This window comes from Piscirickettsia salmonis LF-89 = ATCC VR-1361, assembly GCF_000297215.2.
Classification (GTDB): domain Bacteria; phylum Pseudomonadota; class Gammaproteobacteria; order Piscirickettsiales; family Piscirickettsiaceae; genus Piscirickettsia; species Piscirickettsia salmonis.
Genome location: NZ_AMFF02000020.1, coordinates 83061 through 133050, shown reverse-complemented (window position 1 = coordinate 133050; position 49990 = coordinate 83061). Strand labels below are relative to the sequence as shown.

General features: G+C 44.1%; 58 protein-coding genes, 4 tRNA genes and 1 pseudogene. 11 read left to right on the top strand and 52 right to left on the bottom strand.

Features of this window, described 5'->3' with window-relative positions:
• Positions 1 to 114 precede the first annotated feature (114 nt).
• From rpiA to C200_RS02715, 46 genes are all read right to left on the bottom strand, one after another.
• On the bottom strand, positions 115 to 771 hold the full coding sequence (gene rpiA / locus C200_RS02935) for a ribose-5-phosphate isomerase RpiA (RefSeq protein WP_016209729.1): 657 nt from the start codon (positions 769 to 771) through the stop codon (positions 115 to 117).
• On the bottom strand, positions 758 to 2005 hold the full coding sequence (locus C200_RS02930) for a multidrug effflux MFS transporter (RefSeq protein WP_016209738.1): 1248 nt from the start codon (positions 2003 to 2005) through the stop codon (positions 758 to 760). The genes rpiA and C200_RS02930 overlap by 14 nt, the downstream gene beginning before the upstream one ends.
• 103 nt (positions 2006 to 2108) lie before the next feature.
• Positions 2109 to 2507: a 50S ribosomal protein L17 gene (gene rplQ / locus C200_RS02925; RefSeq protein WP_016209740.1), complete on the bottom strand. Its 399-nt coding sequence runs from the start codon at positions 2505 to 2507 to the stop codon at positions 2109 to 2111.
• Between the two features lie 48 nt (positions 2508 to 2555).
• Positions 2556 to 3533 carry a DNA-directed RNA polymerase subunit alpha gene (locus C200_RS02920; RefSeq protein WP_016209739.1) on the bottom strand — a complete coding sequence of 326 codons (978 nt, stop codon included), beginning with the start codon at positions 3531 to 3533 and terminating at the stop codon, positions 2556 to 2558.
• Positions 3534 to 3554: 21 nt separating this feature from the next.
• Positions 3555 to 4175, bottom strand: coding sequence for a 30S ribosomal protein S4 (rpsD, locus tag C200_RS02915; RefSeq protein WP_016209728.1), 621 nt, complete (start codon positions 4173 to 4175; stop codon positions 3555 to 3557).
• Between the two features lie 9 nt (positions 4176 to 4184).
• Positions 4185 to 4574, bottom strand: a complete 390-nt coding sequence (gene rpsK, locus C200_RS02910; RefSeq protein WP_016209730.1) for a 30S ribosomal protein S11 — start codon at positions 4572 to 4574, stop codon at positions 4185 to 4187.
• A 25-nt stretch (positions 4575 to 4599) separates the two neighbouring features.
• On the bottom strand, positions 4600 to 4956 hold the full coding sequence (gene rpsM / locus C200_RS02905) for a 30S ribosomal protein S13 (RefSeq protein ID WP_016209745.1): 357 nt from the start codon (positions 4954 to 4956) through the stop codon (positions 4600 to 4602).
• A 143-nt stretch (positions 4957 to 5099) separates the two neighbouring features.
• Complete coding sequence (gene rpmJ / locus C200_RS14730; RefSeq protein WP_016209752.1) at positions 5100 to 5213, bottom strand: 50S ribosomal protein L36; 114 nt, start codon at positions 5211 to 5213, stop codon at positions 5100 to 5102.
• Positions 5214 to 5269: 56 nt separating this feature from the next.
• Positions 5270 to 6592 carry a preprotein translocase subunit SecY gene (gene secY, locus C200_RS02900; RefSeq protein WP_016209749.1) on the bottom strand — a complete coding sequence of 441 codons (1323 nt, stop codon included), beginning with the start codon at positions 6590 to 6592 and terminating at the stop codon, positions 5270 to 5272.
• A complete protein-coding gene (gene rplO, locus C200_RS02895; protein ID WP_016209748.1) occupies positions 6593 to 7027 on the bottom strand; it encodes a 50S ribosomal protein L15 in 435 nt (144 codons plus the stop codon).
• Between the two features lie 2 nt (positions 7028 to 7029).
• On the bottom strand, positions 7030 to 7212 hold the full coding sequence (gene rpmD / locus C200_RS02890) for a 50S ribosomal protein L30 (protein ID WP_017378024.1): 183 nt from the start codon (positions 7210 to 7212) through the stop codon (positions 7030 to 7032).
• 5 nt (positions 7213 to 7217) lie between these two features.
• Entirely contained in the window at positions 7218 to 7718 is a 501-nt protein-coding gene (rpsE, locus tag C200_RS02885) for a 30S ribosomal protein S5 (protein WP_016209764.1), read from the bottom strand.
• Between the two features lie 10 nt (positions 7719 to 7728).
• Entirely contained in the window at positions 7729 to 8082 is a 354-nt protein-coding gene (rplR, locus tag C200_RS02880; RefSeq protein WP_016209757.1) for a 50S ribosomal protein L18, read from the bottom strand.
• Positions 8083 to 8091: 9 nt separating this feature from the next.
• Entirely contained in the window at positions 8092 to 8625 is a 534-nt protein-coding gene (rplF, locus tag C200_RS02875; RefSeq protein WP_016209766.1) for a 50S ribosomal protein L6, read from the bottom strand.
• A gap of 12 nt (positions 8626 to 8637) precedes the next feature.
• Positions 8638 to 9030 (bottom strand): 30S ribosomal protein S8, encoded by a 393-nt coding sequence (gene rpsH / locus C200_RS02870; protein ID WP_016209763.1) that lies wholly within the window; start codon positions 9028 to 9030, stop codon positions 8638 to 8640.
• 28 nt (positions 9031 to 9058) lie between these two features.
• Positions 9059 to 9364 carry a 30S ribosomal protein S14 gene (gene rpsN, locus C200_RS02865; RefSeq protein ID WP_026063699.1) on the bottom strand — a complete coding sequence of 102 codons (306 nt, stop codon included), beginning with the start codon at positions 9362 to 9364 and terminating at the stop codon, positions 9059 to 9061.
• A gap of 12 nt (positions 9365 to 9376) precedes the next feature.
• A complete protein-coding gene (gene rplE, locus C200_RS02860) occupies positions 9377 to 9919 on the bottom strand; it encodes a 50S ribosomal protein L5 (protein WP_016209761.1) in 543 nt (180 codons plus the stop codon).
• Positions 9920 to 9934: 15 nt separating this feature from the next.
• Positions 9935 to 10246, bottom strand: a complete 312-nt coding sequence (rplX, locus tag C200_RS02855; protein ID WP_016209734.1) for a 50S ribosomal protein L24 — start codon at positions 10244 to 10246, stop codon at positions 9935 to 9937.
• Positions 10247 to 10263: 17 nt separating this feature from the next.
• Positions 10264 to 10632: a 50S ribosomal protein L14 gene (rplN, locus tag C200_RS02850; RefSeq protein ID WP_017378028.1), complete on the bottom strand. Its 369-nt coding sequence runs from the start codon at positions 10630 to 10632 to the stop codon at positions 10264 to 10266.
• A gap of 121 nt (positions 10633 to 10753) precedes the next feature.
• Positions 10754 to 11011, bottom strand: a complete 258-nt coding sequence (gene rpsQ, locus C200_RS02845) for a 30S ribosomal protein S17 (protein ID WP_032126259.1) — start codon at positions 11009 to 11011, stop codon at positions 10754 to 10756.
• Positions 11011 to 11211, bottom strand: a complete 201-nt coding sequence (gene rpmC / locus C200_RS02840; RefSeq protein WP_016209750.1) for a 50S ribosomal protein L29 — start codon at positions 11209 to 11211, stop codon at positions 11011 to 11013. Before rpmC ends, rpsQ begins: the two co-directional genes overlap by 1 nt.
• Positions 11211 to 11624: a 50S ribosomal protein L16 gene (gene rplP, locus C200_RS02835; protein ID WP_016209733.1), complete on the bottom strand. Its 414-nt coding sequence runs from the start codon at positions 11622 to 11624 to the stop codon at positions 11211 to 11213. Before rplP ends, rpmC begins: the two co-directional genes overlap by 1 nt.
• A gap of 13 nt (positions 11625 to 11637) precedes the next feature.
• Positions 11638 to 12372, bottom strand: coding sequence for a 30S ribosomal protein S3 (rpsC, locus tag C200_RS02830; protein WP_016209737.1), 735 nt, complete (start codon positions 12370 to 12372; stop codon positions 11638 to 11640).
• Positions 12373 to 12384: 12 nt separating this feature from the next.
• Complete coding sequence (gene rplV / locus C200_RS02825; protein WP_016209755.1) at positions 12385 to 12717, bottom strand: 50S ribosomal protein L22; 333 nt, start codon at positions 12715 to 12717, stop codon at positions 12385 to 12387.
• Positions 12718 to 12722: 5 nt separating this feature from the next.
• Positions 12723 to 12998 (bottom strand): 30S ribosomal protein S19, encoded by a 276-nt coding sequence (gene rpsS / locus C200_RS02820; RefSeq protein WP_017378032.1) that lies wholly within the window; start codon positions 12996 to 12998, stop codon positions 12723 to 12725.
• A 16-nt stretch (positions 12999 to 13014) separates the two neighbouring features.
• The gene (gene rplB / locus C200_RS02815; RefSeq protein WP_016209743.1) at positions 13015 to 13839 is read right to left on the bottom strand and encodes a 50S ribosomal protein L2; all 825 of its coding nucleotides are present in this window, start codon (positions 13837 to 13839) and stop codon (positions 13015 to 13017) included.
• 14 nt (positions 13840 to 13853) lie between these two features.
• The gene (rplW, locus tag C200_RS02810; protein WP_016209744.1) at positions 13854 to 14150 is read right to left on the bottom strand and encodes a 50S ribosomal protein L23; all 297 of its coding nucleotides are present in this window, start codon (positions 14148 to 14150) and stop codon (positions 13854 to 13856) included.
• A complete protein-coding gene (rplD, locus tag C200_RS02805) occupies positions 14147 to 14764 on the bottom strand; it encodes a 50S ribosomal protein L4 (protein ID WP_016209735.1) in 618 nt (205 codons plus the stop codon). Before rplD ends, rplW begins: the two co-directional genes overlap by 4 nt.
• Before the next feature lie 15 nt (positions 14765 to 14779).
• Entirely contained in the window at positions 14780 to 15418 is a 639-nt protein-coding gene (gene rplC / locus C200_RS02800; RefSeq protein ID WP_016209762.1) for a 50S ribosomal protein L3, read from the bottom strand.
• 122 nt (positions 15419 to 15540) lie between these two features.
• Positions 15541 to 15852, bottom strand: coding sequence for a 30S ribosomal protein S10 (gene rpsJ, locus C200_RS02795; protein WP_016209760.1), 312 nt, complete (start codon positions 15850 to 15852; stop codon positions 15541 to 15543).
• A 6-nt stretch (positions 15853 to 15858) separates the two neighbouring features.
• Positions 15859 to 17049, bottom strand: a complete 1191-nt coding sequence (tuf, locus tag C200_RS02790) for an elongation factor Tu (RefSeq protein WP_016209759.1) — start codon at positions 17047 to 17049, stop codon at positions 15859 to 15861.
• 27 nt (positions 17050 to 17076) lie between these two features.
• On the bottom strand, positions 17077 to 19188 hold the full coding sequence (gene fusA, locus C200_RS02785; protein ID WP_032126260.1) for an elongation factor G: 2112 nt from the start codon (positions 19186 to 19188) through the stop codon (positions 17077 to 17079).
• Positions 19189 to 19203: 15 nt separating this feature from the next.
• The gene (gene rpsG, locus C200_RS02780; protein WP_016209732.1) at positions 19204 to 19677 is read right to left on the bottom strand and encodes a 30S ribosomal protein S7; all 474 of its coding nucleotides are present in this window, start codon (positions 19675 to 19677) and stop codon (positions 19204 to 19206) included.
• A gap of 104 nt (positions 19678 to 19781) precedes the next feature.
• Positions 19782 to 20156, bottom strand: a complete 375-nt coding sequence (gene rpsL / locus C200_RS02775) for a 30S ribosomal protein S12 (protein WP_016209765.1) — start codon at positions 20154 to 20156, stop codon at positions 19782 to 19784.
• A gap of 161 nt (positions 20157 to 20317) precedes the next feature.
• The gene (gene rpoC / locus C200_RS02770; protein WP_033923655.1) at positions 20318 to 24526 is read right to left on the bottom strand and encodes a DNA-directed RNA polymerase subunit beta'; all 4209 of its coding nucleotides are present in this window, start codon (positions 24524 to 24526) and stop codon (positions 20318 to 20320) included.
• Positions 24527 to 24589: 63 nt separating this feature from the next.
• Complete coding sequence (gene rpoB, locus C200_RS02765; RefSeq protein ID WP_032126261.1) at positions 24590 to 28666, bottom strand: DNA-directed RNA polymerase subunit beta; 4077 nt, start codon at positions 28664 to 28666, stop codon at positions 24590 to 24592.
• 270 nt (positions 28667 to 28936) lie between these two features.
• A complete protein-coding gene (gene rplL / locus C200_RS02760; RefSeq protein WP_016209741.1) occupies positions 28937 to 29305 on the bottom strand; it encodes a 50S ribosomal protein L7/L12 in 369 nt (122 codons plus the stop codon).
• 42 nt (positions 29306 to 29347) lie between these two features.
• Positions 29348 to 29854 (bottom strand): 50S ribosomal protein L10, encoded by a 507-nt coding sequence (rplJ, locus tag C200_RS02755; protein WP_032126262.1) that lies wholly within the window; start codon positions 29852 to 29854, stop codon positions 29348 to 29350.
• A gap of 247 nt (positions 29855 to 30101) precedes the next feature.
• Positions 30102 to 30800, bottom strand: a complete 699-nt coding sequence (rplA, locus tag C200_RS02750) for a 50S ribosomal protein L1 (RefSeq protein WP_017378040.1) — start codon at positions 30798 to 30800, stop codon at positions 30102 to 30104.
• A gap of 3 nt (positions 30801 to 30803) precedes the next feature.
• A complete protein-coding gene (gene rplK, locus C200_RS02745) occupies positions 30804 to 31235 on the bottom strand; it encodes a 50S ribosomal protein L11 (RefSeq protein WP_017378041.1) in 432 nt (143 codons plus the stop codon).
• A gap of 160 nt (positions 31236 to 31395) precedes the next feature.
• On the bottom strand, positions 31396 to 31935 hold the full coding sequence (nusG, locus tag C200_RS02740) for a transcription termination/antitermination protein NusG (RefSeq protein ID WP_032126263.1): 540 nt from the start codon (positions 31933 to 31935) through the stop codon (positions 31396 to 31398).
• Between the two features lie 9 nt (positions 31936 to 31944).
• Complete coding sequence (gene secE, locus C200_RS02735) at positions 31945 to 32313, bottom strand: preprotein translocase subunit SecE (protein ID WP_017378043.1); 369 nt, start codon at positions 32311 to 32313, stop codon at positions 31945 to 31947.
• A 26-nt stretch (positions 32314 to 32339) separates the two neighbouring features.
• Positions 32340 to 32415: transfer RNA gene (locus C200_RS02730), tRNA-Trp, on the bottom strand.
• Positions 32416 to 32475: 60 nt separating this feature from the next.
• A tRNA-Thr gene (locus C200_RS02725) sits at positions 32476 to 32551 on the bottom strand.
• A 28-nt stretch (positions 32552 to 32579) separates the two neighbouring features.
• Positions 32580 to 32653: transfer RNA gene (locus C200_RS02720), tRNA-Gly, on the bottom strand.
• A gap of 1 nt (position 32654) precedes the next feature.
• A tRNA-Tyr gene (locus tag C200_RS02715) sits at positions 32655 to 32739 on the bottom strand.
• Between the two features lie 346 nt (positions 32740 to 33085).
• Here C200_RS02715 and C200_RS16485 point away from each other — a divergent pair.
• From C200_RS16485 to rmf, 9 genes and pseudogenes are all read left to right on the top strand, one after another.
• Positions 33086 to 33505 (top strand): prepilin-type N-terminal cleavage/methylation domain-containing protein, encoded by a 420-nt coding sequence (locus C200_RS16485; RefSeq protein ID WP_052104618.1) that lies wholly within the window; start codon positions 33086 to 33088, stop codon positions 33503 to 33505.
• Positions 33506 to 33539: 34 nt separating this feature from the next.
• A pseudogene (locus C200_RS14440) lies at positions 33540 to 35123 on the top strand (GspE/PulE family protein).
• Positions 35077 to 36291, top strand: a complete 1215-nt coding sequence (locus C200_RS02700; RefSeq protein ID WP_016210367.1) for a type II secretion system F family protein — start codon at positions 35077 to 35079, stop codon at positions 36289 to 36291. The pseudogene C200_RS14440 and the gene C200_RS02700 overlap by 47 nt, the downstream one beginning before the upstream one ends.
• Positions 36292 to 36296: 5 nt before the next feature.
• The gene (locus tag C200_RS14435; protein WP_016210356.1) at positions 36297 to 37010 is read left to right on the top strand and encodes a prepilin peptidase; all 714 of its coding nucleotides are present in this window, start codon (positions 36297 to 36299) and stop codon (positions 37008 to 37010) included.
• Between the two features lie 95 nt (positions 37011 to 37105).
• Positions 37106 to 37699 carry a dephospho-CoA kinase gene (coaE, locus tag C200_RS02690; RefSeq protein ID WP_016210366.1) on the top strand — a complete coding sequence of 198 codons (594 nt, stop codon included), beginning with the start codon at positions 37106 to 37108 and terminating at the stop codon, positions 37697 to 37699.
• A 137-nt stretch (positions 37700 to 37836) separates the two neighbouring features.
• The gene (zapD, locus tag C200_RS02685; RefSeq protein ID WP_016210363.1) at positions 37837 to 38616 is read left to right on the top strand and encodes a cell division protein ZapD; all 780 of its coding nucleotides are present in this window, start codon (positions 37837 to 37839) and stop codon (positions 38614 to 38616) included.
• 21 nt (positions 38617 to 38637) lie between these two features.
• Positions 38638 to 38814: a DNA gyrase inhibitor YacG gene (locus C200_RS02680; protein ID WP_016210353.1), complete on the top strand. Its 177-nt coding sequence runs from the start codon at positions 38638 to 38640 to the stop codon at positions 38812 to 38814.
• A gap of 22 nt (positions 38815 to 38836) precedes the next feature.
• Entirely contained in the window at positions 38837 to 39484 is a 648-nt protein-coding gene (locus tag C200_RS02675) for a hypothetical protein (RefSeq protein ID WP_016210368.1), read from the top strand.
• Positions 39485 to 39726: 242 nt separating this feature from the next.
• Complete coding sequence (rmf, locus tag C200_RS02670) at positions 39727 to 39915, top strand: ribosome modulation factor (protein WP_016210358.1); 189 nt, start codon at positions 39727 to 39729, stop codon at positions 39913 to 39915.
• A gap of 80 nt (positions 39916 to 39995) precedes the next feature.
• Here the strand turns inward: rmf and C200_RS02665 are convergent, their stop codons facing one another.
• From C200_RS02665 to grpE, 6 genes are all read right to left on the bottom strand, one after another.
• The gene (locus C200_RS02665) at positions 39996 to 41339 is read right to left on the bottom strand and encodes an MFS transporter (protein WP_016210357.1); all 1344 of its coding nucleotides are present in this window, start codon (positions 41337 to 41339) and stop codon (positions 39996 to 39998) included.
• 353 nt (positions 41340 to 41692) lie between these two features.
• Entirely contained in the window at positions 41693 to 42172 is a 480-nt protein-coding gene (greA, locus tag C200_RS02660; RefSeq protein WP_017378057.1) for a transcription elongation factor GreA, read from the bottom strand.
• A gap of 116 nt (positions 42173 to 42288) precedes the next feature.
• Positions 42289 to 43098, bottom strand: coding sequence for a 4-hydroxy-tetrahydrodipicolinate reductase (gene dapB / locus C200_RS02655; protein ID WP_032126255.1), 810 nt, complete (start codon positions 43096 to 43098; stop codon positions 42289 to 42291).
• 4 nt (positions 43099 to 43102) lie between these two features.
• Positions 43103 to 44245: a molecular chaperone DnaJ gene (gene dnaJ, locus C200_RS02650; protein ID WP_016210360.1), complete on the bottom strand. Its 1143-nt coding sequence runs from the start codon at positions 44243 to 44245 to the stop codon at positions 43103 to 43105.
• An 83-nt stretch (positions 44246 to 44328) separates the two neighbouring features.
• Entirely contained in the window at positions 44329 to 46263 is a 1935-nt protein-coding gene (gene dnaK, locus C200_RS02645; protein ID WP_016210369.1) for a molecular chaperone DnaK, read from the bottom strand.
• Positions 46264 to 46370: 107 nt separating this feature from the next.
• Positions 46371 to 46988 carry a nucleotide exchange factor GrpE gene (gene grpE / locus C200_RS02640; protein ID WP_016210354.1) on the bottom strand — a complete coding sequence of 206 codons (618 nt, stop codon included), beginning with the start codon at positions 46986 to 46988 and terminating at the stop codon, positions 46371 to 46373.
• 159 nt (positions 46989 to 47147) lie between these two features.
• On the opposite strand from grpE, the gene C200_RS02635 reads away from it, so the two are divergent.
• A complete protein-coding gene (locus C200_RS02635) occupies positions 47148 to 48023 on the top strand; it encodes an NAD(+) kinase (RefSeq protein ID WP_016210362.1) in 876 nt (291 codons plus the stop codon).
• Between the two features lie 151 nt (positions 48024 to 48174).
• Positions 48175 to 49902: a DNA repair protein RecN gene (gene recN / locus C200_RS02630; RefSeq protein ID WP_016210355.1), complete on the top strand. Its 1728-nt coding sequence runs from the start codon at positions 48175 to 48177 to the stop codon at positions 49900 to 49902.
• Positions 49903 to 49990: the final 88 nt, after the last annotated feature.

Here is a 49990-nt window from a genome sequence, read left to right as displayed (position 1 = left end):
CATATCTGGAGTTTTACACTTAATTGTAGTAAAAATTTATCTGAATTAATAATTATAATTCAATAAATTAACTAAAATAATCCAGATAAAAATTGATATCATATTAATTTAAAATCAAAATGAAATAACACCTCGATCAGAGGTGCCCATCAATACCACATCAGCGGCTTGTGCTGCAAAAATACCATTACACACTACGCCGGCAAGTTGATTGATCTGTGACTCTAGCTTATTTGGTTCATTAATTTGCAAGTCATGCACATCTAAAATGATATTGCCATTATCCGTTACCACACCTTCTCGATAGACAGGGCGGCCACCGAGTTTTACCAATTCACGTGCAATATAAGAACGTGCCATTGGAATCACCTCAACCGGCAATGGAAACTTTCCTAAAAAAGGCACTTTTTTACTTTCATCAACGATACAAATAAATTGTTTAGATGCACTTGCTACGATTTTTTCCCGTGTTAATGCTGCGCCACCACCTTTAATCATATGTTTAAATTCAGTGACTTCATCAGCACCATCGATATAAAGATCAAGCTCACCTGCTGAGTTTAAATCCATCACAGGAATGCCATGGGCTTTTAAGCGCTTTGCACTTTCCTCAGAACTGGCCACAGTTCCTTCAATTTGATTTTTAATCGCAGCTAGACTATCAATAAAAAAATTAGCCGTTGATCCCGTACCCACACCTACCCACATACCAGGCTTGACATACTCTAAGGCTTTTAAAGCCACTTGCTGTTTTAAATCATCTTGCTTCATAATGTCTCTCCGCTTTAAATTTTTTAAGTTTCTTTACCTGCTCTAATTTAACCTGAATTAATCCTAAACCAAAAAATACAAATAATCCCAATACAACACAGCCTAACATTAATAGACCTAAAGGCCATGCCGTAATATGCGAAACATGAGCGGTTAATGAGCTTGCTAAAAAAGCCAAACCAATCTCACCAAAAAATAACAAGCTCGCAGCCAAACCAATATTTTCTTTAATATACGATAAAGCTTTCACTTGTGCCGGCGAAATGAATAGGCCAATACCCAGTTCATAAAAAAACATGCCAGAAATAAATCCAATTAAATTTTTATCAAGTAATAATGATGAAAAAACAATAATTAAAACACCTAAACATTGCAGAAATATTCCTAAGTAAATCGCACCAGACTTAGAAAGCAATCTAGAAAAATAAGGACTGCTATAACTACCTGCCATATAACCAAAAATAATAAACGAGAAAATAATACTATAGATGCCCGGTGAAATATGCCAACTCTCTATTAAAATAAAAGATGAACCAGTCACAAAAACGAAAAATCCAGCAAAAGCAAAAGAAGCCAGCAGATTATAGCGCAGATAATTTAAATCAAGAATAACCTGGCAATAAGAGTGCAGCATATACTTAATACTGATGTTTTTCTTTTTTTCTAAGCAAGTTTCTGGCAGTAAAAAATAACTTAATAGCAAGGCCAACGCACCAAATAAAATCATGGTAAAAAATATCACATGCCAACTAAAATAAGTCTGAATAAAACCGCCTAACAAAGGTGCAACTGCAGGCGCCACAGCAACACTGCCTGAAATTAATGCTACCGCTTTAATTTCTTGCTGCCCACTATAAGCATCTTTAGCCATTGCTCGTGATAAAGCAGTACAGTAACAACCCAATAAGCCCTGAAAAAACCGTGCGATAATCATTAGCTCAATATTCGGCGCAAAAAAAACAATCGTACTCGTAATTAAATAAGCCGATAAACTACCGAGCATAACCGGGCGACGACCGAAAATATCAGCTAAAGGGCCCGCAATAAACATAGAAAAAGCAAAGCCTAGCATAAAACTACTTAAAGTAAGCTGGGCGGCCACAGCGGTAGTCTGAAAGGATGTGGCAATATCAGGAAGTGAAGGAATATAAAAATCGACAGATAAAGGCGCAAGAGCCGTTAACAAGGTAAGTAAAACAATCAATGGATAAAAATGGCGATCTGGCTTGAGCATTAATACAACATCCCAAACTAAATTTTTACTTTAATTAACCGCGCTTAATTAATCAAAGATAAAAAAAACCGAGCACATGGCTCGGTTTTTTCAGGGCGCTGACTTATTCGCCGTCAGAGTTCTCTTCTGGCGTTTCAGCAACAGCACGATCAACCAACTCAACAATGGCCATTGGCGCATTGTCACCTTGACGAAAACCGCACTTTAATACACGCACATAACCACCAGGACGTGACTTGTAACGTGGTGCTAGGTCAGTAAACAACTTGCTGGTCGCTTCTTTATCACGCAAGCGTGAAAAAGCTAAACGACGATTAGCAACACTATCTTCTTTCTTAGCCAAAGTAATTAATGGCTCAACTACACCGCGCAACTCTTTTGCTTTAGGCAAGGTTGTACGGATCACCTCATTTTGCATCAAAGATACAGCCATGTTTTTAAACATGGCTTTACGGTGAGCACTATTACGGTTGAGGTGGCGACCACTTTTGCGATGACGCATGGCTTATTTCCTTCAACTTAAACTGGATAAACAAAGCAGGCCATGAGCTTACTCAAGACCTTGCGGTGGCCAATTTTCAAGCGGTGTACCCATAGCCAGGCCATGAGTGGCAAGCACTGCTTTAATTTCAGCCAATGATTTTTTACCCAAGTTTGGTGTCTTTAATAAATCTGTCTCAGCCCGTTGAATTAAATCACCAACAAAGCGAATATTTTCAGCTTTTAGGCAATTCATCGAACGAACCGTTAGATCTAAATCATCAATTGGGCGTAACAGGATTGGATCCACTTCAGCTTCTTTACGTGCGGGCTCCACTTGCTTGGTGACATCAAGCTCTACAAACGAAGAGAGTTGATCTTGCAAGATCATCGCCGCACGACGAATAGCAGCCTCAGGATCGATCGTTCCTGTGGTTTCCAAATCAATCACAAGTTTATCGAGGTCTGTGCGCTGTTCAACACGCGCGCGCTCTACTGAGTAAGCAACACGGCGCACTGGACTAAACGAGGCATCTAATTGCAAACGACCCACTGACTGGCTCTCCTCTTCAGTATTACGCAAAGTTGCTGGCTTATAGCCACAACCTGTTGCAACATGAAGGCGAATCGTCAATTCAGTATCTTTCGATAGGTTTGCAATCACATGATCAGGATTAGTCACCTCGACACGAGGATCATCCTGAATGTCAGATGCAAGCACAGGGCCGACCCCTTTTTTGTGAAGCGTAAGCGTTGCCTCAGTGCAGTCGTGGAGAATTAGCGCTAATCCTTTGAGGTTGAGCAAAATTTCGATGACATCTTCTTGAACACCTTCTATCGAAGTATATTCATGAAGAACGCCTTCAATCTCAGCCTCAACGACAGCAGCACCTTGAATCGATGATAATAAGATACGGCGCAGTGCATTCCCTAAGGTATGCCCGAAACCTCGCTCTAATGGCTCTAGTACCAAACGCGAACGGCTTCGACCGAGATCTTGTACATCGACCAAGCACGGCTTTAAAAATTCATTGATGTTACCCTGCATGAAACGGCCCCTTTAATGCGATTACTTAGAGTACAGCTCGACAATCAACTGCTCGTTAATATCAGCTGATAACTCACTACGCTCTGGCATGGCTTTAAAGATACCTTCCATCTTATCAGCATCAACATCCACCCAAGCGATATCAGCACGTTGCTTCGCTAACTCAAGCGCTCCTTGAATTCGCAGTTGTTTTTTCGCACGTTCACGAATAGAAACAACATCTTCAGGTGACACTGTGTAAGATGGGATATTCACCACTTTACCATTCACAAGAATGGACTTATGGCTCACCAACTGGCGTGCTTCAGCACGTGTTGATGCAAATCCCATGCGATAGACAACGTTATCTAAACGAGATTCTAATAGCTGCAATAAGTTCTCACCGGTAGAACCCTTAATACGTGCAGCTTCTTTATAATAACGGCGGAAATGCTTTTCAAGCAAACCATAAATACGACGTACTTTTTGCTTTTCACGTAACTGCACACCATAATCCGATAAACGGCCACGGCGCGCGCCGTGTTGACCCGGTGCAGTTTCTGCCTTACATTTTGAGTCTAGTGCGCGAACACCACTCTTTAAGAAAAGGTCTGTGCCTTCACGACGTGCGAGTTTGCACTTAGGTCCAATATATCTACCCATAGCTTCCCCCTACACGCGACGTTTCTTAGGCGGACGGCATCCATTATGCGGAATCGGCGTCACGTCTGTAATATTAGTAATTTTGAAGCCTTTTGCATTCAGTGCACGAATCGCAGATTCACGACCTGGCCCAGGGCCTTTTACAAACACTTCAACATTCTTCATACCGAACTCGCGAGCGACTTCACCAGCACGCTCTGCAGCAACCTGAGCTGCAAATGGTGTGCTCTTACGCGAACCGCGGAAGCCTGAACCTCCAGAGGTTGCCCACGCTAAGGTATTCCCTTGGCGATCTGAGATCGTTACTATCGTATTGTTAAAAGACGCATGAACATGAGCCATTCCGTCTACAACTTGCTTTTTCACACGCTTTTTAGCGCGCACTGCTGTCTTTGCCATAGTACTTAATTCCTACCTTAACAGCTTACTTAGTGATTGGACGACGTGGACCTTTACGCGTACGAGCATTCGTACGAGTACGCTGGCCACGAAGAGGTAAACTACGACGATGGCGCAAGCCACGGTAGCATCCTAAATCCATTAAGCGCTTGATGTTCATGGAAATTTCACGACGCAAATCACCTTCAGTGGTGTGCTCGCCAACGGCTTTACGAAGTGCTTCCACTTCATCTTCAGATAAGTTTCTGATTTTTGCTGTTGGGTTAACACCGGCTGCGATACAAATTTTTTGTGCGCGTGGTCGACCAATACCAAAGATTGATGTTAATGCAATCTCGGCATGTTTTTGTACTGGAATATTAACGCCGGCTATACGGGCCATTCCAAAACTCCTACCTAAGAGACTAACCTATCGCTACTCTTTAATGACAAAAAAGCTAAATATATATTTAGCCTCTTTGTAATAGTGAAATCACCCGAATTAGTGCTTCACTGAGTAGCGCTTAAAATGATCCTTGAAAACAATTAGCCTTGACGCTGCTTGTGTTTAGGATCAGTACAGATAACACGTACGACGCGATCACGGCGAATCACCTTGCAATTACGACACATACGTTTTACAGAAGCACGAACTTTCATCGTTCATCTCTCCATATTAATTGAGTTTAAAACTCAACATAGTCTAGGGCGCAAGTTTAGCGCCCCTTTAAATTCGCTTTTTTCAGGAGCGAATCATATTGACGTGACATCAAATGTGCTTGTACCTGAGAAATAAAGTCCATCACAACAACCACAACGATCAGCAGTGAGGTCCCTCCAAAATAGAACGGTACGTTCCAAGCTAGAGTGAAAAACTCAGGTAACAATGACACCGCAGCAACATAAATTGCTCCCACTAAGGTGAGGCGGGTCATCACTCCATCAATATAGCGTGCCGTTTTCTCACCAGGGCGAATACCTGGAATAAAGGCCCCTGATTTTTTCAAGTTATCAGCGGTATCCCGAGGATTAAACACCAAGGCAGTATAAAAGAACGCAAAAAATATAACAGCGACACAGAATAACAGTAAATATAACGGCTGTCCAGGACTTAACATTAAACCTAAGTCACTCAACCAGCCCATATGTGGACCATGGCCGAACCATTGGCTTAAGGTTGCTGGAAAAAGCAAAATACTGCTTGCAAAAATCGGTGGAATCACTCCTGCCATATTAATCTTTAATGGCAGATGCGAGCTTTGCGCCGCAAACATACGACGACCTTGCTGGCGCTTAGCATAATTCACCGTAATTTTACGTTGAGCCCGTTCCATAAAGACAACAAACGCAGTCACTGCTACAACTGCTACAGCTACTAATAGCAAAATAGGTAAAGGCAGATCCCCTTCACGTGATGCTGTAAACGCTCGACCTAAGGCACTCGGCAAACCAGCCACAATACCAGCAAAAATGAGCATAGAAATACCATTGCCGATACCACGTTCTGTGATTTGCTCACCGAGCCACATAATAAACATGGTGCCTGTAACTAAAGTCACAACAGAACTTACAAAGAAAACCATCCCTGGGTCTATTGCTAACCCCTGGCTGATAATATACTTTGTAATCCCGACCGACTGCAATAAAGCAAGCGCAAGTGTGCCATAGCGAGTATATTGGGTAATTTTACGCTGACCGGCTTCTCCACCTTCCTTCTTAAGCTCTTCTAGCGAGGGTACCACCGCAGTTAACAACTGAATGATGATCGATGCTGAAATATAGGGCATCACCCCAAGAGCAAGCACAGAAAGACGCTGTAGAGCTCCTCCTGAAAACATATTAAATAAGCCAAGGATGGTTTTTCCTTGGCTATTAAAGAACTGAGCGAGCTTATTTGGATCGATTCCGGGCACCGGAATATGAGAGCCAATGCGATAAACCACAATGGCAATCAATAGAAAAAATAAACGTCGGCGCAGCTCAGCCAGGCCTGAGCCGCCCGACTTATTTAACTGTGCTGGAGCGCTAAATTTAGCCATCTACGCCTCGACTTTACCACCCGCCGCTTCAATCGCAGCAAGTGCACCTTTGGTTACACGCAGGCCGCGAAGGTTGACTGCTTTGGTGATCTCACCTGAAGCAATCACTTTCACATCCAACGTGCTCTTACGGACCACACCCGCAGCTTTCAATGCCAATAAATCAATCAGTTCAGCATCAATACCTACAAGCTCGTGCAAACGCACTTCTTCGGTCACCAAAGCTTTACGAGACGTAAAACCAAATTTTGGCAAACGGCGTTGCAGTGGCATCTGGCCACCTTCAAAACCGACTTTATGAAAACCACCTGAGCGCGCTTTCTGACCTTTGTGACCGCGTCCAGCAGTTTTACCTAAACCAGACCCAGTACCACGACCTACACGCTTTGGCGCATGCTTTGCACCCTCAGCAGGCTTTAATGTGTTCAAACGCATGATTAGTTCTCCTCAACTTTAAGCATGTAGGAAACTTTATTGATCATGCCACGATTACACGGAGTATCGATCACAGTCACCGTATGGTGCATGCGACGCAGACCCAAACCTCTTAGGCAGTCTTTATGACGTTGTAAGCGGCCGATCGAGCTGCGAGTTTGCGTTACAGTTAATGTTTTACTCATCACCGTTACCCCACAACCTCACCAATCGATTTGCCGCGCTTAGCAGCAATATCTTCTGGCGATGAAATACTCTTTAACCCATTGATCGTCGCACGAATAACGTTAACAGGATTCGTCGAACCAATCGACTTTGCCAATACGTTCTGTACGCCTACAACCTCAAATACTGCACGCATCGCACCACCGGCAATGATACCCGTACCCTCTGACGCCGGTTGCATATACACTTTCGATGCACCATGACGGGCTTTGACTGCATAATGCAAGGTTGTGCCTTTCAAAGGAACTTCAACCATCGATTTACGTGCCGCTTCCATCGCTTTTTGAATCGCAACGGGCACTTCACGTGCCTTACCACGACCAAAACCGACACGGCCATTTCCATCACCAACAACAGTCAATGCAGAAAAACCAAATACGCGGCCGCCTTTTACAACTTTTGCTGTCCGGTTAACGTCTACAAGCTTCTCTTGTAAACCATCAGCTTGTTTTTCCAATTTTGCCATGACCTAACCCTTAAAACTGTAGACCGTTCGCACGTGCAGCATCCGCTAACGCTTTAACGCGACCATGATATTTAAAACCAGAGCGGTCAAACGCGACTTGCGTAACGCCCGCAGCAACAGCACGCTCAGCAATGAGCTTACCAATCTCACTCGCTGCAGCCACATTACCCGTTGGCTTGCCCACTTCTTTATACGACTTGTCTAAAGTCGATGCCGCAGCCAACACGCGGCCACTTGTTGCTTCAATAACTTGAGCATAAGTGTGGCGCGGTGTGCGGTGAATGCTTAAGCGATTAACGCCTTGCTCACGAATCCGAGCACGCGTACCGCCTGCACGACGTAGACGAGATGTTTTCTTATCCATGCCGCTACCCTACTTCTTCTTAGCTTCTTTAAGGACTATCGTCTCATCCGCATAACGGACGCCCTTACCTTTATAAGGCTCAGGTGGACGATAACCACGAATATTTGCTGCAACTTGACCGACAACTTGCTTGTCAGTGCCCTTGACCAAAATTTCTGTTTGGCTTGGCGTCTCAATGGTAATTCCCTCAGGAACAGCAAAGTTCACTGGATGAGAAAAACCGAGCGTCAAGTTCAACGTTTTACCTTGGGCCTGAGCACGATAACCGACACCAACCAACTGAAGTTTCTTCTCGAAACCCTGGCTAACGCCTGTGACCATATTATTAAGCAACGCACGTGCAGTACCGGCTTGCGCCCATGCACCGGATGCTTCACTGGCAGGAGCAAACGTTAAAACGTTATCTTCATGCGCAATTGCAACAAGATGATTTAATTCACGTGCTAAAGCACCTTTCGGGCCTTTAACACTGACCTGTTGATCCTTAATCGTGACTTCTACACCACTTGGGATCCTAATTGGACTTTTTGCGACTCGTGACATTCTTCTAACCCCTTATGCTACGTAGGCCAGAACTTCGCCACCTTCATTCAGTGCACGCGCAGACTTAGCTGTCATCACACCTTTTGAAGTTGAAACGATCGCGATACCGTAACCACCATTGACTTGAGGTAAGTCCTGAGCCGATTTGTACGTACGTAACCCTGGACGGCTTACACGCTCGATTTGCTCAATAACTGCTTTACCTTCAAAATATTTCAAGGTGATCGTCAATTGAGGTTTTGCGCCTTCACTTACATCATAAGCCAAAACGAAACCTTCCTCTTTTAGCACTTTAGCAATAGCGACTTTTAATTTAGCAGAGCCCATAGAAACAGTCTCTTTTTCAGCCGATTGCGCATTGCGGATACGTGTTAACATATCAGCAACTGGATCTTGCATACTCATTTGTAATTTACTCCTAGAGCCGCAATTCTTACCAGCTTGCCTTTCGTAATCCTGGAGCATCACCGGACATTGCGTGTTCACGCAATTTATTACGGCAAAGACCAAACTTACGATAAACAGCATGTGGACGACCTGTAATACGACAGCGACGTTGTTGACGTACAGGGCTCGCATTACGAGGCAATGCCTGTAATTTTTGCTGAGCATCCCAACGTTCTTCGTCAGAAGCATTCAGATCATTGATAATTGCTTTTAATTCAACACGTCTCTCAGCATACTTCGCAACAGTACGCGTACGCTTTTCTTCGCGCTGAATCATGCAAACCTTAGCCATAAGCTTACACCCTTAGTTTTTTCTTAATGGGAAGTTAAACGCTTGCAACAGCGCTCGACCTTCTTCATTCGATTTTGCAGTCGTTGTAATGGTAATATCCATTCCACGTAACTTATCAACTTTATCGTAATCGATTTCTGGGAAGACGATTTGCTCTTTAATTCCCATGCTGTAGTTACCACGACCATCAAAGGACTTAGGGCTTAAGCCACGGAAATCACGAATACGAGGAATCGCAATATCCACTAAACGCTCTAAAAATTCGTACATACGCTCGCCACGTAATGTAACTTTACAGCCAATTGGCCAGCCTTCACGAACTTTAAAGCCTGCAATTGATTTACGTGCACGCGTCACTACAGGCTTCTGACCTGCAATTTTAGTCATGTCAGACACGGCGTGCTCGATTATTTTTTTATCACCAATCGCTTCACCTACACCCATATTTAAGGTGATCTTAGTGATACGCGGAACCGCCATTACACTCGTGTAATTAAACTGTTCCTTGAGTTTATTCACTACAGTATCAGTGTAGTGCTGTTTTAATCTGGCCATTTTTTCTACCTAGCCTTACGCATCAACTACTTCATTATTAGACTTGAAATAACGCACTTTTTCCTGACCTTCGCCACGGAAGCCAACGCGATCCCCTTTACCAGTGTCCGAGTTGTATAGCATGACATTAGAAATGTGAATTGGCATTTCTTTGTCAACGATTCCACCTTGAACACCCGCTTGCGGGTTTGCCTTGACGTGTTTTTTCGCAATATTCAAGCCTTCAACTACAACGCGATCTTCCAAAAGACGAACAACTTTGCCACGCTGGCCTTTGTTCTTTCCTGAAATCGCGATGACTTCATCGCCTTTTTTAATTTTGCGCATGAATTTAAAGCTCCTGTTTACAGTACTTCAGGTGCTAATGAGATAATTCGCATGAACTTCTCATTACGCAACTCGCGAGTGACAGGGCCAAAAATACGTGTACCGATCGGTTGCTCTTGTGCATTTAATAGCACAGCAGCATTGCCATCAAAACGAATGACAGAACCATCTGAACGACGCACACCTTTCTTAGTGCGTACGACCACGGCATTTAATACTTGGCCTTTTTTAACTTTCCCGTGAGGGATTGCTTCTTTAACGGTTACTTTAATAATATCGCCTACACCAGCGTAGCGACGTTTGGAACCGCCAAGCACCTTGATACACTCAACACGACGAGCGCCGCTATTATCAGCGACTTGAAGCTCAGTCTGCATCTGAATCATGGCTGTTCTCCAAAACAAAAAGATACAACAACTGCACCCCTAACAAAGGGTGCATTATAGCATCGTCTGTAAAAATAAAAAGCCCTAGTTTTTAATCACTAGACACTTAGACTACATTGTTCTAATTGGCACGCTCATCAACTGAGACCAGCATCCATGTCTTCGTTTTAGAAAGAGGACGGCATTCACGGACAGTGACGATGTCTCCTTCTTGACATTGATTAGTCTCGTCATGAGCATGGAGCTTCGTTGAACGGCGCATTACTTTACCGTAAAGGGCGTGACGAACTTGACGTTCAACTAGCACAGTGATTGATTTATCACCCTTTGAGCTGACCACACGGCCAGTCATCATACGGACGATCTTTTTCTCGCTCATTATGCGGCACCTGCTCTTTTCTTCTCATGAAGAACGGTTTTAACTCGAGCAATATTACGACGCACGTTTTTCAGCAAATGATTCTGAGCCAATTGGCCAGAACCATGCTGCATGCGAAGATTGAACTGCTCACGAAGAAGTTCAAGTAACTCACTTTGAAGTTCACTTGTACTTTTTTGTTTCAATTCTTGCGCTTTCATTACATTACCGTCCGTTTCACAAAGGTTGTTGATACCGGAAGTTTTGCAGCCGCTAAGCGAAACGCTTCACGTGCAATCTCTTCAGGCACCCCTTCAATTTCGTAAAGGACACGGCCAGGTTGGATTTGGGATACCCAAAGCTCCACACTCCCCTTGCCTTTACCCATACGAACCTCAAGTGGCTTTTTAGAGACTGGCTTATCAGGGAAAATTCTGATCCAGATCTTACCACTTCGTTTCACATGACGGTTGATCGCACGACGTGCAGCTTCGATTTGGCGTGCCGTGATACGACCACGACCCGTGGCTTTTAAGCCAAACTCACCAAAGCTAACATCTGCACCACGCGTTGCAATGCCACGATTACGCATTTTAAATTGCTTACGGAACTTGGTACGTTTCGGTTGTAACATAATTAACTACTCCCTACTTCGCTGCGGCTGGACGCTTCTTACCAGATTTAGCCTTGCGGCCGCCTCCGGCAGGTCTTTGCCCAGGTTTTTCTAGAGAAAGTGCAGTTAAATCATCAACGCGACCTAAGATCTCACCTTTGAATATCCACACTTTCACACCAATAATACCGTAAGTCGTTAATGCCTCGGCCGTACCGTAATCTACATCCGCACGGAACGTATGCAAAGGTACGCTACCTTCAAGGTAGCGCTCAGTACGCGCAATCTCAGCACCACCTAAGCGGCCTGAAACCTGAACACGAATCCCTTTTGCACCGATGCGCATGGCATTTTGTACCGCACGCTTCATCGCCCGACGGAACATCACACGACGTTCGAGCTGTTGCGCAATACTTGCAGCAACCAACGTTGCATCAATTTCTGGCTTGCGCACTTCTTCGATAGAGATATGTACAGGAATCCCCATCATTTTTGTCACTTCTGCACGCAATGCCTCAACATCTTCACCTTTTTTACCAATGACGATGCCTGGACGGGCAGTGTGAATGACAATACGCGCATTTTGCGCAGGACGTTCAATCTGAATGCGGCTGACTGCTGCATTAGCAAGCTTCTTTTTCAAGAAGTCACGAACTTGAATATCGCTATACAGCTTATCCGCATAAGTTCGTGAATCTGCATACCATTTTGAAGTCCAATCTTTAACAATACCAAGACGAATCCCGGTAGGATGAACCTTCTGACCCATGGAGTCTCTCTCCTAGCAATCGGCGACCTGAACCGTAATATGGCAGGTACGTTTCACGATAATGTTAACACGGCCTTTAGCACGAGCACGCATACGCTTCAAACGTGGACCTTCGTCGACGAAAGCTTTGGACACTTTCAACTCATCAACATCAGCACCTTCGTTATGTTCAGCATTCGCGATTGCAGACTCGAGGACTTTTTTCACATCTTGAGCGACTTGCTTATTGCTAAACGTCAAGATGTCCAAAGCACGGTTTACAGGTAAACCGCGAATCTGGTCAACAACTAATCTTACTTTCTGCGGTGATACACGCGCGTATTTTAATTTAGCGACTGCTTCCATCACCTTTACCTCTTCGCTTTCTTATCAGCGGCATGACCACGGTAAGCACGCGTAGGCGCAAACTCACCTAGCTTATGCCCAACCATCTGATCTGTGACATACACAGGGACATGCTGGCGACCATTATGAATCGCAATCGTCAAGCCAACCATATCTGGAAGAATCATAGAACGGCGAGACCAAGTCTTAATAGGTCGCTTACTGTTAGAAGCAGCAGCTGATTCCACTTTTTTAATCAAGTGGAGATCAACAAAAGGCCCTTTTTTCAATGAACGTGGCACGAGTTACTCCTCCAACTTACTTATTACGACGACGAACAATGAACTTGTCCGTACGCTTATTACGGCGAGTCTTCTTACCTTTCGTAGGCACACCCCACGGAGTGACAGGGTGACGACCACCAGACGTACGACCTTCACCACCACCGTGTGGGTGATCTACCGGGTTCATTGCCACACCGCGAACGGTTGGACGAACACCACGCCAACGCTTAGCACCTGCTTTACCTAATGAACGCAAGTTATGCTCTGAGTTGCATACTTCACCAATCGTCGCACGGCACTCAACCAGCACCTTGCGCATTTCACCTGAGCGTAAGCGCAAAGTTGCATAACGACCCTCACGAGCCACCAGCTGTGCAGACGTTCCTGCACTGCGAGCCATTTGACCACCTTTACCAGGCTTCAACTCAATATTATGAATCACCGAACCTAATGGAATATTACGAATAGGCAAACAATTACCTACTTTAATCGGCGATTCTTCACCACTAACAACAGGATCACCTGCTTTTAAGCCTTTCGGCGCTAGAATATAACGACGCTCACCATCGGTAAACAAGATCAGTGCGATATGTGCACTACGACCTGGATCATACTCTAAACGCTCAACTTTCGCAGAAACACCGTCTTTATTACGCTTAAAGTCAACAATACGAATATGTTGACGATGTCCACCACCGATATGGCGAACGGTAATGCGACCGTTATTATTACGACCACCACTTTTACTTTTCTTCACCAGAAGCGGCGCATGAGGTGCACCTTTGTGCAACTCAGGATTAACCACTTTAACAACAAAACGACGACCTGGAGAAGTTGGTTTTGATTTTATCACTGCCATGACCTAATACTCCCCTACTTCGCACCGAGCAAATCTAGCTCTTGGCCATCTTGCAAAGTGACATACGCTTTTTTCCAGTCTTTACGACGACCGGATACTTTACCGCCACGCTGTGTTGTTTTGCCTTTGACATTAACCGTAGTAACACCATTGACTTTAACTTTAAAAAGCGTTTCAACAGCCCGCTTAATTTCTAGCTTAGTTGCATCAGTTGCGACTTTAAACACAACCTGCGAAGACTCAGCAACATTGGCCGCCTTCTCAGAAATGTGTGGCGCACGAATAACTTTTAATAAACGCTCTTGGTTCATGCGAAAGCCTCCTCAATTTGCTTGAGAGCATCAACAGTCACCAGAACTTTATCAAATGCAACGAGACTTACAGGATCTAAGCCTGAGACATCACGCACATCAACATTCTTTAAGTTACGCGCTGCTAGGTAAAGTTTTTCTTCTACATCATGAGAAACAATTAACACATCGTTTAACTGCAACTCTTTTAATAGACTTGATAATTCTTTCGTTTTTGGCGCAGACAATGCTAACGTTTCAACGATGACTAAGCGATCTTGACGAACCAGCTCAGACAAGATAGAGCGCATCGCTCCGCGGTACATTTTACGGTTGACTTTTTGCGAAAAATCACGTGGTTTCGCAGCAAAAGTTACCCCACCTGTCCGCCAGATCGGGCTACGAATCGTTCCCGCACGGGCACGACCAGTGCCTTTTTGACGCCAAGGCTTAGCACCACCACCACGCACTTCAGAGCGGGTTTTTTGCGCTTTAGTTCCTTGACGACCTGCTGCCATATATGCTGTGACAACTTGATGGATCAATGCTTCATTAAACTCACGGCCAAACGTATCCTCAGATACTTGGACATTGCCTTGAGAGCCTTGACCCGGAACACGAATTTGTAGTTCCATTCTCTTACCTCTCAATTATGCCTTAGCCGCAGGTTGAACAATCACATCACTTCCAGGCGCACCTGGCACACCGCCTTTCACTAAGACAAAGCCACGCTCTAAATCAACGCGAACTACCTCTTGTGATTGAACAGTAACACGCTCAGCACCCATATGACCCGCCATTTTCTTGCCTTTAAAGACACGACCTGGGGTTTGGTTTTGACCAATAGACCCTGGAGCGCGGTGAGATAATGAGTTACCGTGAGTCGCATCTTGCATAGAGAAGTTGTGGCGCTTAATAACACCCGCAAACCCTTTACCTTTTGATGTGCCGACTACGTCAACTTTCTGACCTGCTTCAAAAAGAGAGACCGTAAGCTCTTGGCCTACAGAAAATTCTTCTTTGTTTGCCTCTGATAGGCAAAATTCCCAAAGACCACGACCAGCTTCTGTCTTTGCTTTTGCAAAGTGCCCTGCTTCTGCCTTATTAACGCGAGAAGCGCGACGAGAACCTGTCGTTACTTGGATAGCACGATAACCGTCCTGCTCAAGATCTTTCACCTGAGTAATACGGTTCGGCTCAATTTGAATCACAGTCACAGGAATAGATGCACCATCTTCAGTAAAGACACGTGTCATCCCAGCCTTACGACCGACTAATCCGATTGCCATTTCGTTGTTACCTCTATCACCACCCCGATTTCGATTGACCGGAGCTGATTATTTCCAACACTCGAAAAACGCCCATCCCTGCAGAAGCAGGGATGGGTCAATTCATCTCGAGAACAGGCATTCTAACCCAAACTGATTTGAACGTCTACACCTGCAGCCAAATCTAGCTTCATCAAAGCATCGACTGTCTTATCTGTTGGATCAACAATATCAACAAGGCGCTTATGAGTACGCAATTCGTACTGATCACGCGCATCCTTATTAACATGAGGAGAAACCAAAATTGTAAAGCGCTCTTTACGTGTCGGTAAAGGAATCGGACCACGCACTTGTGCGCCCGTACGCTTTGCAGTTTCAACGATTTCACTAGTAGATCGATCAATTAAACGATGATCGAACGCTTTCAAACGAATGCGAATTCTTTGGTTTGCCATTCTCTATTACTCTACGACCTTAGCAACTACACCAGAACCAACAGTACGGCCACCTTCACGAATCGCGAAGCGTAAACCATCATCCATTGCGATTGGAGCAATCAATTCAACAGTGATAGAAATGTTGTCACCCGGCATGACCATTTCTACGCCTTCTGGCAAGAATACTTCACCCGTCACATCCGTTGTACGGAAGTAAAACTGTGGGCGATATCCTTTAAAGAATGGAGTGTGACGTCCACCTTCTTCTTTATTTAACACATATACTTCAGCTTCGAACTTGGTATGCGGAGTGATAGAACCAGGCTTAGCCAATACTTGACCACGCTCTACGTCTTCACGCTTCGTACCACGTAACAACGCACCAACGTTATCACCTGCACGACCTTCGTCAAGAAGCTTACGGAACATTTCAACACCCGTTACAATCGTTTTCGTTGTATCACGAATACCCACGATCTCAACTTCATCACCTGTGTTCACAATACCTTGCTCGATACGACCTGTAACCACTGTGCCACGACCAGAAATAGAGAATACATCCTCTACAGGCATCAAAAATGGCTTATCAGTATCACGCTCTGGCTCAGGAATATAAGTATCTAACGCTTCAGCCAGCTTTAAGATCGCAGCTTCACCGATTTCAGATGTATCACCTTCCAATGCTTTTAACGCAGAACCCTGAATCACAGGAATATCATCGCCTGGGAAATCATATTCACTAAGAAGCTCACGAACTTCCATTTCAACAAGCTCTAATAACTCTTCATCATCAACCATGTCCACTTTATTCAAGAAAACGATGATGTAAGGAACACCCACCTGACGACCTAAGAGGATGTGCTCACGCGTTTGTGGCATAGGACCATCCGCTGCGTTCACAACTAAGATTGCTCCGTCCATTTGCGCAGCACCAGTGATCATGTTTTTAACATAGTCAGCGTGTCCTGGGCAGTCTACGTGTGCGTAGTGACGGTTTTCTGTTTCATACTCTACGTGAGATGTAGAAATAGTAATACCACGCTCTTTTTCTTCAGGTGCATTATCAATTTCATCAAATGCTTTCGCTTGGCCACCAAACTTTTCAGTTAAAACTTTAGTGATTGCCGCAGTCAACGTTGTTTTACCGTGGTCAACGTGGCCAATGGTTCCAACATTTACGTGTGGCTTTCCACGTTCAAAGGTTGCTTTTGCCATGAGAATAATCCCCTCTAGTTACACAAATTAAGATTTTCTTTCTTTAATGACCGCTTCAGCCACATTAGTTGGAGCTTCCGCATATTTTTCAAACTGCATACTGTACGACGCACGACCTTGCGATAAAGAGCGCATGTCAGTTGCATAACCAAACATTTCCGCCAAAGGCACCATTGCCGTGACCACTTTGCCTGCAGGGTTCTCATCCATGCTCTGAATGATACCACGACGACGATTCAAGTCACCGACGACATCACCCATATAATCCTCAGGTGTGACCACTTCAACTTTCATCATCGGCTCTAGCAATGCTGGATTTGCATTTAAAGCCCCTTGTTTTAGCGCCATAGAACCTGCGATCTTAAATGCCATCTCACTCGAGTCAACATCGTGGAAAGATCCATCGTATAAAGTGGCTTTTAGGCCAATCAATGGATAACCGGCAAGCACACCGTTTTCCATTTGCTCTTTAATGCCCTTCTCAACGGCTGGGATGTATTCACGTGGAATTACGCCGCCAACGATTTCATTAACGAACTCAAAACCATCTTCAGCTTCACCATTGTCATTTTGAAGCGGCTCAAAACGCACCCAAACATGACCGTATTGACCACGACCACCCGATTGGCGTACGAACTTACCTTCTTGCTCTCTTAGTGCACGAATCGCTTCACGATAAGCAACCTGAGGTTTACCCACATTCGCTTCGACATTAAATTCACGTCGCATGCGATCAACTAAGATATCAAGGTGAAGTTCACCCATACCTGAGATAATCGTCTGTCCCGTTTCTTCATCTGTCTTCACGCGGAAAGATGGATCTTCTTGTGCTAACTTACCGAGGGCAACGCCCATTTTTTCTTGATCAGCTTTTGATTTAGGCTCAATTGCAATCGAGATCACCGGCTCTGGGAATTCCATACGCTCAAGCACAATCGGTGCATCTTGCGCACACAAGGTATCCCCAGTCGTCACATCCTTAAGACCAATTGCCGCAGCAATGTCACCAGCGTGCACTTCTTTAATCTCTTCGCGTGAGTTCGAATGCATCTGGACGATACGACCGATACGCTCACGCTTGCCTTTCACGGTATTTAAAACAGAGTCACCGCTTTTTACCACACCCGAGTAACAACGCATAAACGTTAAAGTACCCACGAATGGATCCGTTGCGATTTTAAATGCGAGCGCTGAGAACGGTGCCTTATCATCAGCAGGACGCTCACCTTCACTCTCATCGTCTAAAATACCTTTAATAGCAGGTACATCAGTCGGTGATGGCAAGTATTCAATCACTGCATCCAACATCGCTTGAACACCTTTGTTCTTAAATGCCGAACCACATAATGATAAAACAATCTCATTATTCAAAGTACGCTTACGCAAACCATCTTTAATTTCCTCGATAGAAAGCTCACCTTCTTCAAGGTATTTTTCCATCAATTCTTCAGAAGCTTCAGCAGCAGATTCTACCATCTGCTCATGCCATTGCTGACATTCGTCTTGCATATGCTCTGGAATATCACGCAGATCATAGGTCATCCCTTTATCTGCTTCATTCCAGTAAATTGCCTTCATGCGCAGTAAGTCAATCACACCTTCGAACTCATCTTCAGCACCAATCGGCAACTGAATCGGCACAGGAGCTGCACCTAAACGGTCTTTAATCTGATCAACCACACGCAAGAAGTTAGCGCCCGCACGGTCCATCTTATTCACAAAGACAATACGTGGAACACCATATTTATTCGCTTGACGCCAAACCGTCTCAGATTGAGGTTCTACGCCTGAAGTTGCACAGAAAACAACAACCGCACCATCGAGCACACGCAGTGAACGTTCAACTTCAATAGTAAAGTCAACGTGTCCTGGAGTATCAATGATATTTACACGGTGTTGATCGAACTGTTGGTCCATACCGGCCCAGAAACAAGTCGTCGCAGCCGAAGTAATAGTAATACCCCGCTCTTGCTCTTGTTCCATCCAGTCCATAGTCGCAGCGCCATCATGCACCTCACCAATTTTGTGAGAGACGCCGGTATAAAATAGTACACGTTCCGTAGTAGTTGTTTTACCTGCGTCAACATGAGCGCAGATACCAATATTACGGTAACGATCGATAGAAGTTGTACGTGCCACGATCTTTCCTCTCGATTACCAACGGTAGTGTGAGAACGCCTTGTTAGCCTCAGCCATGCGATGCGTATCTTCACGTTTTTTAACAGCCGTTCCACGACCTTCCACAGCATCGAGTAACTCACCCGCTAAACGAAGCCCCATAGATTTCTCACTACGCTTACGTGATGCATCAACAATCCAGCGCATAGACAAAGCCGTACGACGGGCTGGGCGCACTTCAACAGGAATCTGATACGTCGCACCACCAACACGGCGTGACTTCACTTCAACCGCAGGACGAACCGCATCCAGTGCTTTTTCAAACACTTCAAGCGGGCTCTCACCTTTACGACGTTCATTAATAACGTCCATGGCACCATAAACAATTTTTTCAGCAACTGATTTTTTACCATCAATCATTAAATGATTGACAAACTTCGCCAGCATTTCACTACCGAACTTAGGATCTGGCAAAATCTCACGTTTTGCCGCAACTCTTCTTCTAGGCATTGTACTATTATCCCAATCACCTGTTTAAAAAATAACTGTTTTACTTTCGTTCAAACAGCTAGACTCAATTAAACCTTAATGTCTAAATATATATTATTTAGTAATTAAGACTTAGGACGCTTAGTACCGTACTTAGAACGACCTTGTTTACGATCATTCACACCCGATGTATCCAAAGCACCACGAACAATGTGATAACGAACACCCGGTAAGTCTTTTACACGACCACCACGGATTAATACAACACTATGCTCTTGTAAGTTGTGGCCTTCACCACCGATATATGCAGATACTTCATAGCTATTCGTCAAACGTACACGTGCTACTTTACGTAAAGCCGAGTTTGGCTTCTTCGGTGTAGTCGTGTAAACACGGGTGCACACACCACGACGTTGTGGGCATGCTTGCAACGCAGGAACATTAGTCTTCTTTACCTGACGTTGGCGCGGTTTACGAATGAGCTGATTAACGGTTGCCATTCAATAGAACTCCCAAAATCAACCTTTTTAAAATGTAATAAAACCACTCACCCGCACAAAGCGGATGGGTGATTATAAAAAAGCTTGTCTATAACTGTCAAGAACCAAGAACTTAGACAGACAGACTTGCCTGCCTACTGTAATCGAAACCCAAGTAATGATCAAGCATCAGAGGCTTTAAAGGCTTCACTTAACGCACTTTGTACATCATCGGCCGTTGGCTTCTTCACTTCAACAATCTCTTGCACTGATCCCAATTGACGATTACGACGTCGCTCTTTGTGATACGCCAAGCCGGTTCCCGCAGGAATCAGTCGACCAACGATCACATTTTCTTTCAGACCACGTAGGTCATCACGTTTTCCTGTCACAGCCGCTTCAGTCAAGACACGCGTCGTCTCTTGGAAAGATGCGGCTGAGATAAAGGATTCGGTCGAAAGCGAGGCTTTAGTAATACCCAGTAACATCGGCGTGAAATGTGCCGGCACTTGGTCATCTGCTAAGCGCTCATTTTCTTCAAGCGCCTGATAGTCCTCAACCAATTCGCCAACGAGCAATTTAGTATCGCCCGCCATGGTCACCATGACCTTGCGTAACATTTGGCGTAAGATCACCTCAATGTGCTTATCATTAATTTTTACACCCTGAAGTCGATAAACATCTTGAATCTCATTCACGATATAATCTGCAAGCGCTCGCACACCTTTTAAGCGTAAAATATCGTGTGAGCTAGGCTCACCATCAACGAGAACCTCGCCTTTTTCAATCTGCTCACCTTCAAAGACATTCAGCGGCCGCCATTTTGGCACTAAAATTTCAAACGCTTCACCCTCAGGTGGTGTGATCACCAAACGGCGTTTGTCTTTAGTCTCTTTACCAAAGTTAACAACCCCTGAAATTTCAGCCAATACAGCCGCTTCTTTAGGAATCCGCGCCTCAAACAAGTCAGCCACTCGCGGCAGACCCCCCGTAATATCACGCGTTTTCGAGCCTTCTTGCGGAATACGGGCAATAACATCACCCACACCTATTTCGGCATCATTCTCAAGATTTAAGACCGCACCGGTTGGCAGGTTATAACTGGCGGCAATATTCGTATTTGGAATACATAAATCATCACCACGCTCATCGACCAAGCGCACCATTGGTCTAAGCTCTTTACCTGTCGCCCCTGAACGCTTTGCATCTTCAACTACAATGCTTGAAAGCCCGGTCATCTCATCAACCTGACGAGACATCGATACGCCATCGAGCAAATCAATAAAGCGAATACGCCCTTTCACCTCGGAGATAATTGGGTGCGAGTGCGGATCCCACTTGGCAACAATTTGGCCCGCATCGACTGCTGCACCATCTGCCACCATTAAGTCAGAACCATAAGGCAATTTATACTGCTCACGCTCACGGCCATGCTCATCAACCACAGCAATCTGCCCAGAACGTGAGATCGTCACCAACTTACCATCGACACGGTCGACTTTCTTAATATTGTGAAAACGGATAAAGCCGCTATTTTTAACCTGAATGTTATTCGCCGCCGAAGAACGTGATGCCGCACCACCGATATGGAAGGTCCGCATCGTCAACTGTGTTCCTGGCTCACCAATTGATTGCGCCGCAATTACACCCACGGCCTCACCTGAATTCACGCGATGGCCACGCGCTAAATCACGACCATAACAGGTTGAGCAGATACCACGGCGCGTCTCGCAGATGACTGGCGAGCGCACAGTAACTTCATAAACGCCCGCTTCATCAATACGTCTAACCGCGTGCTCATCCAGGTAAGTACCTCTCTCAAGCACCACCTCACCCGACGGTGAGATCACATCTTTAGCACACGAGCGACCAATTAAGCGATCCGCCAATGGTACGACAACATCCCCCCCTTCAATCAGCGGGGTCATAAGTAAGCCTTCTTCGGTACCACAATCGACTTCAGTGACGACAACATCTTGTGCTACGTCCACCAAACGACGGGTAAGATACCCAGAGTTCGCTGTTTTTAATGCGGTATCGGCCAAACCTTTACGTGCACCGTGAGTGGAAATAAAGTATTGCAGTACGTTTAGACCTTCACGGAAATTAGCAATAATCGGCGTTTCAATAATCGAACCATCCGGTTTTGCCATCAAGCCCCGCATACCAGCCAACTGACGCATCTGATCTTGCGAACCACGTGCACCCGAGTCTGCCATCATGTAAACAGAATTAAATGAGACTTGCTCTACCGTATTACCTTCAGCGTCAACCACTTGATCTTTAGACAGGTTTTCCATCATTGCTTTCTTAACACTGTCATTCGTACGTGACCAAATATCGACCACTTTATTGTAGCGCTCACCGGCAGTGACCAAGCCCGACGCGTATTGCTCAGTAATCTCGCGCACTTGCGCTTCAGCTTCATCAATAATCGCCGTCTTCGCTTCAGGCACCACCATATCATCAATGCCAACCGAAACACCCGAGCGTGTTGCATAGCGAAAACCGGCATACATCAGCTGATCAGCAAAAACAACCGTCTCTTTTAAACCCACATTGTGATAACACTCGTCTAATAGGCCAGCGATTTGTTTTTTACCCATCGCTTTATTAACCATATCAAACGGAATGCCATCAGGCACGATCGTAAACAATAAAGCACGACCCACTGTAGTCTCTGTCAGCTGAGTACGTTTAATCAATTCTTTATTGTCATCACGGACAAAATCAGTAATACGGACCTTCACGCGCGCATGCAATTCTGCAACGCCAGCTTGATAGGCACGCTCTGCTTCTTGAATATCAGCAAAGACCATACCTTCACCTTTGGCATTGATCCGATCACGCGTTGTATAATAAATACCTAAGACAACGTCTTGAGAAGGTGCAATCACCGGATCACCAGATGCTGGCGAGAGGATATTATTCGTCGACATCATCAAGGCACGTGCTTCTAACTGCGCTTCAACCGTCAACGGAATATGCACCGCCATTTGGTCACCATCAAAGTCAGCGTTATACGCTGCACAGACCAATGGATGCAACTGAATTGCCTTGCCTTCAATCAATACCGGTTCAAACGCTTGAATACCTAAGCGGTGCAAAGTTGGCGCGCGGTTAAGCAACACCGGGTGCTCACGAATCACTTCATCAAGAACATCCCAGACCTCAGCAGCTTCTTTTTCAACTAGCTTTTTCGCCGCTTTAATCGTCGTCGCAAGGCCACGGAACTGTAACTTACTGAAGATAAACGGCTTAAACAGCTCTAACGCCATCTTTTTCGGCAAACCACATTGATGCAAGCGCAAAGTCGGGCCAACCACAATCACTGAACGGCCAGAGTAATCAACACGCTTACCCAAAAGGTTTTGACGAAAACGCCCTTGTTTACCTTTAATCATATCCGCAAGTGATTTAAGCGCGCGACGATTAGAGCCTGTAATCGCACGGCCACGACGACCGTTATCTAAAAGAGCATCCACAGACTCTTGCAACATACGCTTTTCATTGCGAACAATGATATCCGGTGCAGCAAGCTCTAATAAACGCTTTAAGCGATTATTACGGTTAATCACCCGACGATATAAATCATTCAGGTCAGAGGTTGCAAAACGTCCGCCATCCAAGGGCACCAATGGGCGCAAATCAGGTGGCAACACCGGCAACACATCCATCACCATCCACTCCGGTTTATTACCAGAAGCAGCAAAAGCCTCTAATAATTTTAACCGCTTGGTGATCTTCTTAATCCGTGTTTCTGAGTTGGTCGTTGGCAGCTCATCACGTAACGTAGTAATTTCAGCCTCAAGATTTAATTCTTTTAGAATAATCTTAATGGCCTCTGCACCCATGCGGGCATCAAATTCATCACCGTACTGCTCTAAGGCATTTAAATACTCTTCATCAGACAGCATTTGGCCTTTTTCTAGCGCCGTCATGCCTGGCTCGATCACCACAAACGCTTCAAAATAAAGTACACGCTCGATATCACGCAAGGTCATATCAAGCAATGTACCAATCCGCGATGGCAATGAACGCAAGAACCAAATATGCGCCACTGGACTGGCCAGATCAACGTGCCCCATGCGGTCACGACGCACTTTAGTTGGTGCAACTTCAACACCACACTTCTCACAGATCACTCCACGATGCTTTAAGCGCTTATACTTACCACATAAGCACTCATAATCTTTGATCGGTCCAAAGATTTTTGCACAGAATAAGCCATTACGTTCTGGCTTAAATGTCCGATAGTTAATAGTCTCTGGTTTTTTCACTTCACCATAAGACCATGAACGAATCATGTCAGGGGATGCAAGGCCAATACGAATTGCATCAAAATCTTCAAAGCGTGCACTACGCTTTACCATACCCAATAAATCTTTCAAGGCTGTTCTCCCGCGTTGAAGAACGGGGCGTGCTCGATATTATTTACAAACACGCCGCGATGATTACTCTTGCTCAAGCTCGATATCAATACCCAGTGAGCGGATTTCTTTCACTAATACATTAAAGGACTCAGGCATACCTGGTTCCATACGGTGATCTCCTTCAACGATGTTTTTATAGACTTTAGTTCGTCCACCCACATCATCGGATTTCACCGTCAGCATCTCTTGTAAGGTGTAAGCGGCACCATAAGCTTCAAGCGCCCAGACCTCCATCTCACCAAAACGCTGACCACCGAACTGCGCTTTACCACCGAGCGGCTGCTGCGTCACCAAGCTATAAGAGCCTGTTGAACGTGCATGCATCTTATCATCGACTAAGTGATTCAATTTCAGCATGTACATGTAACCCACCGTCACCGGACGATCAAACTGCTCACCCGTGCGACCATCATATAAAGTGGTCTGACCTGACTCAGGTAACCCCGCAAGCTTTAACATGCCTTTGATTTGCGTTTCAGCCGCCCCATCAAAGACCGGTGTTGCCATCGGCACCCCCTTACGCAGGTTGTGGGCTAAAGCTAACACTTCCTGATCTGTCAAAGAATCTAGATCTTCTGGATGCACAGTATCACCGTTATACACCCGGTCTAAGAACTCACGAACCTTAGCAACCTCACGTTGCTCATCAAGCATCTCGCCAATGCGCTCGCCAAGGCCTTTCGCTGCCCAACCTAAGTGAGTCTCTAGAATCTGGCCAATATTCATTCGCGACGGCACCCCAAGTGGGTTCAAGCAAATATCCACTGGACGACCGTTTTTATCATGCGGCATATCTTCCACTGGAACAATCTGCGAGATCACCCCTTTATTTCCGTGACGACCAGCCATCTTATCACCCGGCTGAATACGCCGCTTAACGGCAATATACGTCTTAACGATTTTCAATACACCGGGCGCCAAATCCGAGCCCTGAGTGATTTTCAAGCGCTTTTCTTCAAGACGTTGCTCAAATTCTTTACGAATATCAGCAAAATGATCTTGAATACGCTCTAATTGATCGCTTAGCTTTTCATCTTGCAAACGAATGGTGAACAATCTTTCCGCGGGCAGACCATCAATATCAGCCGCTGAAATAGTTGCCCCTGCTTTCAAACCCGAGCCACCAATGGTCACCTGACCGACAAGCATTCTGCGTAAACGTTGCAAGACATCCGCTTCGCGAATACGTACTTCATCACGCAAGTCTTTACGGAACATTTCCAGTTCTGCTTCTTCGATCTCTTTCGCCCGCTCGTCTTTTTCAACACCATCACGGGTAAAGACCTGTACATCAATTACCGTCCCAGACATACCCGTAGGCATGCGCAGTGACGTATCTTTGACATCAGAGGCTTTTTCACCAAAAATCGCGCGCAAAAGCTTTTCTTCGGGAGTCAGCTGTGTTTCACCTTTCGGTGTCACTTTACCGACTAAAATATCACCGGCCTTCACTTCTGCACCAACAAAGACAATGCCCGACTCATCCAATTTAGCCAGCGAGCTTTCAGCAACGTTTGGAATATCAGGAGAGATTTCCTCTGGCCCTAATTTGGTATCACGAGCAATACAGACCAACTCTTCAACATGAATCGTAGTAAAGCGATCTTCTTCAACGACGCGTTCAGAAATAAGAATCGAATCCTCGAAGTTATAGCCATTCCACGGCATAAAGGCCACATACATATTCTGACCTAAAGCCAACTCACCCAAATCAGTCGATGGACCATCCGCTAATACATCACCTTTGGCAATCACATCACCATTGCACACTAATGGACGCTGATTAATACAGGTATTTTGGTTCGAACGGGTATATTTAGTCAGGTTATAAATATCAACCCCTGCTTCACCAGCATCTGTTTCAGCATCATCTACACGCACAACGATACGTGTTGCATCAACAGAATCAATCACACCACCACGTTTGGCAACAACGGTTACACCAGAATCCACCGCAACTGTACGCTCAACACCGGTTCCGACCACTGGCTTTTCAGAAATTAAGGTCGGCACTGCTTGGCGTTGCATGTTCGATCCCATCAAGGCCCGGTTCGCATCATCGTGTTCTAAGAACGGAATCATCGACGCGGCCACAGAGACCATCTGGCGCGGAGCAACGTCCATATAATCGACTTTATCCGCCGTGGTAAAGAAGGTCTCACCTGATTGACGACAGTGCAATAAACTATCGGTTAAGCTACCGTCTTCACCGACAGTCGCATTGGCCTGAGCAATAATATGCCGAGCTTCTTCAATCGCAGATAAGTAATCGACTTCACCGGTAACCTTGCCATCAGCAACTCGACGATACGGCGTCTCTAAGAAACCGTATTCATTCGTTCTAGCGTACGTTGCCAACGAGTTAATCAAACCGATGTTTGGTCCCTCAGGCGTTTCAATCGGGCAAACTCGACCATAATGCGTTGGATGTACGTCGCGTACCTCAAAGCCAGCGCGTTCACGGGTTAAGCCTCCTGGACCCAAAGCCGAGACACGGCGTTTATGGGTAATCTCAGACAGTGGATTATTCTGATCCATAAACTGAGATAATTGGCTCGAACCAAAAAATTCTTTAATGGCAGCAGAGACGGGTTTAGCATTAATTAAATCTTGCGGCATCAAGTTTTCAGATTCCGCAATCCCTAAACGCTCACGCACTGCACGCTCTACACGCACTAAACCAACACGGAATTGGTTTTCAGCCATCTCGCCAACAGAACGCACCCGACGATTACCCAAGTGGTCAATATCATCCACTTGGCCTTTACCATCACGAATTTCAATCAAGGTCTTCATCACCGCCAAAATATCTTCTTTTGACAGCACACCTTCACCATTGATATCCGAACGACCAATACGGCGATTAAATTTCATACGACCTACAGAGGATAAATCATAGCGATCCTCTGAAAAGAATAACGTATTAATTAAGTTCTCTGCGGCTTCTTTCGTTGGTGGCTCACCTGGTCGCATCATTCGATACACTTCCACCAAGGCTTCCATCTGTGATGTGGTCGGATCAGCGCGCAGCGTATCAGAGATGTATGGTCCGCGATCCATATCATTGGTATAGATCACGCGTACTTCACGTACACCAGCCTTATGAACAGCCGCCAATAAATCTGGGCTAATTTCACTATTGGCCGCCGCAACAATTTCACCATCACTGCTGACAATGTCATGTGCTAAGGCTTTACCTAAAATATAATCCGCTGGCACAACCAGTTTCTTTAAACCGGCTTCTGCTATTTTACTCACATGACGAACAGTCACACGGCGGCCTTCTTCAACCAGCACATTGCCATGCTCATCTTTAATATCAAAAGCAACCGTTTCACCACGCAGGCGCTCAGGGACCAACTCCATCTCAACGCCTTTATCACCAAGATAAAACGCAGTTGTCTCAAAGAAAACATCTAAAATCTCTTCTGCACTATAACCTAACGCACGTAATAGGATAGTCGCGGGAAGTTTACGGCGGCGATCAATACGCACATACAGTAAATCTTTAGGGTCAAACTCGAAATCGAGCCAAGAGCCACGATAAGGAATCACTCGTGCAGAGAACAGAAGCTTTCCTGATGAGTGTGTTTTGCCTCGATCATGATCGAAAAATACACCCGGAGAACGATGCAATTGAGAAACAATCACACGCTCAGTTCCATTAATAATAAATGTACCATTTTCAGTCATTAAGGGCAGCTCACCCATATAGACTTCTTGCTCTTTGATGTCTTTAACCACTTTTGCATCGCCGGATGCTGTTTTATCGTAAATCACCAAGCGCAGCTTAACACGCAAAGGAGCAGCATAGCTGATGCCACGAATTCGACACTCTCTCACGTCGAACAGCGGCTCACCTAAACGATAGTCAACGTACTGCAACTCTGCACTTCCAGAGAAGCTTGCAATCGGCAATACGGATGAAAAGGCAGCATGTAAACCGGACTCAAGACGCTTTTCTAAATTCACGCCTCGCTGCAAAAATTGTTGATAGGAATCCTTTTGAATAGACAAAAGGTAAGGAACATCTAACACGTGAGGAAGTTTAGCAAACTCCCTACGAATTCGCTTCTTTTCAGTGTAGGAGTAGGCCATTGGGGCTCCTAAAGCTTGATCAAGTTATGAAAAGCTTTAAATTAAATAAAAGCTTTATTTATCAGGGAAACACAAGATATCTTTTAAAACTGCTTACTACTGTTTTTATAGTTTAACTGAGTCAGTTAAGCCGTCTACTAATTTAAATTCAACTTCTTAGTAAACTGCCCGCCAACGAACGTGACAGAATAACATAACTTCAGTAAAAGGCCAACAGCGAAAGGGCTGACACAAGTGTCAGCCCTTTGCTTTAGCCTGTACAATCGAACATTATTTAAGTTCGACAGTCGCGCCCGCTTCTTCAAGCTGCTTCTTAACTTCTTCAGCTTCTTCTTTAGAAACACCTTCTTTAACTGTTGCAGGGCAACTTTCAACCATCGCTTTAGCTTCTTTTAAGCCCAAGCCTGTGATTGCACGAACTGCTTTAATCGCGCCGACTTTGTTACCACCAAACTCTTTCATGACAACGTCAAATTCAGTTTGCTCTTCAACCGCAGCACCCGCATCAGCGGCTGGTGCAGCCGCTGCAACAGCTGCAGTTACACCAAATTTTTCTTCCATTGCTTCAATTAATTCAACAACTTCAGAAACTTTCATATCTGCAATTGCACTTAAAATATCGTCTTGAGTTACAGCCATTTTGATGACTCCCACATTAGTTTAACAAAAAAATAAATAGAATTATGCCGCAGCTTCGGCTTCTTTCTGATCACGAACAGCAGCAATCGTACGCGCAAGCTTTGCAACAGGCTCTTTCATTAAGCCCATTAACATTGAAATACCCTCATCACGTGTTGGCATCTTCGCAAGCCTATCAAGCTCAGACGCTTCCATTAAATCACCATTTAAAGCCAGTGATTTAGTGTCTAGCGCTTTGTTAGTTTTTGCGAAGTCACGTACTAAACGTGCTGCTGCAGACGGGTTTTCTTCTGGTGCAAAAGCTAAGATCAAAGGACCTGTAAACTTTTCTTTCATGCACTCAAAAGAAGTTCCCTCTACCGCACGACGAGCGAGCGTATTACGTACGATGCGCAGGCTTACCCCAGCATCGCGCGCCTGCTTACGTAAGCTGTTCATGTCATTAGAAGTTAAGCCATGGTACTCTGCCGCTACTGCAGAGACTGAAGCCTGCGCTACTGTATTTACCTCAGTAACAATGGCTTTCTTTTGTTCAAGATTCAGCGCCATGCTTTTCTTACCTCTAAAATCAATGCTTTAAAATAACATTAAAGCATCCTGTTTAACCATGACAGCCGGTGAATCATTTGCTAAGCAATTAGGTCATCACCGTCTGCGTAGGCGATTTACTCATTAAGCTTCTTTTTCAAAAAGCACCTACGGTCTTGGACGTTTGCACAGCGACCATCAAGATCATAAAAACCTCAAGTCACTGCACAAGCGAAATGGCCGCAACCGACCAAACAACTTCAGTTAATTACTTAACAGCTAAAGTCGCTTGATCAACCACAAGGCCAGGCCCCATTGTTGTTGAGACCGTTACTTTCTTCATATAGACACCTTTAGCCGATGCAGGCTTTGCCTTTTGCAACGCAACTAAAAGCACTTCCAAATTCTCTTTCAATTTAACCGTATCAAAGCCAAGCTTACCAATGCTCGCATGGATAATACCCGTTTTATCAGCACGGTAACGTACTTGGCCGGCTTTAGCATTTTGCACAGCACCTGCAACATCAGGCGTGACCGTACCCACTTTTGGATTAGGCATTAAACCGCGTGGGCCTAACACTTGACCTAACTGACCAACGATCCGCATCGCATCAGGAGATGCAATCACTACATCAAAATTCAGATTGCCTTTTTTCACTTCTTCAGCTAAATCTTCAAAGCCAACAATATCTGCACCCGCTGCTTTCGCTGCTTCAGCATTCGCGCCTTGAGCAAATACGGCAACACGCACATCTTTACCCGTACCATGTGGTAATACGGTCGCACCACGCACCACCTGGTCAGATTTACGCGGATCAATGCCCAGGTTAACGCTAACATCAACTGATTCTTTAAATTTTACTGAAGATACTTCGCCTAATAAATTAAACGCTTCAATAATTTCATATTGCTTGCCTGCTTCAACTTTTTCAGCAATCAGCTTCGCACGCTTTGTTAATTTCGCCATGACTTATACCCCTTCCACTTCAAGACCCATACGTAGTGCAGTGCCTGCAATCGTACGTACAGCCGCATCCATACTAGATGCAGTTAAGTCAGGCATTTTAATCTCAGCGATTTCTTCAAGCTGAGCGCGGGAAACTTTACCCACTTTATTTAAATTCGGTGTACCCGAACCTTTTTGCAGCTTCGCAGCTTTTTTCAATAAATAAGACGCAGGAGGTGTTTTCGTTTCAAAAGTAAAGCTGCGATCACTATAAACAGTAATCACCACCGGAACCGGCGCACCCACTTCTAAGTTTTGCGTTTTTGCATTAAATGCTTTACAAAACTCCATGATATTCACACCGTGCTGACCTAACGCAGGACCCACTGGCGGGCTAGGATTTGCCTTGCCTGCAGCTACTTGCAGTTTGATATAGGCGGATACTTTTTTAGCCATGCTATTTACAACTCCACAATACGGGTACCAACGTTCTGATGACAAATAATAATAAGCTCAGAACTCCCCACGCTCTATACTTTTGACCATACAGAGCCAACAAAACCCCGTGACAACCAATCATACAGCCATCACGAGGTTATCAACGTTACTTTATTTTTTAGTCAATATCTTTACTAATTTGACTAAAATCAAGTTCGACCGGTGTCGAGCGACCAAAAATAGAAATCGCCGCACTCACCTTATTCTTTTCATAATCCACTTCTTCAATCGTACCGTTAAAGTCTGCAAACGGACCATCGATAACACGGATAATCTCACCCGGCTCAAATAATGTTTTCGGCCGCGGCTTATTCTCGCCATCTTTCAAGCGATCTAGAATTCGATCTGCTTCTGCATCAGTAATCGGTGCTGGGCGCTCTGCCGTACCACCAATAAAACCTAGAACACGAGGCACATTACGCACTAAATGCCACGCTTCTTCATCCATTTCCATTTGAACCAACACATAACCAGGAAAAAATTTACGCTCACTCTTACGCTTTTGCCCAGAGCGCATTTCAATCACTTCTTCGGTGGGCACAAGGATTTCACCAAACTTATCTTCTAAGCCGGCGGCTTTCATATGTTCGTTGAGCAAGTTTACCACGCGCTTTTCATAGCCCGAATACGCTTGAACAACATACCAACGCTTTGACATTTTTTTCACCTATGTAAATAAAACATGTTTAATTGCCCAGGCACTAATGGAGTCCACACCCCACAACACAAGCGCAGCAACAACAACAAACGCACCCACAATCATGGTCGTCTGTTGAACTTCTTTACGCGCTGGCCAAACAACTTTACGCAACTCAATACGCGCTTCACGCAAAAAATCAACAGCTTGCCGGCCTTTGCCTGTCAAGCTTGCAATCGCTAAAGCGGCAACAACAACGACTAATACCGCCCCTGCCCGTAATGATAATGCATAGGATGAAAAATAAAAGTTTCCTCCCGCAGCCGCAACAACTAAAAGGCAAACCAATGCCCATTTTAATTTGTCAAAACGACTTTTCAGTTCAACTTTCACAGTCATATGTGACATACACCTAAGAAAAATAATGGCAGGCTAGGAGGGACTCGAACCCCCAACCTGCGGTTTTGGAGACCGCTGCTCTACCAATTGAGCCACTAGCCTACGGAAATATCGGTCAGTATTTTAACAAAATACTAGCCGCTTCACAAGCCTGCCACAAAGTGGTGCCCATAACCAGACTCGAACTGGTGACCTCTTCCTTACCAAGAAAGTGCTCTACCGCCTGAGCTATATGGGCCAAAATACTTTAATCTTAAATATAGGATTGGAGCGGGTAGCGGGAATCGAACCCGCATCATCAGCTTGGAAGGCTGAGGTTCTACCATTTAACTATACCCGCGTGGTGGTGGGAGAAGGATTCGAACCTTCGAAGGCTGAGCCGCCAGATTTACAGTCTGGTCCCTTTGACCGCTCGGGAACCCCACCATTTAAGGTTAAGCATTATAGCTTTTCTCTAAGTAAAGTCAATGACTTTACTTAGGTTTTCCTGTGTGAACCAGGTCAACGCAGGCAGATTATAATGACTTCGCAGAAAAAGACAAGCATTTTTATCAACTTTATTTTATAACACTGTTAATCCCCAGCTATTTGCTATATTTCCCAAAAAAGTACCAAATCAAACCAATTATAGCACTGTAACAATACATCACCATCAAATAACATCAATATAATGAACAACTCATTTACACGCTTTCACTTTATATTTTATAGTTTCCTTTTAGCATCATAGTTCTATAGACTAGGAAAAAAACCACGTTTCATGGAGTGAACGATGAATAGATCCAAAAACCGCAACCAGCTTGGCTTCTCCCTCATAGAAATCATGGTCGCTGTTGCCATTATTGGCATTTTAATTGCCATTGCCGTGCCAAGCTACCAAGAATATGTCTCACGGGCAAAAAATGCGGCTCTTGATGCCACCATTGCCGCTTATAAAGCGCCTGTTGCCATTGCCATTGGTGAGAGCGGCCAGATCAATAGTGACATGGACTTAAGCAACTCAAGCATGGAAAAATACCACTTCCCAGCCCCACCTAATGCCAGCAATCAAGTCACATTGACCATTTCCCCAAATCAAACCAAACAAACCATCACCATTGAAGCAGAAGACGATAGCACCGGTAAATCCCGCCAAACCATCGGCACCTTTGCCAACAGCACCCTCACCTGGGGAGACTTTCAAAACGGCTAAACTCTAACTGCTATAACACATTAGGTAATCAAGCATGTCCAAGCAACTTAAAATATTAGGTTTGACTGAGCTTGACTTAAATCAAATTAATACACACACCATAGATCTTGGCCCAGTGCCTGTGCACTGGGTGCGCAAGCATCGGTTACTGCCCTTTTATTACAAAAATAGCAAACACCTCATCGCAATCAGCCAATATCAAGACCTTACTGTCCTTAAATCACTCACCCTCCTCACCGGCCATTATTTTCACCCTGTTTTATGCGAGACGGATGCATTGCAATCCGCCGTACAACATTTATTACAGCAAGAGAAACTCAAAACCAAGCTAACAACAGCCAAAAACTCAGTCAGCCAGCATATTAACCAGCTGATCCTGCACGCCATCGAACAACGCGCCTCCGATATTCACCTTGAGCCTTATGAGCAAGATTACCGCATACGTCTACGCATTGACGGCAAGCTTCTACATAGCCACTCATTACCTCAAACATCCAGTGCCGTAAGCGTCGCTACCTCGGTAGGTATTTTGCACATCCAATGATGCAAAATCGCCGAGCAAAACGCGACGACTATAAACCCTCGGCTGTCCGCGTCACACAGCGTTACGTGCCTTGAATCGGCACTCCATGGCTCGCAGCGACAGATTATTTCACATATCAAAGTACTCGCGCGTCTAGACATTACCGAAACACGCAAACCTCAAGATGGCCGTTTTCACTTGGATATCCCCGGTCGTGATAAAACTCACTTTCGCTTAAATTCTTGTCCTACTCTATTCGGTGAAAAGCTCGTGATACGCATTTTAGGTGGCGCAGGCCCACAGCCTGATCTAAATCAGCTTGGTTTATTGCCAAGCCAATACCACACCGTACAACATGCCTTACAACATCCGCACGGCTTAATTCTAGTCACCGGCCCCACAGGCAGTGGCAAAACGTTAACACTATACAGCATGCTACAACAGCTAAATACCGGCACACAAAATATCTGCACCGCCGAAGATCCTGTAGAAATTTTGCTACCCGGCATTAATCAACTCAATATTAATCCAGCAACCGGTTTAACCTTTTCAGCTGCTTTAAGAGCATTTCTCCGCCAAGACCCAGATATCCTCATGGTCGGCGAGATTCGTGATGAAGAAACTGCCAACATGGCCATTCGTGCTGCCCAAACGGGTCACTTAGTTCTCGCCAGCCTCCATACTTCCTCAACCGCAAACGCCATAGACCGTCTTTGTAATATGGGTATTCAGCGCTTTGACTTAGCCAACTGCTTAAACCTAGTTATCGCCCAACGCTTAATTCGTACCCTCTGCTCACACTGCCAAGGCCACAACTCTCATCATTGCCAACACTGCCATCAAGGCTTTTTAGGGCGTAGTGCCATTTTCGAATTATTACCCATCAATAGCACTGTGCAAGAGATGGTCAATCAAACAGCCAGCAGTCAAGAGATTCACACACACAACATGCAGCAAGGCCAACATTCATTGGCCTCCGCAGCCCAGGAAAAAATTCAAGCCAAATTAACAACACTCACCGAGGTTCAACACATTATCGAGCATAGTCATGAGAAAAATCCAGGTAAAGCTCTATCGCTGGCAAGCGGTCACTGACAGTCAACAAACCCACCAAGGCATCAACTCAGCGCTCAACCAGCAGGCACTAGAGTGCGATTTATTTAGCAGAAATTTAATCCCAATTAAAATCAAGCGCTACTACCCAAGCCTTTATCAACGCTATCGCTCACGCATTAACTCACACTTTATTAGCCAATGGACCAGGCAACTTGCCACCTTATTAAGCGCTCAACTACCATTAGCCGAAGCGCTTGCAATCAGTGCTGAAGCTAGTCCGTTCTGCTTACAACAGCAGTTTATTTTATCCATTAATCAAGATATCAAACAGGGGCTTTCTCTAAGTCAGAGTTTAAAAAACACTCAGCATTTTGATGCTACTTATATTGCAATGATTCAGGCAGGAGAAGTCTCAGGACAACTCATTGACACATTAATAACCCTTGCCAATGATCAAGAGCGACAAATAGCCTTAAAAAAACGCCTAAATAATGCACTGATCTATCCAGTCATAATCAGCATTTTTTCCTGTATTATTACGTTTGCCATGCTGCAATTTATCGTCCCCCAATTTAAGCAATTTTATGCAGCACTCAACACCCCGCTACCTAGACTCACAGAACTCATATTAGTATTTTCTAATAAGCTAAAATCTATCTCTAGCATGAACATCATTATTTTTCTAATCAGCCTCTACATAGTACAGCGTATTTATAAAAAATATCGCGATAAAGTACATGCCCTGGCAGAACCTTTCTTACTAAGGCTACCAATTATTGGCGCCATCAAACAAAAAAATAGGCTCAACACTTTTTGCCGCACATTGCATATTTTATTTAATAGTGATCATCACCTACCTACCTCACTAACCATCGCAATCAAGGCAACACATAGCCCTCAACTCATCAGACAAGCGGCCACCATGTGCACTGAACTTGAGCAAGGTACCAGCCTTCACCAAACATTAAAAAATCACTCGACTTTCCCAAATATCGCCTTACAGATGATCCATGCAGGTGAGCATTCACACCAACTTGCTATCATTTTAAAGCAATTATCAGCCCTCTATGAAAGCGAGCTCACTCAAACGATCAACACATTAATAAAACTACTTGAACCTCTAGCGATTATAGTTATCGGTGGGCTCGTAGGCTTGATTATCATCGCCTTATACCTACCTATTTTTCAACTCAGCCATATTTTATAATCATCATGATCATCACACTACTGGCCATACTACTCAGCCTTGCGAGCCTATTTTCTTTACAAACACTTCCGGCTCCCTTACTGACAGAGCAATACCACTGTCATTTTTATTGCCCATTGTGCCATCACAACCAAAAGCAGTTTAACTTTCGACTTGCTTCCTGCCCTATTTGCAAACAATCGTTTTTTCGCTTAACCAGCGTTCTATTTAGCACTTATTTATGCACCAATAGCCTGATTCTCTTTTTTATTAATCAATACTTAAACTGGCAGTACTTTTCTTTAATTATTTTAAGCTACTTTCTTATCTCACTGTCTTTCATTGATTTTTATCATCGCTATCTACCCGACACCCTCACCCTACCGCTACTTTGGCTCGGCTTATTATTTAATTTATGCCCTACCCTTCATCACTGTTCAATTAATCAAGCGATACTAGGGGCCGTTATTGGCTACTGTAGTCTTCGATTAATTAATTTATTATTTACCCGAGCACGCAACAAACAGGGCCTTGGAGGTGGAGATATCAAACTTTTTGCTGCTCTTGGTGCGTGGTTTGGCCTTAATTCACTACCACATATATTATTTATTGCCTGCCTATTAGGCCTAAGTTTTAGCCTCGCCCAATCACTCTACCAGCATAGAAAAATAACACATATTGCCTTTGGCCCTTTTTTAAGCCTAGCTGTATTATGTTTGTTATTACAGCACCCTATTTAACAACTTATCTTTTTATAAATTATAAAGTTTTTATAAACTTCTCCTAATTTAGGCCTTGTGTCATAATTTAATAAAAGTACTCTAAGGTAAACTTCATGTATATCGGCCTTTCAGGTGGCATTGGCTCAGGCAAAACAACAGTCACAGACTGCTTTGCAAAGCATAATATCGACATTTATGATGCAGATGAGATGGCACGACTTGCCGTCGCTCCAGGCCAGCCTGCACTCACAGAAATTATTCAGCATTTTGGCCATGAAATTATCAATGAGCAAGGCACCCTCCATCGACAAAAGCTACGTGACATTATTTTTTATGCACCAGAGCAAAAGCGCTGGCTCGAAAACTTACTCCACCCAATTATTCGCGATATGATGTTTGCTGCAGCAAAACACACAACATCACCATACTGTCTTTTAGTCGTTCCCTTGCTTTTTGAAAGCAAGATTAAATACCCAGTCAATCGCATCTTAATTATAGATACCTCACTCGAGCTACAACTTGAACGCACACAAAAACGCGATGGTTTAAGTCGTCAACAAGCGCAAAACATTGTCGATCAACAAGTCTCGCGCCGTTATCGCCGCCATCACGCTGATGATATCATCGAAAATAATGGCAATTTAGATAACTTAAAACAACAGGTGGAAAAGTTACACGCCTATTACCTAAAGCTGAGCCAGAACTAAACTAAACATTCTGTTTCTGTGCTAACTTTGAAATGCGCACTATATATACACTATATGTGCTAAACAAAAGAAAAAACCAAATAAAGAACATGAAAGAACATGGAAGAAAATAAGCAAAAAAGACAAAAGGAAGCACAATGACAGATAACACAACACAAGACATTATCTTCTATGATCACCCATTAACCGAGCGCATTCGCATTATTTTACGTGCCCATTACTTACTACACCAATCCAAGCAATGCTTGCATCGAGAAGATAGCTGGGGCAGTTTCTATACATTACAAACACTAGCTGAGCTGTTATTATTACTCGAGCGGCACGATGTCAGGCTAGAACTCCAGAAAGAGTACGACCGTATTAATACGCAATTATGTCGCCTTAAGGGTCGTGAAGAAGTCAATGAAAGCGCATTAACATATATGCTTGACCAGTTAAGCCATCAGCTAAACCAGCTGAGCAAACATAAAGATAAATTTGGTTACAGTTTACAACATCATTATTTACTGCAAGGCCTCAAACACAAGCAACAAGCACGTATCTGTAATTCCTTTGAGTTGCCTATACTACACCAATGGCTTTATCAAAGTTACTCACAACGCGAATACGATCTGCAACAGTGGCTCGGTGAGCTTGAGCCATTGGATCAAAATATCAATTTTTTGATGCAGTTATTTCGTGACTGCTGCCATACAGAAATAATCAGCTTAAAACAAGGACATCACCAGCGCACTTTAGAGCCACAACGTTATTATCCACTCATCCGCCTTGGCATCCCTGCTCACCATATCGCCTTCCCTGAGATTAGTGCAAACCGCCATTGTATTAACATCCGTTTATTAGTCAGCAGTCAAGGCGAAAAACCACTTGCACTTAAACAGACAGTTGACGTATTTTTTATGCAATGTGGTTTATAGTAAAATCAAAGGTAATCTAACATGACACTTATTCGCCCCTGTCCCACTTGCCAAAAAGACGTCGATATTAAAAATGCAACAGCACGCCCCTTTTGCTCTGAGCGCTGCCGCCTCATCGATTTAGGTGCATGGGCTGAAGAAAGCTACAAAATACCGACCCAAGCTAGCAACAATGAACCATTCAATCCTCATGACTGATCAAATAACAAAGGCTCATACCATGCAAACTACCCTACCGCGGCGCTCGCTCTATCGCCATTACAAAGAAACCAACTTTCAATTGCACCAACGATTATTAAAAAAATTTCCACAAGATACTCTTCATAAGTTCGCCAAACGTTTTAAAATGGTCGACGCTCATAATAATGTCACTGCTAAAAAACCTGACCATGAAGACTTATTGATCGATTATTGCTTATACCATCACAAAATCGACGGCCAAGATTTTATAAACAATGCACTTAAAGACCCCCGCTGCAAATGGACAATAGAAGAATTAGAACTACTACATACCATGCAAGAAAGCCAACTGGGTCTTTATTCCATCGATAAAGTCCTCTCACGTGATGAAGCCTTAATCAGTGACCTGAAATCAGGCCAAAGCATTTGCGTTACTGACCGCAAACTCACACAAATGGACTTATCCGTACGGACATTAATTATCACACGCCTTTATCCATTAAGTGAATTTAATCTCACCTGTGGCTCAATGATTCCATTATTTGGTCAAGAGAGCATACAAGCAGAGCGCCTTTATCAATTATCTACCAATTTTTCATACGATATTCTAAAATTACTGGTGCTTGAAGAAAATCTCAATGATATTATCAAAGCCCACCAAGTCTCTGATATTAATGCTATTGCTTAATATTTTTTTCAATTGAAGCATCAACACACCTCACGCCCGCCTGAGCCAAAAGGCCCATATATACCTTATATAATACAGCCAAGCGGGCCTATACATTGCAGAAAAACAAAATAAAATCAATCAAGAAATTTGATTTATAAAAAATAATGAATCAATTTAAATAAACTATCCTTGCCAGACTAATTATCCCCTAGGATATACTCAAAGACTCACTCCCTCTTTTATTAATAGAAGGACAAGCCATGCAAAGACAAAAACGCGACCCTGATTCTCGCGCATATCAACGCGGCTACCGTGCTGGACTTCTTGGCCAATCACAAGAAGTTTGCCCATTTCACGGCAACAATAAACGCAACTACTGGCTCACTGGCTGGCGTGAAGGACATGATTGCCATAAACGTGGTTTTGAAGAACTTGCCAATATCAATTAATATGTCTCAAAACTAAAAAAGAGCCATAAACAGGCTCTTTTACTAAGCAAATAAATACTTAACACACTTTAACATGCTTTTTAAGATGCCTTTTGAGAAAAAGTCACAACGTTTTCACTCTTCTCAAATTCCCCACCTAACTCACGACCTTTTGTCTCTACACCAAAGATAGTCGTCACAACAAATCCTAAGATACACAGCACAGCAATTGTACCCACTGTTATACCTAAACCAAATGCTTCTACACAAATCGGCAAGAAAAAGACACCCAAAGTTGCACCAAGCTTACCTGATGCTGAAGCAAAACCATGACCTGAGGCGCGAATCTCTGTTGGAAATAGCTCAGCTGGCAACATATAGGTTGTCGGATTTGGCCCGGCATTAACCATTAAATAAAACAGTATAAACCCGGTAAATAATAAAGGCACATGCATCATGGCTCCAACTTCACCCGAACTTGCTAAAATACCAAGTCCTACTGCCATACCTAAAAAGCCAAACTTCTGCAAACGTAAACGCCCCCAACGCTCGATCCCTAACATCGCGATAAAAACACCGATTAATAAAAAACAATCAAGAATAATCGCATTTTGCGTTGACGCAATATCTTGCAAGATAAAATTAGTCACCGGAGACGCCCCAAACTGGGAAAAGATCATTGGCGTATAAAAGCCTAAGCCATACAATGCCACATCCATGATAAACCACGATACTGATGTAAGTATCGTGATTTTTATATATTTTTTCTTAAATAATTCACGATAACCTAACTGTGGTGATCGCGCTTGCTTTTTCTCTTGGCGCATTTTGAGCCATTTCTCGCTTTCAGGTAAGCCTCGACGTAAAACAAAGAGCACTACCGCAGGGACTAGACCTAAAGCCAACATCACCCGCCACGCATTATCAGAAGGATAAAAATTCAGGATAATTACACCCAATACTGCACCCAATAATGCACCAAATGCCTGAAAAGCAAAGCCTGCGGTCATAAAGCGTCCGCGTAAATGCTTTGGCATGCTTTCAGCAATATAAGTCGATGAAAGAGGGTATTCACCACCAATCGCAATACCAAGCAAAAAGCGGAAAACAATCAGCGAAACCACTCCCCAAGACAACGAAGATAAAACCGTAAAGACAACAAAGAATAAAATATTAACGAGTAATAATTTGCGTCGCCCTAACACATCCGTTAAGCGCCCCATCACGATCGCACCAACGATTGCACCTAAGGTTGTTGACGCACCAATCATACCGATTACAGTAGCACTCGGCTGATAAACATGAATAATCAAAGGCAGCGCCACTGCAATCATGAATAAGTCGAATCCATTCACAAATAGCCCCATCGCCCCCATCAACCAACGATACCAATAGCTATCACGGCTTAAACGACTATTTGACTGTACACTGGGTATATCTGACATATTAAATCTCTATCTGTAACACCATAAACTCTTGCAGATTCTAACAAAGGAATGTTACAAAATAATGACAAAACCAGCAATACTCTAGCAAAAAGACCGATAAAAATTAATGCTTATCGCAATAAAAGTAAATAAAATCAATAATATACATTTTATATAATGATTAATTAAGCTATTAAAGCCAAAAGAAATACAGAAATCGAATTTTATTTATTCTAAAATACATGATCTTAAACATTTTGTTTGTGCTGTCAAAATCCATTTTAATAACATTTTAATAATGATAATGTTATGAAAAAAAACAGCCACATTCAGCGGCTGTTCTACACAATCTAAATAACGTGCAAGATTAACTAAAGATGCTCAACTTTATCAATTTCATATTCCACAACACCACCAGGAACATCAACTTGCACCGAGTCACCTTCTTCTTTGCCAATTAAAGCACGGGCAATTGGTGAAGTCACAGATAGTTTTTGCTCTTTTAAGTCCGCTTCATCTTCACCAACAATCTGGTAACGCACCGCTTCATCTGTTTCAACATTAATCAAACTGACCGTTGTACCAAAAATAACGCGCCCACTCGGTGACAACTGGGTAATATCAATTACTTGTGCATTAGACAACTTACCTTCAACTTCAATAATGCGGCCTTCAATAAAGGCCTGACGTTCACGTGCTGCATGGTACTCAGCATTCTCTTTCAAATCACCTAACTCACGTGCATCTGCGATCGCACGAATGACATTAGGACGATCTGCTGTTTTTAATTGATCAAGTTCACGCTGTAATAAACCTGCGCCATTTTTTGTCATTGGAATTTTAGTATTCATCGCTCTTACCCTCTCTGCCTGTGCATATTGGCAGATTTATCTCTTCTGTTTCATTGCTGTTATATTTCAACTGAAATTCTTCAAGCCGATCGAATTTCTTTAAACCAATCTAATTATTAATGAGTTAACACATCTGCCATGCTATACCAACCCGCTGTTTGCGCGCTTAACCATGCTGCGGCTTGCAGTGCACCTTTAGCAAAGCAATCACGGCTTGAGGCCCTATGGGTCAACTCAATGCGCTCCCCAATAAGCCCAAATAGCACCGTATGTTCACCAAAAGTATCACCCGCTCGAATGCTAGAAAAGCCAATTTCCTGCTTATTTCTAACACCTGTGTTGCCTACGCGCCCATAACTTGCGGTCTCCGCTAAAGAGCACCCCAGCTCATCGGCAATCGTCGCACCTAACACTTTTGCTGTTCCAGAAGGTGCATCAATTTTATTACGATGATGCGCTTCTATAATTTCAATATCTGCATTTTTACCTACTGCTCGCACAGTACGGCGTAAAATATCAAGCAAGACGTTAATGCCCAAGCTCATATTAGCCGCCCATAACAATGGTAATGTCACAGCAGCACGCTGCAAGCGCTCCATCTGCACATCAGTCAATCCTGTCGACCCTGTCACTACCGCCACACCTGCTTGCTCATACAGTGCAAGATGCGTCATCATCTGCTCTGCTGGTGTAAAGTCAATCACAATATCAGCATGCCTCAGTGCTTGGCTCAATGATGCGCTAAGCACAATCCCCGTACACGCACCCCCTGCAATCTCGCCGATATCCTGCCCCAATAAAGGGCTAGTTTCACGGCCAATCGCAGCAACCAGCTCAAGCCTGTCATACGCTTCTCTACGCAAACACTGAATAATAGCCTGTCCCATGCGACCTGCAGCACCGACTAACACCAAGCGTTTTCTCATAGGGTTACATATCCTCAAAGAATTTTTTAACGCCCGATAACCAAGATGAACTCTTAGGTGAATGATTGCGACCAGCGCTCATACTCTCACTGAACTCACGCAACAGCTCTTTTTGTTTATCACTTAACTTCACTGGTGTTTCTACAACCACAGTACACATTAGGTCGCCAATCGCACCGCCTCGCACTGGTTTCACACCCTTACCTTTTAAGCGAAAGGTTTTACCTGTTTGCGTTTCAGCAGGAATCCGTAATTTTACCCGACCATCTAAAGTCGGCACATCCAACTCACCACCTAATGCAGCAGTTACAAAATTAATAGGAATCTCACAGGATAAATTCTGGCCATCACGCTTAAAAAGCTTATGTGACTTAATTGCAATCTGCACATAAAGATCTCCAGCAACGCCACCATGTAAGCCTGCCTCACCCTCACCGCTTAAGCGAATGCGATCACCCTCATCCACTCCGGCGGGCACCTGTACCGACAGCGCTTTATTTTTCTGCACACGCCCTTGCCCTGAGCATGCACCACAAGGGTCACTGATGGTCGTGCCGGCACCATGACACGCTGGACAGGTTTGTTGCACAGAGAAGAAACCTTGCTGCATACGCACTTGACCATGCCCAGCACAGGTTGAGCACGTCACCGGCTTAGAACCTGAACGCGCGCCTGAGCCATGACAACGCTCACAACTGACAAAAGTCGGCACTTTAATTTGAACTGTCGTGCCTTTCACTGCATCTTCCAGCGATAATTCTAGGTGATAACGCAAATCAGCGCCTTGTTGAGCAGAAGAGCGTTGGCTACCCCGTGCACGACCTGCGCCACCCCCGCCAAAGATATCACCAAAGATATCGCCAAAGATATCCTCAAAGCCTCCAGCACCCGCAGCGCCCCCACCAAAACCACCCGCTTGTGGGTCAACCCCAGCATGGCCAAACTGGTCATAAGCCGCACGCTTTTGGCTATTGTTTAAGACTTCATAGGCTTCTTTGGCTTCTTTAAACTTAGCTTCGGTTGCAGTGTCCCCTGGGTTACGGTCAGGGTGATATTTCATCGCCAAACGACGATAAGCTTTTTTAAGCTCAGCATCACTGGCATTACGGGCAACTCCTAGAATTTCATAATAATCGCGCTGACTCATCGCTCACCTTCATATTCTTTATAGACAAAGCGCGGTAAACCGCGCTTTTTTATTAATGTCGTTCAAACGGTAAAAAACTAGGCTTATTTTTTGTCTTTTACTTCTTCGAACTCAGCATCAACGACATCATCATCTTTCTTCTCATCCGTTTGAGATTGAGCCTGCTCCGCTCCAGCCGCTGCCGCCGCCTCAGCTTCTGCTCCCTGATTAGCATAAAGCACTTCAGCCATTTTTGCCGAAGCTTGTGTTAATGCTTCCACTTTTTCATCAATCACTGCTTTATCATTACCGCTGACAACATCTTTTAGCTCACTAATCGCTTTTTCAATGGCTGTTTTATCATCAGCAGCGACTTTGTCACCTGCTTCTTTTAAGCCTTTTTCCGTCGCATGAATCATCGCCTCAGCATTGTTACGCGCACCGACTAGTTCCTGGAATTTTTTATCATCATCAGCATGATCTTCAGCATCTTTGATCATCGCATCCACTTCATCATCCGATAAGCCGCTAGAAGCACGAATAACGATCGACTGCTCTTTACCCGTGCCTTTATCTTTAGCCGACACATTTAAAATACCATTCGCATCGATATCAAACGTCACCTCAACTTGCGGCATACCACGTGGTGCTGGCGGAATATCGGCCAAATCAAAACGACCCAGTGATTTATTGCCTGTCGCCACTTCGCGCTCACCTTGCAACACATGCACAGTCACCGCAGTTTGATTATCTTGCGCCGTTGAGAAAGTTTGCGAGGCTTTTGTTGGAATCGTCGTATTTTTCTCTATCAACTTCGTCATCACCCCACCCATGGTCTCAATCCCGAGTGATAGTGGCGTAACGTCTAATAACAGGACATCTTTAACATCACCGGCCAGCACACCGCCCTGAATTGCTGCACCCACTGCAACCGCTTCATCTGGGTTCACATCACGACGCGGCTCTTTACCAAAGAAGTTTTTAACGACCTCTTGTGCTTTTGGCATCCGTGTTTGACCACCGACTAAAATCACATCGGTTACATCACTTACTGATAAACCCGCATCTTTTAGCGCCACACGACACGGCTCAATCGTTCCTTCTACCAGGTCTTCTACTAATGATTCAAATTTAGCCCGTGTTACGCGAATATTCATGTGCTTAGGGCCAGTTGCATCCGCTGTAATATAAGGCAAGTTCACATCTGTTTGCTGAGTTGAAGACAGCTCGATTTTGGCTTTTTCAGCAGCTTCTTTCAAGCGCTGCAATGCCAGTGGGTCATTATTTAAATCTATACCTTGCTCTTTTTTAAACTCATCAACTAAATAACTGATTAAGCGTAAATCAAAGTCTTCACCACCTAAGTGCGTATCGCCATTGGTCGCTAAAACTTCAAATTGGTGCTCACCATCCACTTCAGCAATTTCAATAATAGAAATATCAAAAGTACCGCCACCTAAGTCATACACAGCAATAACACCATCACCACGCTTTTTATCCATACCATACGCCAGTGCGGCGGCTGTTGGCTCATTGATAATGCGCTTGACATCTAAACCAGCAATACGCCCAGCATCCTTCGTCGCTTGACGTTGTGCATCATTAAAGTAAGCAGGAACTGTAATCACCGCCTCTTTAACGTCTTCACCCAAATAATCTTCGGCTGTTTTTTTCATCTTTGCGAGTACTTGTGCAGAAATTTGTGGTGGTGCTAGTTTTTCACCATTGACATCAATCCAGGCATCACCATTATCCGCTGCAGCAATTGTATAGGGAAGGCGCTCGATATCACGCTGTACCGTATCATCAGAAAACTTACGGCCAATTAAGCGTTTGACTGCAAACAGGGTATTATTTGGATTGGTCACCGCTTGACGTTTAGCCGGTTGACCGACCGTAACCCCATCATTGGTATAAGCGACAATAGAGGGTGTCGTGCGATCACCTTCTGCACTCTCAATCACACGCGGTTTATCACCATCAAGAACAGCAACACAAGAGTTGGTTGTTCCCAAATCAATACCGATAATTTTAGCCATTAAACTTCTCCTAGATAAACGATCAAATTCATTAAATTCATCAAAATTCTTACTTTAAAACCAAATATTCTTAACTGTTTTTAAGATGAGGACGACAGCAAGCGGTTTCAAGCACTTTCATCGACTTTTTTTTCAGGTTGTGCTTTTGCAACAATCACGCGAGCCGGGCGTAACAGGCGCTCATTCAATAAATAGCCCTTCTGCATCACAGCAACGATAGAGTTCGGCGCCGCTTGTGGATCTTCGATCATACTCATTGCTTCGTGTAACTCAGGATCAAAGGCTTCACCAACAGGGTCAATCGACTTAACATTGAACTTTTCTAAACGATCACTCAACATTTTTAGCGTTAATTCAACACCTTGATGCATAGTCGTAAAGGCTTCACCCTCACCTTGGGTTTCTAAAGCACGCTCTAACGTATCCACAACATCAAGTAGCTCACGCGAAAATTTTTCCAGCGCAAATTGACGCGCTTGAATCGCTTCACGCTCAAAACGACGCCGCGCATTTTCAGATTCTGCTTTTGCTCGAAGAACCATATCCCAATGATTTTTTGCTTTCGTTTCCGCGGTTACCAACGCAGTTTCTAACTCAGTAATGCGATCTAGCAGTCTCACTTCCTCTGCAGCAGCGGCACCCGTATCTTGTTTAACCGAGACATTCTCTTCTTTCATCTCTGCATGCGCCACACTGTCATCTTGCATTGGTGCTTTCTCAGTCATGCAACCCCCTCTAAAACCTTCTTTAAAAATAAAATAATTGATATAGCCGTCTATATAAGGCCACCATGACAAAACTTCAAGAGCTGAATTAAAAATCTAACTCTAGCGCAGTTTGACAACATCACGCATAATTAGTGCAAATAAGAAGGAGAGTTCGCCGTGTTCTTTAAACGCATTGCATTACTGGGCACTCATACCAATCCACAAGTGGCCGATACACTCAACCAATTAATCACTTGGCTCAATCAGCACCAACGTGAGCTGGTTCTAGAACAGAAAACCGCAACATTTATTAAAAATACAACAATTCAAAACAGTCAGTTAGAAACACTACACAAACACTGTGAAGTTGCTATTGTCGTCGGTGGTGATGGTAACTTATTAGCGGCCGCACGCCATTTTTCTATGTATAATATTCCACTCATTGGTATTAATCGCGGCTCACTGGGCTTTTTAACTGATATTACGCCTCAATACCTAACAGAAGAGCTACTGCCTGTTCTGGAAAAAAAACATATCGAAGAAAAACGCTTTTTATTGACCGGTAGCCTGCGCCATCAAGTCGGCGAAAGCCGTGGCAGTAATGCCTTAAATGACATTGTCTTAAGCCCTGGGGACCTCGCACGCATGATTGAGTTTGAAGTCTTTATTGACGGGCATTTTGTCTGTAATCAACGCGCCGATGGCCTAATTATCTCAACACCTACCGGTTCGACTGCCTACGCCCTCTCCGGTGGTGGCCCCATTATACACCCAAACATGCAATCCATTGCGCTTGTTCCTATGTTTCCTCATAACCTCACCAGTCGCCCTTTAGTCGTCCCTGATAGCAGCCATATCGTTATCAAGCTCGCTCCTCATTTAAAAACCTATCCAACCGTCAGCTTTGATAGTCAATTACACTTTGAAATCCAACCTGGCGATGAAATTCATATTCAACAACAAACTGGCCGCTTGCGCCTACTCCACCCCAAGCATTATGATTATTATGCGGTGTTGCGCAGCAAGCTTAACTGGGGGCAACAGCTCTATTAAACTTAAGAAACAAAATATAAATTAATCAATAGATTATAAATATTAAAATCGAATACCACTTCACTAGAATCTAGAACCATAGAAATTAAAGATATTTAAAATCAATAAAATATAAAAATAATTTAAATAAAGTAAACAGAAAGAAACCTCAATGTTAACACAACTTTTTTTACGTCATTTTGCAACGATTGAACGTGCTGAAATTAATTTAAGTCAAGGCTTAACAGTATTAACCGGTGAAACTGGAGCAGGTAAGTCCATCTTAATGAATGCAACCCACCTGTTGCTTGGCGGCCGCGCCAATACTCAGTTTATTCGTACAGGTGCTAAACGCGCAGAAATTCAAGCAACCTTACGATTAGCCACCCAATCTAACGCATACACTTGGCTCAAGCAACAAGAACTAGAGTTAGATTCGGATGTAGGTGTAAGCATAGGTGTAGATCTAGGAACAAGTAACCATAAAGCAACAGAAAACGTAGAGTACCAGGAGTGCATTATTCGCCGCACCCTCTCTAGCGATGGCCGCTCACAAGTATATATTAATGGCCGGCGTACAAGCTTGCACAATCTACAACACTTTGCCCAGCACTGCTTTCAAATTCAAGGCCAACATGAAGCCTACAGTTTAAAATCAGAAGATAAACAACGTGAATTACTTGATGCCTATGGTAACCACCTCACCCAGTTAACTCAGGTAAAAACTCACTACCATATTTATAAACAAACACATGAACAACTGCAACATATTCAAAAGCTACATGATGCCGAGCAAGCAGAGTTCACGCTACTTGAATATCAAATTGCAGAGCTCGAGGAACTTAACCTTGAAGCAGATGAAGTAGAGCTACTTAACAGCGAATATAAAACCTTACATCAGCATGACAGTTTAAAAACAGAGTGCTATCAAGCACTAGAATGTTTAAGCGGCGATCGTAACGTAATTAGCCAACTAGAGTCTTTAGAATCACGTTTAAATTACCTCGCTGAGCATCATCCAAAAGGCAATGATATCTGCGAATATATCAAACAAGCACATATCCAATTAAGTGAGGCTAATACTGAACTGCAACAGTTAAGCGGTTATTTTGAACCAGATGAAGAACGCCTACAACATATCGAAAAGCGTCTGGATAAAATTCATAGCACCGCCAGAAAGCACAAGGTTGAAGCACATGAGCTATATAATACCTGGCTGCATTTACAAGAAAAGTTCCAACACAATCATGATCGCCAAAACGAGCTTGATCAACTTAAAAAAAAGCGCGCTCTACAAGAACAAGATTACCAAGCAGCTGCCAAGCAGCTGTCTACATCCCGACAGCAATCTGCCTTGGCCTTAAGCCAAAAAATTACGCAATTGATTCGTACGCTTGGCCTAACTCATGCTGTTTTTAGCATTGACTTATCTAGCGATAGCAACATGATCAGTGGGCATGGCCAAGACAAAGTCACCATGCTTATTCAAACAAATCCTGGGCTTGATCAAGGCCCCTTGCACAGCATTGCCTCTGGAGGCGAGCTATCACGTATTGCCTTAGCTCTGCAAGTGATCTGCGCAGAAAAAATGCAGCCAGCAACATTAATTTTTGACGAGGCTGACACCGGAATCAGTGGCTCAACCGCCGAAGTCGTCGGCCAATTATTGCGCACTTTAGGCGAACACTGTCAAATTCTCTGCATTACTCACTTGCCACAAGTCGCCGCCCTTGGCCACCACCATATTAGAGTCAGTAAGCAAACGTCCAACCAGTCAACGAACACTGCATTCGACACTCTAAATCAAGAACAGCGCATTCAAGAACTAGCACGTATTTTAGGCGGTGTGCACATTACCGCAACCACTCTTGCTCATGCAAAAGAGTTGATCTGTGCTTAATTAACGTGAGTTCGATATAAGGTCCTATTGAAAAAGCAGCCCGTTTGCAATTAATATTTAGGTTCTCAAAGTCTAAATCCATTGCAAG

What these genes read in the sequence shown, in the direction of transcription:
- rpiA (WP_016209729.1), bottom strand. Translation starts at nt 771, where the DNA reads ATGAAGCAAGATGATTTAAAACAGCAAGTGGCTTTAAAAGCCTTAGAG.
- C200_RS02930 (WP_016209738.1), bottom strand. Translation starts at nt 2,005, where the DNA reads ATGCTCAAGCCAGATCGCCATTTTTATCCATTGATTGTTTTACTTACC.
- rplQ (WP_016209740.1), bottom strand. Translation starts at nt 2,507, where the DNA reads ATGCGTCATCGCAAAAGTGGTCGCCACCTCAACCGTAATAGTGCTCAC.
- C200_RS02920 (WP_016209739.1), bottom strand. Translation starts at nt 3,533, where the DNA reads ATGCAGGGTAACATCAATGAATTTTTAAAGCCGTGCTTGGTCGATGTA.
- rpsD (WP_016209728.1), bottom strand. Translation starts at nt 4,175, where the DNA reads ATGGGTAGATATATTGGACCTAAGTGCAAACTCGCACGTCGTGAAGGC.
- rpsK (WP_016209730.1), bottom strand. Translation starts at nt 4,574, where the DNA reads ATGGCAAAGACAGCAGTGCGCGCTAAAAAGCGTGTGAAAAAGCAAGTT.
- rpsM (WP_016209745.1), bottom strand. Translation starts at nt 4,956, where the DNA reads ATGGCCCGTATAGCCGGCGTTAATATTCCAGTACAAAAACATGCCGAG.
- rpmJ (WP_016209752.1), bottom strand. Translation starts at nt 5,213, where the DNA reads ATGAAAGTTCGTGCTTCTGTAAAACGTATGTGTCGTAATTGCAAGGTG.
- secY (WP_016209749.1), bottom strand. Translation starts at nt 6,592, where the DNA reads ATGGCTAAATTTAGCGCTCCAGCACAGTTAAATAAGTCGGGCGGCTCA.
- rplO (WP_016209748.1), bottom strand. Translation starts at nt 7,027, where the DNA reads ATGCGTTTGAACACATTAAAGCCTGCTGAGGGTGCAAAGCATGCGCCA.
- rpmD (WP_017378024.1), bottom strand. Translation starts at nt 7,212, where the DNA reads ATGAGTAAAACATTAACTGTAACGCAAACTCGCAGCTCGATCGGCCGC.
- rpsE (WP_016209764.1), bottom strand. Translation starts at nt 7,718, where the DNA reads ATGGCAAAATTGGAAAAACAAGCTGATGGTTTACAAGAGAAGCTTGTA.
- rplR (WP_016209757.1), bottom strand. Translation starts at nt 8,082, where the DNA reads ATGGATAAGAAAACATCTCGTCTACGTCGTGCAGGCGGTACGCGTGCT.
- rplF (WP_016209766.1), bottom strand. Translation starts at nt 8,625, where the DNA reads ATGTCACGAGTCGCAAAAAGTCCAATTAGGATCCCAAGTGGTGTAGAA.
- rpsH (WP_016209763.1), bottom strand. Translation starts at nt 9,030, where the DNA reads ATGAGTATGCAAGATCCAGTTGCTGATATGTTAACACGTATCCGCAAT.
- rpsN (WP_026063699.1), bottom strand. Translation starts at nt 9,364, where the DNA reads ATGGCTAAGGTTTGCATGATTCAGCGCGAAGAAAAGCGTACGCGTACT.
- rplE (WP_016209761.1), bottom strand. Translation starts at nt 9,919, where the DNA reads ATGGCCAGATTAAAACAGCACTACACTGATACTGTAGTGAATAAACTC.
- rplX (WP_016209734.1), bottom strand. Translation starts at nt 10,246, where the DNA reads ATGCGCAAAATTAAAAAAGGCGATGAAGTCATCGCGATTTCAGGAAAG.
- rplN (WP_017378028.1), bottom strand. Translation starts at nt 10,632, where the DNA reads ATGATTCAGATGCAGACTGAGCTTCAAGTCGCTGATAATAGCGGCGCT.
- rpsQ (WP_032126259.1), bottom strand. Translation starts at nt 11,011, where the DNA reads ATGAGCGAGAAAAAGATCGTCCGTATGATGACTGGCCGTGTGGTCAGC.
- rpmC (WP_016209750.1), bottom strand. Translation starts at nt 11,211, where the DNA reads ATGAAAGCGCAAGAATTGAAACAAAAAAGTACAAGTGAACTTCAAAGT.
- rplP (WP_016209733.1), bottom strand. Translation starts at nt 11,624, where the DNA reads ATGTTACAACCGAAACGTACCAAGTTCCGTAAGCAATTTAAAATGCGT.
- rpsC (WP_016209737.1), bottom strand. Translation starts at nt 12,372, where the DNA reads ATGGGTCAGAAGGTTCATCCTACCGGGATTCGTCTTGGTATTGTTAAA.
- rplV (WP_016209755.1), bottom strand. Translation starts at nt 12,717, where the DNA reads ATGGAAGCAGTCGCTAAATTAAAATACGCGCGTGTATCACCGCAGAAA.
- rplB (WP_016209743.1), bottom strand. Translation starts at nt 13,839, where the DNA reads ATGGCAGTGATAAAATCAAAACCAACTTCTCCAGGTCGTCGTTTTGTT.
- rplW (WP_016209744.1), bottom strand. Translation starts at nt 14,150, where the DNA reads ATGAACCAAGAGCGTTTATTAAAAGTTATTCGTGCGCCACACATTTCT.
- rplD (WP_016209735.1), bottom strand. Translation starts at nt 14,764, where the DNA reads ATGGAACTACAAATTCGTGTTCCGGGTCAAGGCTCTCAAGGCAATGTC.
- rplC (WP_016209762.1), bottom strand. Translation starts at nt 15,418, where the DNA reads ATGGCAATCGGATTAGTCGGTCGTAAGGCTGGGATGACACGTGTCTTT.
- rpsJ (WP_016209760.1), bottom strand. Translation starts at nt 15,852, where the DNA reads ATGGCAAACCAAAGAATTCGCATTCGTTTGAAAGCGTTCGATCATCGT.
- tuf (WP_016209759.1), bottom strand. Translation starts at nt 17,049, where the DNA reads ATGGCAAAAGCAACCTTTGAACGTGGAAAGCCACACGTAAATGTTGGA.
- rpsG (WP_016209732.1), bottom strand. Translation starts at nt 19,677, where the DNA reads ATGCCTAGAAGAAGAGTTGCGGCAAAACGTGAGATTTTGCCAGATCCT.
- rpsL (WP_016209765.1), bottom strand. Translation starts at nt 20,156, where the DNA reads ATGGCAACCGTTAATCAGCTCATTCGTAAACCGCGCCAACGTCAGGTA.
- rpoB (WP_032126261.1), bottom strand. Translation starts at nt 28,666, where the DNA reads ATGGCCTACTCCTACACTGAAAAGAAGCGAATTCGTAGGGAGTTTGCT.
- rplL (WP_016209741.1), bottom strand. Translation starts at nt 29,305, where the DNA reads ATGGCTGTAACTCAAGACGATATTTTAAGTGCAATTGCAGATATGAAA.
- rplJ (WP_032126262.1), bottom strand. Translation starts at nt 29,854, where the DNA reads ATGGCGCTGAATCTTGAACAAAAGAAAGCCATTGTTACTGAGGTAAAT.
- rplA (WP_017378040.1), bottom strand. Translation starts at nt 30,800, where the DNA reads ATGGCGAAATTAACAAAGCGTGCGAAGCTGATTGCTGAAAAAGTTGAA.
- rplK (WP_017378041.1), bottom strand. Translation starts at nt 31,235, where the DNA reads ATGGCTAAAAAAGTATCCGCCTATATCAAACTGCAAGTAGCTGCAGGC.
- nusG (WP_032126263.1), bottom strand. Translation starts at nt 31,935, where the DNA reads ATGTCAAAGCGTTGGTATGTTGTTCAAGCGTATTCGGGCTATGAAAAG.
- secE (WP_017378043.1), bottom strand. Translation starts at nt 32,313, where the DNA reads ATGACTGTGAAAGTTGAACTGAAAAGTCGTTTTGACAAATTAAAATGG.
- C200_RS16485 (WP_052104618.1), top strand. Translation starts at nt 33,086, where the DNA reads ATGAATAGATCCAAAAACCGCAACCAGCTTGGCTTCTCCCTCATAGAA.
- C200_RS02700 (WP_016210367.1), top strand. Translation starts at nt 35,077, where the DNA reads ATGAGAAAAATCCAGGTAAAGCTCTATCGCTGGCAAGCGGTCACTGAC.
- C200_RS14435 (WP_016210356.1), top strand. Translation starts at nt 36,297, where the DNA reads ATGATCATCACACTACTGGCCATACTACTCAGCCTTGCGAGCCTATTT.
- coaE (WP_016210366.1), top strand. Translation starts at nt 37,106, where the DNA reads ATGTATATCGGCCTTTCAGGTGGCATTGGCTCAGGCAAAACAACAGTC.
- zapD (WP_016210363.1), top strand. Translation starts at nt 37,837, where the DNA reads ATGACAGATAACACAACACAAGACATTATCTTCTATGATCACCCATTA.
- C200_RS02680 (WP_016210353.1), top strand. Translation starts at nt 38,638, where the DNA reads ATGACACTTATTCGCCCCTGTCCCACTTGCCAAAAAGACGTCGATATT.
- C200_RS02675 (WP_016210368.1), top strand. Translation starts at nt 38,837, where the DNA reads ATGCAAACTACCCTACCGCGGCGCTCGCTCTATCGCCATTACAAAGAA.
- rmf (WP_016210358.1), top strand. Translation starts at nt 39,727, where the DNA reads ATGCAAAGACAAAAACGCGACCCTGATTCTCGCGCATATCAACGCGGC.
- C200_RS02665 (WP_016210357.1), bottom strand. Translation starts at nt 41,339, where the DNA reads ATGTCAGATATACCCAGTGTACAGTCAAATAGTCGTTTAAGCCGTGAT.
- greA (WP_017378057.1), bottom strand. Translation starts at nt 42,172, where the DNA reads ATGAATACTAAAATTCCAATGACAAAAAATGGCGCAGGTTTATTACAG.
- dapB (WP_032126255.1), bottom strand. Translation starts at nt 43,098, where the DNA reads ATGAGAAAACGCTTGGTGTTAGTCGGTGCTGCAGGTCGCATGGGACAG.
- dnaJ (WP_016210360.1), bottom strand. Translation starts at nt 44,245, where the DNA reads ATGAGTCAGCGCGATTATTATGAAATTCTAGGAGTTGCCCGTAATGCC.
- dnaK (WP_016210369.1), bottom strand. Translation starts at nt 46,263, where the DNA reads ATGGCTAAAATTATCGGTATTGATTTGGGAACAACCAACTCTTGTGTT.
- grpE (WP_016210354.1), bottom strand. Translation starts at nt 46,988, where the DNA reads ATGACTGAGAAAGCACCAATGCAAGATGACAGTGTGGCGCATGCAGAG.
- recN (WP_016210355.1), top strand. Translation starts at nt 48,175, where the DNA reads ATGTTAACACAACTTTTTTTACGTCATTTTGCAACGATTGAACGTGCT.